At 55.2% G+C, this 57671-nt stretch carries 53 protein-coding genes, 1 tRNA gene and 2 pseudogenes (1 of these 56 running past the window's edge); 27 read left to right on the top strand and 29 right to left on the bottom strand.

What is annotated here, in order from left to right; genetic code table 11:
* Both treB and treR read right to left on the bottom strand, forming a co-directional pair.
* A protein-coding gene (treB, locus tag URZ40_RS06525) for a PTS trehalose transporter subunit IIBC (RefSeq protein ID WP_116343620.1) crosses the window boundary here: on the bottom strand, window positions 1–741 show its 5' portion. 678 nt of this gene lie to the left of the window's left edge; 741 of the gene's 1419 nt are visible here — the first part of the coding sequence; its start codon is at window positions 739–741; its stop codon lies beyond the left edge, outside the window.
* Between the two features lie 130 nt (window positions 742–871).
* Complete coding sequence (treR, locus tag URZ40_RS06520) at window positions 872–1819, bottom strand: trehalose operon repressor TreR (RefSeq protein WP_116343559.1); 948 nt, start codon at window positions 1817–1819, stop codon at window positions 872–874.
* A 391-nt stretch (window positions 1820–2210) separates the two neighbouring features.
* Here treR and mgtA point away from each other — a divergent pair, with 391 nt between their 5' ends.
* Complete coding sequence (mgtA, locus tag URZ40_RS06515; protein ID WP_320720097.1) at window positions 2211–4919, top strand: magnesium-translocating P-type ATPase; 2709 nt, start codon at window positions 2211–2213, stop codon at window positions 4917–4919.
* A 166-nt stretch (window positions 4920–5085) separates the two neighbouring features.
* A complete protein-coding gene (locus URZ40_RS06510) occupies window positions 5086–7470 on the top strand; it encodes a family 20 glycosylhydrolase (RefSeq protein WP_320720095.1) in 2385 nt (794 codons plus the stop codon).
* 89 nt (window positions 7471–7559) lie between these two features.
* Here URZ40_RS06510 and gbpA read toward each other — a convergent pair whose 3' ends face one another.
* The 5 genes from gbpA to URZ40_RS06485 form a co-directional block, all read right to left on the bottom strand.
* The gene (gene gbpA / locus URZ40_RS06505; RefSeq protein WP_316379785.1) at window positions 7560–9011 is read right to left on the bottom strand and encodes an N-acetylglucosamine-binding protein GbpA; all 1452 of its coding nucleotides are present in this window, start codon (window positions 9009–9011) and stop codon (window positions 7560–7562) included.
* 137 nt (window positions 9012–9148) lie between these two features.
* Window positions 9149–9535 (bottom strand): 2-iminobutanoate/2-iminopropanoate deaminase, encoded by a 387-nt coding sequence (ridA, locus tag URZ40_RS06500; protein WP_116343965.1) that lies wholly within the window; start codon window positions 9533–9535, stop codon window positions 9149–9151.
* 74 nt (window positions 9536–9609) lie between these two features.
* Window positions 9610–10071 carry an aspartate carbamoyltransferase regulatory subunit gene (gene pyrI, locus URZ40_RS06495; RefSeq protein WP_023310197.1) on the bottom strand — a complete coding sequence of 154 codons (462 nt, stop codon included), beginning with the start codon at window positions 10069–10071 and terminating at the stop codon, window positions 9610–9612.
* A 12-nt stretch (window positions 10072–10083) separates the two neighbouring features.
* A complete protein-coding gene (pyrB, locus tag URZ40_RS06490; protein ID WP_116343964.1) occupies window positions 10084–11016 on the bottom strand; it encodes an aspartate carbamoyltransferase in 933 nt (310 codons plus the stop codon).
* 34 nt (window positions 11017–11050) lie between these two features.
* Window positions 11051–11155, bottom strand: a complete 105-nt coding sequence (locus URZ40_RS06485) for a pyrBI operon leader peptide (protein ID WP_116343963.1) — start codon at window positions 11153–11155, stop codon at window positions 11051–11053.
* On the opposite strand from URZ40_RS06485, the pseudogene URZ40_RS06480 reads away from it, so the two are divergent.
* Window positions 11135–11252, top strand: a pseudogene (locus URZ40_RS06480) (hypothetical protein). The gene URZ40_RS06485 and the pseudogene URZ40_RS06480 sit on opposite strands and share 21 nt — an antisense overlap.
* 3 nt (window positions 11253–11255) lie before the next feature.
* Here the strand turns inward: URZ40_RS06480 and URZ40_RS06475 are convergent.
* The 5 genes from URZ40_RS06475 to arcA form a co-directional block, all read right to left on the bottom strand.
* Window positions 11256–11735: an arginine repressor gene (locus URZ40_RS06475; protein WP_003863366.1), complete on the bottom strand. Its 480-nt coding sequence runs from the start codon at window positions 11733–11735 to the stop codon at window positions 11256–11258.
* A gap of 80 nt (window positions 11736–11815) precedes the next feature.
* The gene (locus URZ40_RS06470) at window positions 11816–13219 is read right to left on the bottom strand and encodes a YfcC family protein (protein WP_166709957.1); all 1404 of its coding nucleotides are present in this window, start codon (window positions 13217–13219) and stop codon (window positions 11816–11818) included.
* Window positions 13220–13266: 47 nt separating this feature from the next.
* Window positions 13267–14271, bottom strand: a complete 1005-nt coding sequence (argF, locus tag URZ40_RS06465) for an ornithine carbamoyltransferase (protein ID WP_193358606.1) — start codon at window positions 14269–14271, stop codon at window positions 13267–13269.
* 126 nt (window positions 14272–14397) lie between these two features.
* Window positions 14398–15309, bottom strand: coding sequence for a carbamate kinase (gene arcC / locus URZ40_RS06460; RefSeq protein WP_320720091.1), 912 nt, complete (start codon window positions 15307–15309; stop codon window positions 14398–14400).
* Window positions 15310–15319: 10 nt separating this feature from the next.
* A complete protein-coding gene (arcA, locus tag URZ40_RS06455) occupies window positions 15320–16540 on the bottom strand; it encodes an arginine deiminase (protein WP_080328862.1) in 1221 nt (406 codons plus the stop codon).
* A 675-nt stretch (window positions 16541–17215) separates the two neighbouring features.
* Here arcA and URZ40_RS06450 point away from each other — a divergent pair.
* The 5 genes from URZ40_RS06450 (at window position 17216) to URZ40_RS06430 (ending at window position 24033) form a co-directional block, all read left to right on the top strand.
* Window positions 17216–17668: a YhcH/YjgK/YiaL family protein gene (locus tag URZ40_RS06450; RefSeq protein ID WP_316379784.1), complete on the top strand. Its 453-nt coding sequence runs from the start codon at window positions 17216–17218 to the stop codon at window positions 17666–17668.
* A gap of 243 nt (window positions 17669–17911) precedes the next feature.
* Window positions 17912–18820 carry a 2-keto-3-deoxygluconate aldolase gene (gene yagE / locus URZ40_RS06445; RefSeq protein WP_320720089.1) on the top strand — a complete coding sequence of 303 codons (909 nt, stop codon included), beginning with the start codon at window positions 17912–17914 and terminating at the stop codon, window positions 18818–18820.
* Between the two features lie 14 nt (window positions 18821–18834).
* Window positions 18835–20802: a xylonate dehydratase YagF gene (gene yagF / locus URZ40_RS06440; protein ID WP_320720087.1), complete on the top strand. Its 1968-nt coding sequence runs from the start codon at window positions 18835–18837 to the stop codon at window positions 20800–20802.
* Window positions 20803–21028: 226 nt separating this feature from the next.
* Window positions 21029–22411, top strand: a complete 1383-nt coding sequence (locus URZ40_RS06435; RefSeq protein WP_320720085.1) for an MFS transporter — start codon at window positions 21029–21031, stop codon at window positions 22409–22411.
* Window positions 22412–22422: 11 nt separating this feature from the next.
* Complete coding sequence (locus URZ40_RS06430; RefSeq protein WP_320720084.1) at window positions 22423–24033, top strand: glycoside hydrolase family 43 protein; 1611 nt, start codon at window positions 22423–22425, stop codon at window positions 24031–24033.
* Between the two features lie 4 nt (window positions 24034–24037).
* On the opposite strand, the gene xynR is transcribed toward URZ40_RS06430, so the two are convergent.
* The 3 genes from xynR to argL all read right to left on the bottom strand — a co-directional run bounded on the left by xynR (window position 24038) and on the right by argL (window position 26004).
* On the bottom strand, window positions 24038–24796 hold the full coding sequence (xynR, locus tag URZ40_RS06425; protein WP_320720082.1) for a DNA-binding transcriptional repressor XynR: 759 nt from the start codon (window positions 24794–24796) through the stop codon (window positions 24038–24040).
* A 138-nt stretch (window positions 24797–24934) separates the two neighbouring features.
* Window positions 24935–25939, bottom strand: a complete 1005-nt coding sequence (argF, locus tag URZ40_RS06420; RefSeq protein ID WP_010427327.1) for an ornithine carbamoyltransferase — start codon at window positions 25937–25939, stop codon at window positions 24935–24937.
* The gene (gene argL, locus URZ40_RS06415) at window positions 25909–26004 is read right to left on the bottom strand and encodes a putative translational regulatory protein ArgL (RefSeq protein WP_213375672.1); all 96 of its coding nucleotides are present in this window, start codon (window positions 26002–26004) and stop codon (window positions 25909–25911) included. The genes argF (URZ40_RS06420) and argL overlap by 31 nt, the downstream gene beginning before the upstream one ends.
* A gap of 99 nt (window positions 26005–26103) precedes the next feature.
* On the opposite strand from argL, the gene rraB reads away from it, so the two are divergent.
* The 7 genes and pseudogenes from rraB (at window position 26104) to URZ40_RS06380 (ending at window position 32777) form a co-directional block, all read left to right on the top strand.
* Window positions 26104–26529, top strand: a complete 426-nt coding sequence (rraB, locus tag URZ40_RS06410) for a ribonuclease E inhibitor RraB (protein ID WP_006810300.1) — start codon at window positions 26104–26106, stop codon at window positions 26527–26529.
* 46 nt (window positions 26530–26575) lie between these two features.
* Complete coding sequence (miaE, locus tag URZ40_RS06405; protein ID WP_320720081.1) at window positions 26576–27334, top strand: tRNA isopentenyl-2-thiomethyl-A-37 hydroxylase MiaE; 759 nt, start codon at window positions 26576–26578, stop codon at window positions 27332–27334.
* A gap of 30 nt (window positions 27335–27364) precedes the next feature.
* Window positions 27365–28087, top strand: a complete 723-nt coding sequence (locus URZ40_RS06400) for a topoisomerase II (protein ID WP_320720080.1) — start codon at window positions 27365–27367, stop codon at window positions 28085–28087.
* A gap of 106 nt (window positions 28088–28193) precedes the next feature.
* Window positions 28194–28278, top strand: a tRNA-Leu gene (locus tag URZ40_RS06395).
* 222 nt (window positions 28279–28500) lie between these two features.
* Window positions 28501–29745 (top strand): annotated as a pseudogene (locus URZ40_RS06390) (tyrosine-type recombinase/integrase); the annotation flags it as partial.
* A 764-nt stretch (window positions 29746–30509) separates the two neighbouring features.
* The gene (locus tag URZ40_RS06385) at window positions 30510–31610 is read left to right on the top strand and encodes a TIR domain-containing protein (protein WP_182033549.1); all 1101 of its coding nucleotides are present in this window, start codon (window positions 30510–30512) and stop codon (window positions 31608–31610) included.
* A gap of 36 nt (window positions 31611–31646) precedes the next feature.
* On the top strand, window positions 31647–32777 hold the full coding sequence (locus URZ40_RS06380) for a DUF4238 domain-containing protein (RefSeq protein WP_251998468.1): 1131 nt from the start codon (window positions 31647–31649) through the stop codon (window positions 32775–32777).
* Between the two features lie 760 nt (window positions 32778–33537).
* On the opposite strand, the gene fic is transcribed toward URZ40_RS06380, so the two are convergent.
* Complete coding sequence (gene fic, locus URZ40_RS06375; protein ID WP_320720078.1) at window positions 33538–34614, bottom strand: protein adenylyltransferase Fic; 1077 nt, start codon at window positions 34612–34614, stop codon at window positions 33538–33540.
* A gap of 337 nt (window positions 34615–34951) precedes the next feature.
* Here fic and URZ40_RS06370 point away from each other — a divergent pair, with 337 nt between their 5' ends.
* Together URZ40_RS06370 and URZ40_RS06365 are read left to right on the top strand one after the other, a co-directional pair.
* On the top strand, window positions 34952–35218 hold the full coding sequence (locus URZ40_RS06370) for a hypothetical protein (RefSeq protein WP_182033552.1): 267 nt from the start codon (window positions 34952–34954) through the stop codon (window positions 35216–35218).
* Between the two features lie 111 nt (window positions 35219–35329).
* The gene (locus URZ40_RS06365) at window positions 35330–35983 is read left to right on the top strand and encodes an HNH endonuclease (protein ID WP_058668489.1); all 654 of its coding nucleotides are present in this window, start codon (window positions 35330–35332) and stop codon (window positions 35981–35983) included.
* A 55-nt stretch (window positions 35984–36038) separates the two neighbouring features.
* On the opposite strand, the gene mobH is transcribed toward URZ40_RS06365, so the two are convergent.
* On the bottom strand, window positions 36039–37628 hold the full coding sequence (gene mobH / locus URZ40_RS06360) for a MobH family relaxase (protein ID WP_320720076.1): 1590 nt from the start codon (window positions 37626–37628) through the stop codon (window positions 36039–36041).
* 135 nt (window positions 37629–37763) lie between these two features.
* Here mobH and URZ40_RS06355 point away from each other — a divergent pair, with 135 nt between their 5' ends.
* Entirely contained in the window at window positions 37764–38579 is an 816-nt protein-coding gene (locus URZ40_RS06355) for a hypothetical protein (protein WP_320720075.1), read from the top strand.
* Window positions 38512–38847: a hypothetical protein gene (locus tag URZ40_RS06350; protein ID WP_320720074.1), complete on the top strand. Its 336-nt coding sequence runs from the start codon at window positions 38512–38514 to the stop codon at window positions 38845–38847. Before URZ40_RS06355 ends, URZ40_RS06350 begins: the two co-directional genes overlap by 68 nt.
* Window positions 38848–38905: 58 nt before the next feature.
* Here the strand turns inward: URZ40_RS06350 and URZ40_RS06345 are convergent, their stop codons facing one another.
* The 3 genes from URZ40_RS06345 to URZ40_RS06335 all read right to left on the bottom strand — a co-directional run bounded on the left by URZ40_RS06345 (window position 38906) and on the right by URZ40_RS06335 (window position 40603).
* Window positions 38906–39277 (bottom strand): hypothetical protein, encoded by a 372-nt coding sequence (locus tag URZ40_RS06345; RefSeq protein WP_009652327.1) that lies wholly within the window; start codon window positions 39275–39277, stop codon window positions 38906–38908.
* A gap of 65 nt (window positions 39278–39342) precedes the next feature.
* Window positions 39343–40248: an ArdC family protein gene (locus tag URZ40_RS06340; RefSeq protein ID WP_060815958.1), complete on the bottom strand. Its 906-nt coding sequence runs from the start codon at window positions 40246–40248 to the stop codon at window positions 39343–39345.
* Window positions 40249–40312: 64 nt separating this feature from the next.
* Window positions 40313–40603, bottom strand: coding sequence for a hypothetical protein (locus URZ40_RS06335; protein ID WP_001561267.1), 291 nt, complete (start codon window positions 40601–40603; stop codon window positions 40313–40315).
* 325 nt (window positions 40604–40928) lie between these two features.
* Between URZ40_RS06335 and URZ40_RS06330 the strand changes: the two genes are divergently transcribed.
* Complete coding sequence (locus tag URZ40_RS06330) at window positions 40929–41591, top strand: hypothetical protein (protein ID WP_058668493.1); 663 nt, start codon at window positions 40929–40931, stop codon at window positions 41589–41591.
* 88 nt (window positions 41592–41679) lie between these two features.
* On the opposite strand, the gene URZ40_RS06325 is transcribed toward URZ40_RS06330, so the two are convergent.
* From URZ40_RS06325 to URZ40_RS06315, 3 genes are read right to left on the bottom strand one after another with little or no spacing between them, the layout of a single operon-like run.
* A complete protein-coding gene (locus URZ40_RS06325; RefSeq protein WP_320720072.1) occupies window positions 41680–43182 on the bottom strand; it encodes a conjugal transfer protein TraG N-terminal domain-containing protein in 1503 nt (500 codons plus the stop codon).
* Window positions 43179–44540: an integrating conjugative element protein gene (locus URZ40_RS06320; protein WP_320720071.1), complete on the bottom strand. Its 1362-nt coding sequence runs from the start codon at window positions 44538–44540 to the stop codon at window positions 43179–43181. Before URZ40_RS06320 ends, URZ40_RS06325 begins: the two co-directional genes overlap by 4 nt.
* A gap of 11 nt (window positions 44541–44551) precedes the next feature.
* Window positions 44552–45484, bottom strand: a complete 933-nt coding sequence (locus URZ40_RS06315; protein WP_320720070.1) for a TIGR03756 family integrating conjugative element protein — start codon at window positions 45482–45484, stop codon at window positions 44552–44554.
* A 213-nt stretch (window positions 45485–45697) separates the two neighbouring features.
* Between URZ40_RS06315 and URZ40_RS06310 the strand changes: the two genes are divergently transcribed.
* From URZ40_RS06310 to URZ40_RS06285, 6 genes are all read left to right on the top strand, one after another.
* Window positions 45698–46288, top strand: coding sequence for a tyrosine-type DNA invertase (locus URZ40_RS06310; RefSeq protein WP_032718898.1), 591 nt, complete (start codon window positions 45698–45700; stop codon window positions 46286–46288).
* A gap of 368 nt (window positions 46289–46656) precedes the next feature.
* Window positions 46657–47169 carry a fimbrial protein gene (locus tag URZ40_RS06305; protein WP_320720068.1) on the top strand — a complete coding sequence of 171 codons (513 nt, stop codon included), beginning with the start codon at window positions 46657–46659 and terminating at the stop codon, window positions 47167–47169.
* Window positions 47170–47272: 103 nt separating this feature from the next.
* Window positions 47273–47953, top strand: coding sequence for a molecular chaperone (locus URZ40_RS06300; RefSeq protein WP_025713661.1), 681 nt, complete (start codon window positions 47273–47275; stop codon window positions 47951–47953).
* 10 nt (window positions 47954–47963) lie between these two features.
* Window positions 47964–50471 (top strand): fimbria/pilus outer membrane usher protein, encoded by a 2508-nt coding sequence (locus URZ40_RS06295; protein WP_320720064.1) that lies wholly within the window; start codon window positions 47964–47966, stop codon window positions 50469–50471.
* The gene (locus tag URZ40_RS06290; protein WP_320720062.1) at window positions 50468–51421 is read left to right on the top strand and encodes a fimbrial protein; all 954 of its coding nucleotides are present in this window, start codon (window positions 50468–50470) and stop codon (window positions 51419–51421) included. The genes URZ40_RS06295 and URZ40_RS06290 overlap by 4 nt, the downstream gene beginning before the upstream one ends.
* A gap of 58 nt (window positions 51422–51479) precedes the next feature.
* Complete coding sequence (locus tag URZ40_RS06285; RefSeq protein WP_320720060.1) at window positions 51480–52520, top strand: ParB/Srx family N-terminal domain-containing protein; 1041 nt, start codon at window positions 51480–51482, stop codon at window positions 52518–52520.
* Between the two features lie 79 nt (window positions 52521–52599).
* Here URZ40_RS06285 and URZ40_RS06280 read toward each other — a convergent pair whose 3' ends face one another.
* The 5 genes from URZ40_RS06280 to URZ40_RS06260 form a co-directional block, all read right to left on the bottom strand.
* Window positions 52600–53616 (bottom strand): Gfo/Idh/MocA family protein, encoded by a 1017-nt coding sequence (locus URZ40_RS06280; RefSeq protein WP_182033577.1) that lies wholly within the window; start codon window positions 53614–53616, stop codon window positions 52600–52602.
* Between the two features lie 10 nt (window positions 53617–53626).
* Window positions 53627–54607, bottom strand: coding sequence for a PTS glucitol/sorbitol transporter subunit IIB (locus URZ40_RS06275; RefSeq protein ID WP_320720059.1), 981 nt, complete (start codon window positions 54605–54607; stop codon window positions 53627–53629).
* On the bottom strand, window positions 54604–54978 hold the full coding sequence (locus tag URZ40_RS06270) for a PTS glucitol/sorbitol transporter subunit IIA (protein WP_182033581.1): 375 nt from the start codon (window positions 54976–54978) through the stop codon (window positions 54604–54606). The genes URZ40_RS06275 and URZ40_RS06270 overlap by 4 nt, the downstream gene beginning before the upstream one ends.
* A complete protein-coding gene (locus URZ40_RS06265) occupies window positions 54975–55496 on the bottom strand; it encodes a PTS glucitol/sorbitol transporter subunit IIC (protein WP_182033583.1) in 522 nt (173 codons plus the stop codon). The genes URZ40_RS06270 and URZ40_RS06265 overlap by 4 nt, the downstream gene beginning before the upstream one ends.
* Before the next feature lie 112 nt (window positions 55497–55608).
* Window positions 55609–55884: a helix-turn-helix transcriptional regulator gene (locus URZ40_RS06260; protein ID WP_182033585.1), complete on the bottom strand. Its 276-nt coding sequence runs from the start codon at window positions 55882–55884 to the stop codon at window positions 55609–55611.
* Window positions 55885–56055: 171 nt separating this feature from the next.
* On the opposite strand from URZ40_RS06260, the gene URZ40_RS06255 reads away from it, so the two are divergent.
* Window positions 56056–56355, top strand: a complete 300-nt coding sequence (locus URZ40_RS06255) for a helix-turn-helix transcriptional regulator (protein ID WP_042928503.1) — start codon at window positions 56056–56058, stop codon at window positions 56353–56355.
* Window positions 56356–56521: 166 nt separating this feature from the next.
* On the opposite strand, the gene URZ40_RS06250 is transcribed toward URZ40_RS06255, so the two are convergent.
* The coding region (locus URZ40_RS06250) for a phospholipase D-like domain-containing protein (protein ID WP_320720055.1) at window positions 56522–57671 on the bottom strand (1150 nt) is incomplete at its 5' end.

The following is a 57671-nucleotide window of genomic DNA, read 5'->3' as shown; positions in this document are numbered from 1 at the left end:
GCGCGTTTCAATAAAGCCCAGCGCCAGACCGGCCAGCAATGCCGGAATGACCTGCGCCTGATAGCCCACTTTGGCGATGGTAAACAGGCCGAAGTTCCACACCTCAGGCACCTGCTGACCAAGTAAGTAAGCGTTCATTAACTGCGGAGAGACCAGCGTGACGCCCAGCACGATACCGAGAATCGGCGTACCGCCCATCTTGCGCACCGCGGACCAGCAAATCCCGACCGGCAGATAGAAGAAGATCGCCTCGCCAATCAGCCACAGGAAGTCGTAAATGGTTTTCAGCGCCGGATACATCTGCGCCAGGGTTTTGCCGTCGCTCATCGGCACATCGCCGATGACGTTACGGAAGCCTAAGATTAAGCCCCCGCTGATCAGCGCTGGCAGCAGCGGGAAGAAAATTTCCGCGAAGTGGGAAATCAGCTGCTCGTGCCATTTCATATTCTGGCGCGCGGCCTTCTTGGCCTGCTCTTTATCCGCCGCGCTGTGCCCGGTGGTCGCCAGCAGAGCCTGATAGTAATCGCCCACTTCGGTACCAATAACCACCTGGAACTGTCCGGCGTTGGTGAAGCAGCCTTTAACCATGGAAAGCTCTTCAATGGCTTTCGGATTGGCTTTGGCCGGATCGTTCAGCACGAAGCGCAGGCGGGTAATGCAATGGCTGACGGTTGCGATGTTCTCGCGGCCGCCGACCAGGACGATCAGCCGATCGATATCTGCTTGTTTGACTTTACTCATCATGAAACCTCATGACAGATGGTGAGAGGGGTGTAATGACCTGAGCGCAAGCCTACTCCTTCAGCGTGACGGCGAAAATGGGAACGTTCCCGAAATCGGGCGAAGATCACAATAATCCGTTTTAGAGGGGTTACGAAAGGTGAGCGGGAATAACGATCTGACGCGGCTCGCTCCGCCCGTTGATCTGCTCGATCAGCTGCGCGGCGGCCTGTCTGCCGGACTCGGCGTAGCCTGGATCGACGGTGATGATCTCCGGATGCAGGAACTTCATCAGCGGCGTGCTGCCCACGCTCGCCACCTGCAGGCTATCGATGCGCTGCTCCTGCAGATATTTGCTGGCGCCCAGCGCCAGGGTATCGGTGGCGCACACCAGCGCGGTGGTCTGCGGCGTCAGAACGCTGGCGACCTGCTCGTAGCCCTGCTTCATGCCCAGCCCCGGCAGGGAGGCCACGGCCGGGAGATTGTGCTTTTTGCAAAAGGCCAGGTATGCCTCGTGACGGCGCTTGCCGGTGGTGACGTCTGCGTGCGGTACCCCAAGGAAGCTGATGTGGCGATGGCCTTCGTCAAACAGGCGCTGCATCAGGGTGATAATCGCGCCCTCGTCGTCATAACAGACGGAGGCAAAACCGTGGGCATCGCGCGCCAGCAGCACCAGAGAGGGCTGCCAGTGTTTCAGCATCTCTTCGTTGATGCCGGTAAAACCAAACAGCACCACGCCGTCAATGTTGCGTCGCTGGAGCATGCCCAGATGTTCTTCCACCAGCTGCGGCGAGAACTGGCTCTCCATCATGATCGGGTCATAGCCCTGCTCGTAGAAGGCGGGCAGCATGGTCTGCACAGCGAGGTTCTCTGAGAGTGAATCCAGACGCGAAACAATGATCGCGACCACTTTATCGCTCTGCCCGCGCATGGCGCGCGCGGAGCGGGAAGGGGAAAAACCGTGCTGATTCATGACCGCCTCAACGCGTTCGCGGGTGCGTTCGCTGACACCACTTTCGTTGTTCAGCACGCGCGACACGGTGGATTTCCCCACACCGCTTAAACGCGCGATGTCTTTAATCGTAAGGCGGTTCTGCATGCTGTTTTCCCTGTAACAACGACAAAATGGTCAATTGAGCCTAATGCTATAGCGCGATTTCGCTATGGGCAAAGTCTGGTTTACGTACTGTTTATTTGCAGGCGGGTATAATATCGCCCGAATCGCCACAAAGGGTACGCTTAAATCCTTATACTGCGCGGCGACACCCTGTTTTTTTACTTACCGGAGGCTTTATGGATCCCGATCCCACACCTCTCCTGAACGGGAGAACACGTTCTTTCCGGTAAGCCAGCTTTTGCTGTCTCACCGGTAATGTGAGGCAGCAACGTCCCAAACGTTCCTGCTTGAAAAATTGAGTGCCTGACAGGTACGGCTTTGCCACGCCTGAAGGGAATGCTGCGTCCGCCCAGGCGGATGCGGAGGAATGTCTATGTTTAAAAATATCACCCGGCAGCTGCAGGCGCTGCTGAGCCGCCACCTGCCACACCGTCTTGTTCAGCGCGACCCGCTGCCCAATGCTAAAAACATGGCGGGGGCGGCGATCCCCGCGTCCCTGACCGAACGCTGCCTGAACGTGGCGGCGATGGATGAAAACGAAGTCTGGCGCGCCTTTGGCGGTCATCCTGAAGGGCTGAACGCGTCTGAAGTGGAAAAAATCCGCGCCGTGCACGGCGATAACCAGATCCCGGCGCAGAAGCCCTCTCCGTGGTGGGTGCACCTGTGGCTCTGCTACCGCAACCCGTTCAACCTGCTGCTGACCGTGCTCGGCATTATCTCCTACGCGACGGAAGATCTGTTCGCCGCGGGCGTCATCGCCCTGATGGTAGGCATCTCCACGCTGCTGAACTTCATTCAGGAAGCCCGCTCCACCAAAGCGGCGGATGCCCTGAAGGCGATGGTCAGCAACACCGCGACCGTCTCGCGGGTGATTAACGATCTCGGCGAAAACGCCTGGGTGGAGCTGCCTATCGACCAGCTGGTGCCGGGCGATCTGGTGAAGCTGGCGGCGGGGGACATGATCCCGGCGGATTTACGCATCATCCAGGCGCGCGATCTGTTCGTGGCGCAGGCCTCGCTGACCGGGGAATCCCTGCCCGTTGAAAAGGTGGCGCGCAGCCGCGACCCGCAGCAGATGAACCCGCTCGAGTGCGATACCCTGTGCTTTATGGGCACCACGGTTGTGAGCGGCACCGCGCAGGCGATTGTCACCGCCACCGGGGGCAACACCTGGTTTGGACAGCTTGCCGGGCGCGTCAGCGAGCAGGAGAGCGAGCCGAACGCCTTCCAGAAAGGGATTGGCCGCGTCAGCATGCTGCTGATCCGCTTTATGATGGTGATGACGCCGATTGTGCTGCTGATCAACGGCTACACCAAGGGCGACTGGTGGGAGGCGGCGCTGTTTGCGCTCTCCGTGGCCGTTGGCTTAACGCCGGAAATGCTGCCGATGATTGTCACCTCCACGCTGGCGCGCGGGGCGGTGAAACTCTCTAAACAGAAAGTGATCGTCAAGCACCTGGACGCCATTCAGAACTTCGGCGCGATGGACATCCTCTGCACCGATAAAACCGGCACCCTGACGCAGGACAAAATCGTGCTGGAGAACCACACCGATATTGCCGGTAAAACCAGCGAGCGCGTGCTCCACAGCGCGTGGCTGAACAGCCACTACCAGACGGGGCTGAAAAACCTGCTCGACGTGGCGGTGCTGGAAGGCGTGGACGAGGAAGCCGCCCGCACGCTCTCCGGCCGCTGGCAGAAGGTGGACGAAATTCCGTTCGACTTCGAGCGCCGCCGCATGTCGGTGGTGGTGAGCGAGCAGACAGACGTGCACCAGCTGATCTGCAAAGGGGCGCTGCAGGAGATCCTCAACGTATCGACGCAGGTTCGCTATAACGGTGAGATCGTCCCGCTGGACGACACCATGCTGCGCCGCATTAAGCGCGTCACCGATAACCTGAACCGTCAGGGGCTGCGCGTGGTGGCGGTGGCGAGCAAGTTCCTGCCCGCGCGTGAGGGGGACTATCAGCGTATCGACGAATCCGATCTGATCCTTGAGGGTTACATCGCATTCCTCGATCCGCCGAAAGAGACCACCGCGCCGGCGCTGAAGGCGCTGAAGGCAAGCGGTATTACCGTCAAAATCCTCACCGGCGACAGCGAGCTGGTGGCCGCCAAAGTGTGCCACGAGGTCGGCCTTGACGCGGGCGACGTGGTGGTGGGGAGCGACATTGAGCACCTCACCGACGACGAACTGGCGCAGCTTGCCCAGCGCACCACGCTGTTTGCCCGCCTGACCCCGATGCACAAAGAGCGCATCGTCACCCTGCTGCGTCGCGAAGGGCACGTGGTGGGCTTTATGGGCGACGGCATCAACGACGCGCCCGCGCTGCGTGCGGCGGACATTGGCATCTCCGTAGACGGCGCGGTGGATATCGCCCGCGAAGCGGCGGATATCATCCTGCTGGAAAAGAGCCTGATGGTGCTGGAGGAGGGCGTTATCGAAGGGCGTCGCACCTTCGCCAACATGCTCAAGTACATCAAAATGACCGCCAGCTCCAACTTCGGTAACGTCTTCAGCGTGCTGGTGGCGAGCGCGTTTCTGCCGTTCCTGCCGATGCTGCCGCTGCATCTGCTGATCCAGAACCTGATGTACGACGTGTCTCAGGTAGCGATTCCGTTTGATAACGTGGACGACGAGCAGATCCAGAAGCCGCAGCGCTGGAACCCCGCCGATCTGGGGCGCTTTATGCTGTTCTTTGGGCCGATCAGCTCCATCTTTGACATTCTGACCTTCTGCCTGATGTGGTTTGTATTCCACGCCAACACCCCGGAACATCAGACGCTGTTCCAGTCCGGCTGGTTCGTGGTGGGGCTGCTGTCGCAGACGCTGATTGTGCATATGATCCGCACCCGCCGCATTCCGTTCATCCAGAGCCGTGCCGCGTGGCCGCTGATTGTGATGACGGGGATTGTGATGGCGCTCGGCATCGCGCTGCCGTTCTCGCCACTGGCAGGCTACCTGCAGCTGCAGGCGCTGCCGCTGAGCTACTTCCCGTGGCTGGTGGCGATCCTCGCGGGCTATATGGTGCTGACGCAGATGGTGAAAGGAGTCTATGCGCGTCGGTACGGGTGGCAGTAAGTTTTTCACCCTCTCCCCTTTGGGGAGAGGGCCGGGGTGAGGGGACTGGCTTTCCTCCCAAATTCAACAACCTGTGATCTCCATCGGCGCATTCGCTTGACGACAAATTGAGCGCATGTTAACAGAATGTTTTGCCTTTATTTGGCCCGTCAGATAAGGAACATTCATGTTACGGTACAGTCTCTTAACCGCCGGGCTGATGCTCGGCGCCTCTGCCTTTGCTGCTCCGGCAGGCGATCTCCCTTTGATGCCCTGGCCTGCTAAGGTCGAACGCCCGACCACCCAGGGCGCGCTGGTGCTCAGCAACAACGTATCCATTAGCGTCACCGGGGACGATCTCGGTGACGCCGTCAACCGCCTGCGCCAGCGCATTGCCCTGCAAACCGGCTGGACGCTGCAGCCTCAGGCTGAAAAGCCAGACAAATCGACCATCCGCATCGCGATTGCCAAAAAGGTCAAGCCGCAGCCGCTGCCGGACAGCGATGAAAGCTATAGGCTCACGGTGGACGCCAACGGCGTCGATATCTCCGCAAACACCCGCTTCGGCGCGCTGCGCGCCATGGAAACGCTGCTCCAGCTGATGCAGAACGGCGCGGAAAACACCTCGCTGCCGTGGGTCACCATTGAAGATTCGCCGCGCTTCCCGTGGCGCGGACTGCTGCTCGACTCGGCGCGCCACTTTATCCCGCTGCCGGATATCAAGCGCCAGATCGACGGTATGGCCGCGGCGAAGCTCAACGTCCTGCACTGGCATCTGACCGACGATCAGGGCTGGCGCTTCAGCTCGAAGCGCTACCCTAAGCTGACGCAGCTTGCCAGCGACGGGCTGTTCTACACCCCTGAACAGATGCGCGAGGTGGTGCGATACGCCACCGAGCGCGGCATTCGCGTGGTGCCGGAGATCGACATGCCGGGCCACGCCTCGGCGATTGCCGTGGCCTATCCGGAGCTGATGAGTGCGCCGGGGCCATACAGCATGGAGCGCAGCTGGGGCGTGCTGAAGCCGGTGCTGGATCCAACAAAAGACGCAACCTACGCCTTTGCCGACGCGATGGTCAGCGAACTGGCGGCGATCTTCCCCGATCCCTATCTGCACATCGGCGGTGATGAGGTGGACGACAGCCAGTGGAAAGCGAACCCGGCCATTCAGCAATTTATGCGCGATAAGAAGCTTGCCGACAGCCACGCGCTGCAGGCGTATTTCAACCGCAGGCTGGAAACGATCCTTGAGAAGCATCACCGGCAGATGGTCGGCTGGGACGAGATCTACCATCCCGACCTGCCGAAAAGCATTCTGATCCAGTCCTGGCAGGGGCAGGACGCGCTGGGGCAGGTGGCGCAGAACGGCTACAAAGGCATTCTCTCGACGGGCTTCTATCTCGATCAGCCCCAGTCCACCGCCTACCACTACCGCAATGAAATCGTCCCGCAGGGGCTGAACGGCGTGGATGTGATAGCGGACACCGACAGCGTCCAGAGCTGGGCCTTCACCATGCCTCGCCTGAAGGGCAAGCCGGTAGAGGGGAGCTTTACGCTGGTAAAAGGGGATGCCGGCTGGCGCGGATTTATTGATTTTGCCGGGAAATCCCGCCGCGCGGTGCAGGACATTGAATGGCGTGACGACAATCAGGTGACCTTCACCGTCGACACCTGGATGGGCGAGACGCGCCCGGTCGTCAACGTTGATAACGACAAGCTTTCCGGTTACTTCCTGGTGGGGAATACGCGCTACCCGATTAGCGGCTCGCGTCTGGACGAGGTACCGAAAGGCATTCCGCCCGTCGTACCGGACGTGGCGAATCAGGCCAACCTGCTCGGCGGTGAAGCCGCGCTGTGGGCGGAGAACGTGGTCGCACCGGTGCTGGATATCCGCCTGTGGCCGCGCGCCTTTGCAGTGGCGGAGCGGCTATGGTCCGCGCAGGACGTCAACGACGTCGACAACATGTACACCCGCCTGCAGGCGATGGACAGCTGGTCGACGGTGTCAGTCGGGCTGCAGCAGCATACCCAGCAGCAGGTGCAGTTCACGCGCCTGGCGAACAATGCCGATACTCTGCCGCTGCAGATCCTCGCCCAGGCGGTGGAGCCCGCGCAGTATTACACCCGCCAGCACCTGAAGTTCCAGGCGGGAAATTATCATCAGTTCGAACCGCTCAATCGCTTCGCGGATGCGCTGAACGCCGAAAGCGCCACGGTGCGGCAGATGAACAAATGGGCCGACAGGCTGGTGAGCGATGCGGAAGACACGGAAAGCGCCGATGCGCTGCGCCACGTCTTTAACCGCTGGCAGAGCAACACCAGCGACGCGCTGGCGCTAAGCGAAAACAGCTATCAACTGAAGGCGATGAAGCCAGTGATTCAGGAGGTGGATAAGCTGGCCTCCATTGGCCTGAGGCTGACGGATCTGGTGGCGCGCCAGGGCACGCTGGATGATAAAGAGATTGCGTCGATTCAGAGCGAGCTGGATAACGCGGCGAAGGTGCAGGACGAGGTGGTGATTGCGGCGGTGTATCCGCTGGAGACGCTGCTGCGCGCGACGCGGAATCAGTAACCCCTCACCCCAACCCCTCTCCCCATAGGGGCGAGGGGCTCGATCGGTCCCCTCTCCCCGATGGGGAGAGGGTGAGGGGAAAAGACTACTCAGTTCTTCAAAATCCACGCCTCTTTCCAGTGTGCGCCAACGCCTGGCTCATACTGGTTTGCGGTTGGGCTGTACTGCACGCAGTAACCGCTGTATGGGAACGGCTTGCACTCGTAGGTCTTACCGTCTTTAGGCTGCAGTACCACGGTACCCGCTTTGTAAGACGCAATGCTGTCCGGGAAGATAAAATCGTGCTGACCGGTGCCGTCTGCGGCTGAATCGCCTTCCAGCATCAGGTTCAGCACGTCCTGGGCGAACATCGTGCCGTCTTTGTTGGTCGCGTAGTATTTCAGCATGTGGTGACCCGCCGTCACGTCATTCAGGGTCATGGTCACGTCCTGGTTGGCGTTGTTCATGTCCTGCTTCAGGTAGCCTTTTTCCGCACCGCTGTGGTTCATCACGTGTGCTTCAAGGTTCACGTCACCTTTGGTGTTTACGTGGAAGGTGACGGTTGCCTTGCCGTTCTCGATTTTGCTGTACTGCAGGTTAGAAACGGCAATGGTTTCATGCACTTCCGCCTTCTGCTCTTCATACGAGATCGCAACGGACTGCAGGGCGCTGCCGTCTTTGACGAAGACGCTGTTCGCGCCGTGGACCGGGCTGATTTCACCCGCTTCATCCTTCACGCCGACGCGTACGTCGCTGTGCGCCGCGTTGATTTTCTGCGCCAGATCGTATGCCCACTGGTTTGCATCCCCCTGGGCTGCTGAACTAATGGTCATCTCGGTGCGCATGGCGGCAACTTCGCCGTTGGCATCGAAGAATCGCGCGATGACTTTATCGCCTGCATTCAGGTTATTACCGGCAATCTGGCCGCTCAGCGTTTTGTTCCATTCGGACACCACCGCAGGCGTGTCGTCCGGCGTAACGTTGCCGCCGTTGCCGAAATCGACGTCAATGGCCTGATAGAAACTGTTTGCGGTATCCGCAATTTCCCATACGCCGTAAATAACCTGATAGCCCGTGCGTGCGGGCACATTACAGGTCATGGATTTCGTCATCGCCGGTGCCTGACCATTCCCGTTAATGGTACAGAACGGGGTTAATTCAAACTGGTCGCGGGTCAGAGGCTTATTTGGGTCCCAGTTTTGTTTGGTGATGTAATAACGCCAGTTGGTGGTTTTATGCGGCGCGGTATGGTGCCAGACAAATTCATGCGGCCCCGCCGTCATGGGGGTTTTGGTCCAGGCGTTCAGGCTCTGCTTATCAAGCTGGGAGTAGTTGGCAATGCCTGCGCTGGCGAGCTGGCCGTCAGGGGGCATGGCGCCGGTCGGGAATCCGGAAGCTTTTTCTACGCTCTGCGGTTCGTACTGAACGGAGCCGCAGTCAATATTCTGGCCTAGCTTACACATATAAGCGCGGCTGGCAGGAGATTCTATGTATCCGTGTGCAAGTGCTGAAGACGCAGCCGTTAGTGTGGCAACGGCCAACGCAATTTTTGAGAGTTTCATTCTTTGTCCATTAATTAGAATATAACAAGGCAGCGTCAGTCTATTAATGGAGTGGGGGATGCGTCATTTCCTGCAGAGAGTAAAAATGGTCGAAATAAAAAAGGCAGCCGGAGCTGCCTTCTCTTTATTGAAATAAATTAGCGACGTACGGCAATCGCTTCAATTTCAATTTTCACGTCTTTTGGCAGACGGGCCACTTCAACGCAGGAGCGCGCCGGGAAGGAGGCGTTGTGCTCGTTGAAGAAGGCTTCATACGTGGCGTTAACGGTCGCGAAATCGTTCAGATCTTTCACGAAAACGGTGGTTTTCACGATATCGCCCACTTTCAGACCGGCAGCTTCAACGATCGCCTGCACGTTTTCCAGCGACTGACGCGCCTGTGCCGCTACGTCGGCCGGCACTTCACCAGTTTTCGGGTTCACCGGGATCTGCCCAGAGGTGATGATCATGCTGCCCAGATCGACGCCCTGAACGTAAGGGCCGATAGCCGCTGGTGCACTTTCCGTCGCGAGTACTTTGGTCATGATTTCTCCAGAATAACAGCTGATTAAATGTTCCCGGCCATTATAGGGAGGCCGGGATCCTTTACCAACCTCAATTAGTTGGCCAGCACCACATAATGAGAAAACTCTTTTTCGCAGTATTTGCATTTGAGTGCGATGTCATCGGCGCGTTTTTTCACTGCAAAACTGGAGGAAACCGGCTCAGCGTGACTGATGCAGTTGCTGTTCGGACAGACCAGCACGCTTTCGATGCGATCCGGCAGGCTCGGGCGGGATTTGCCGACCACTTCATACTCGTCGATGCGGTTGACCGTGGCGTCCGGCGCGTACAGCGACAGCTGGTTAACCTGCTCGTCGGTCAGGAAGGTGTTCTCAATTTTAATCAGGTCCTTGCGGCCCATTTCACCCGACGGCAGGTTCAGGCCGATGGTGATGCGCTGGTCGGTTTCGGTCAGTTTGAACAGCGTCAGCAGCTTAAAGCCCACCTGTGCAGGGATGTGGTCAATCACGGTGCCACGCTTGATGGCTTCAACCTGGAGTTTGTTATCGTGTGTCATTGTCGTTTCCCCTTACAGTGCCAATTCGCGATTCAGAACCAGTGCCAGTAACGCCTGGCGGGCGAAGATGCCGTTTCCGGCCTGCTGGAAGTACCAGGCGTGCGGCGTTTTGTCCACGTCTGTGGCGATTTCATCGATGCGCGGCAGCGGATGCAGCACCTTCATGTTGTCGCGGGCACCGTCGAGGTCGCTGGCGCGCAGCACGAACTGCGCCTTCACGTTGGCGTATTCGGACGGATCCAGACGCTCTTTCTGCACGCGGGTCATGTAGAGAATATCCACGTGGCCCACCACCTCTTCGATGCTGGCGTGCAGGCTCCACTGAATGCCTTTTTCGTCCAGCATGTCGAGAATGTACTGCGGCATCGCCAGCGCGTCCGGGGCGATGAAGAAGAAGCGGTTGCCGTTAAATTTCGCCAGCGCCTGGGTCAGGGAGTGGACGGTGCGGCCGTACTTCAGGTCGCCGACCATGGCGATGTTCAGGTTCTCGAGCGTGCCCTGCGTCTCCTGAATGGTGAACAGATCCAGCAGAGTCTGCGTCGGATGCTGGTTGGCACCGTCACCGGCGTTCAGCACCGGAATGCCGCCGGAAAATTCCGTCGCCAGACGCGCCGCGCCTTCCTGCGGGTGGCGCATCACAATCGCGTCCACGTAGGTACTGATGACTGAAATGGTGTCCGCCAGGGTCTCGCCTTTTTTACCCAGCGACGTATTGCTGCTGTCCGAGAAGCCCACCACGCTCGCGCCCAGGCGGTGCATGGAGGTTTCAAAGGAGAGGCGGGTACGGGTTGAAGCTTCGAAGAAGCAGCTCGCAATCACCTTGTGCTTAAGCAGCTCCGGTTGCGGATTGGCCTTCAGTTTTGCCGCGGTTTCCAGAACCAGTTCCAGCTCTTCGCGGCTGAGGTCGTTTATGGAAATGATGTGTTTTTGATAAAGCGGATTCATGTTTATCTCCTGACGCCGGGCAAAAAAAAGCCCCTCAAATGAGGGGCTCTGGGAATAGGTTTAGCAACGGGAAGAAAAACGGCAGGCCAGCGTCTGAATTCAGACGCGGTAAGACGTTATGTCGTACACGCTTGACCATGCTTCCTCCCGGCAAATTGTCGGGCATTATACGCAGCTCGCTTTGCGGATCAAGCGATTTAATGCACGCTTTACTCAATGCAAACGGTTCTTTATGAATATTAATGCGTTCTGAGTAAATAATTAATTTGCTTATGCACCAGCGCGGTGCGCTTCACGACCCTGGGTGCGACCCAGACGATACTGCTTCCGGCCACCACGCCTAAAATTTCCGGTAACTGGTGATAATCCAGAATACGCGCCACCGCGCGGCCATATCCGGCAACGGTATGGATAAGGATAAATTCGCTATTGTGCTCCACGCTCACCACCATTTCGGATACGGTGCGCGCGGCATCGGGGGCAGGGCGCAGCTGGGGATTCAGCGAATAAATTTTTAGACCTTTGGCATTTCGAATTTTTATGACACCAAGCAACTTGAGCAGACGTGAAACGGTGGACTGGCTGATGGTCTCAAAACCCCGCTCCTGCAAGTCGCGGCGGATCTCCTCCTGAGAGAGATAGCTCTTTTCCGCGATCAGACGCTGGCAGACCGTTAGCTGTAGTTGCTCTTTGGGAGAGTACTCTTCGTAATCCATCATAGTTCCCATATCAGTTCCCGAAATAACCGGTGGCACTGCACCGATCCGTAGGCCGGATAAGCGCAGCGCCATCCGGCAAATCACAACATGGCACCCAGGCTTAACGCCACCATAATCACCACCGTTAATATCCCCAGCAGCGGCGCGACCCATTTCAGATAGCGCACGTAGGGCACGCGGGCAATAGCCAGCCCGCCCATCACAACGGCAGAGGTGGGAGTGACAAGGTTAACGATGCCGGACGCCGACTGGTAAGCCGTTACCACCAGGTCGCGGTTGACGTTAGCGAAATCGGCAAGCGGCGCCATGATCGGCATCGTCAGAACGGCCAGGCCGGACGAAGATGGCACAAGAAACGACAGCACCACTTCCAGCCAGTACATCACGTTGATGAACGCCACCGTCGACAACCCGGTGACCATCCCCTCGGCGCTGTGCAAAATGGTGTGGGTAATCATGCCCTTATCCATGATGACTACGATACCGCGCGCGATACCGATAATCAGCGCGACGCCCAGCAAATCTCGCGCGCCGTTGATAAAGGTTGAGGTCAGCTCCTCTTCGCTCATCCGCGCAATCAGCCCGACGATAATCGCGCTGGCGAGAAACACCGCCGAGATCTCCGCCATCCACCAGCCCAGCACCGCCACGCCGTAGATCATCACCGCGAAGGCGAGGGCGAAAATCACCAGGATGAGTTTGCGCACCGGGGTAAATTCCAGCGACTGCTCGCCCTTATTGCCGAGGAAATGGGCGAGGTTTTCTTCCTGCTTATCCGCCACGATCGACAGCGACGGATCCTTGCGGACCTTGCGGGCGTAGCGCATCACCCACGCCACGCAGATAACCCAGCCAATCACCAGCAGCGCGATGCGCAACATGATGCCGTTGGTGAAGGGGATCCCGGCGGCGTTGGCGGCGATCACCGTGGCGAACGGGTTAATAGTAGAGCCGAGTGTGCCGATCCCCGCCCCGAGCAGGACGGTGGACGCGGCGACGACCGGATCGAACCGCGCCGCCAGCATCACCGGCACCAGCAGGGTGTAGAACGGCAGCGACTCCTCGGCCATGCCGTAAATTGTGCCACCAGCGGCAAACAGCGCCATCAGGATCGGGATCATCCACTCCTCGCGGCCACGCAACTTAGTGGTGACGCGCTCGATCCCGGCGTCAATCGCCCCGGTTTTGGTGACGATCCCGAGGAAGCCCCCGATGATCAGAATAAACAGCGCCACGTCGATCGCCCCGGCCTGGCCGGATTCCGGATCGTAGAGCCCGGCAATCGGCGCCATCAGCACCGAAACCAGCCCCTGCGGATGCGCCGCCACGTGCGCGTAGGTGCCGGCAACCGGCACGTCCTTGCCGAGCGCCTCGTTCATCGCCATATGGTACTGCCCGGCTGGCACAATCCACGTCAGCACGGCAACCACGGCAATCAGAAAAAAGAGAATGGTGTAAGCGGAGGGAAACTTAAACTTGCCCATGATGTTCTCCTGGAACCCGGCGTACCCCGCGGCACGCCGGGCGGTGATTAGTCGCCGAGTGTCGCCACCATGACCGCTTTAATGGTGTGCATGCGGTTCTCTGCTTCGTCGAAAACGATGGAGTTCGGTGATTCGAAGACCTCTTCCGTCACCTCCAGCCCCTTCAGGCCGTATGCCATCTCGATCTCTCGGCCCACTTTGGTGTGCTCGTTGTGGAACGCCGGGAGGCAGTGCATAAACTTGACGTTCGGGTTGCCGGTGGCCTTCATCACGTCCGCGTTAATCTGATACGGCTTCATCAGGCTGACGCGCTCGGCCCAGGCTTCCTTCGGCTCGCCCATGGAGACCCACACGTCGGTGTAGAGGAAATCGGTCCCCCGCACGCCTTCTTCCACGTCGTCGGTGAGGGTAATGCGCGCGCCTGTTTCTTTCGCGATGGCGCGGCACTGCTCAACCAGCCCGGCTTCCGGCCAGAAGGATTTCGGCGCGACGAGGCGAATATCCATCCCCATCTTGGCCGCGCCGACCATCAGCGAGTTGCCCATGTTGTTGCGCGCGTCGCCAAGATAAGCAAAGCTCAACTCCGGCAGGGTTTTGCCCGGCGAATGCTCCAGCATGGTCATCAGGTCGGCGAGGATTTGCGTTGGGTGGAACTCGTCGGTCAGGCCGTTCCACACCGGCACGCCCGCATATTCGCCCAGCTCTTCGACGATGGCCTGGCCGTAGCCGCGGTATTCAATGCCGTCATACATACGGCCCAGCACGCGGGCGGTGTCCTTCATCGATTCTTTATGGCCAATCTGCGAGCCGCTTGGGCCGAGGTAGGTGACCTGCGCGCCCTGGTCGAACGCGCCCACTTCAAAAGCGCAGCGGGTGCGGGTGGAGGTTTTTTCAAAGATCAGGGCGATGTTTTTCCCGACCAGGGTTTGCTTCTCACGCCCGGCTTTTTTGGCCGCCTTCAGCTCGATGGCGAGGTCGATCAGGTACTGGATCTCCGCCGGGGTGTAGTCCAGCAGTTTCAGGAAGTTGCGGTTTTTCAGGTTGATGGTCATGGGTAAATCCTTTTTAAAATTATAAAAACCTTTCCCCTCACCCCGGCCCTCTCCCCAAAGGGGAGAGGGTGTAATCGTCCCCTCTCCCCTTTGGGGAGAGGGTTAGGGTGAGGGGTGCGTGTGTTCTCAGTTACGAATCAACGTGCCTTTCTCGCCCGCCAGGATCTCTGCGCCGTCGGCCAGCGCGCCGATCCCGGCAATGCCGTTGCAGGCTTCAACAAACTCGCGGCAGGCGGCCACTTTCGGCCCCATCGATCCGGCGTCGAACTGCATATCTCTGAGCAGTTCCGGCGTTACCTGCGCCAGCGGGCGCTGGGTCGGCTTGCCCCAGTCGAGGTACACCGCGTCGGCATCGGTCAGGATCAGCAGGGCGTCGGCCTCGATCTGCCTCGCCAGCAGCGCGGCGGAGAGGTCTTTGTCGATCACCGCTTCAATCCCGCGATAGCCGTTGGCGTTCTCCACCACCGGCACGCCGCCGCCGCCGTTGCAGATCACCAGGTGGTCGCGCTGAATCAGCGCCGTGATGGCGTCGCTCTCGACGATGCGCTTCGGCTGCGGCGACGGCACCACGCGGCGGACGTAGCTCCCGTCGGCCTTGAACACCCAGCCTTTTTCCGCGGCCAGCGTTTTTGCCTGGGCTTCGCTGTACACCGGGCCGATGTACTTGGTCGGGTTGCTGAAGGCCGGGTCGGCGGCGTCCACTTCGACCTGCGTGAGCAGGACGCTCACCTCGCGCTGCGGCAGGTTGTTTTTCAGCGCCTGCTGGAGCATGTAGCCGATCATTCCCTGGCTTTCGGCGCCGAGAACGTCCAGCGGGTAGGGCGTCACTTTGTCGTAGGCGCTGTTCTGCAGCGCCAACAGCCCGACCTGCGGGCCGTTGCCGTGCACCAGCACCACGCGCCACTGCGCCGTCAGTCCGGCGATGGTGCGGGCGGCCTGCTCGATGTTCTGGCGCTGGATATCCGCTTCCAGCGGCTCGCCGCGCTTGAGCAGCGCGTTGCCGCCCAGGGCCACAACCAGAGTGGGTTTTCGTTCCATGATGGCTCCTTTAAATTCCGTCGCGTTCCAGCGGGCAGCTCATGCAGCGTGCGCCGCCGCGGCCGCGTCCGAGCTCGTCGCCAGGGATGGGCAGCACGGTGATGCCCGCTTTGTCGTACTTCTCGTTGGTCCAGACGTTGCGCTCGTAGCCGATTACCACGCCCGGGCGGATGGTCAGGACGTTGTTAGCGTCGTTCCACTGCTCGCGTTCGGCTTCAAAGGCGTCGCCGCCAGTGGTGATCAGGCGCACCTGGCTAATGCCAAGCGCTTTCTCGATGGCGTGCAGCAGGTCGGTTTCCTGGGTGCGCAGCAGGCCGCCGCGTCCGTCCGGGGTGAGCGTCCAGCACTGGGCGTCTTTGCGCACCACTTCCGGATAAACGGAGAAGGTATCCACGTCGATGTGGGTCATCACTGTGTCGAGGTGCATGCAGGAGCGGTGTTTGGGCAGCTCAACGGCGATCACGCGCTCGGCCTGACGGTGTTTGAACAGGCTGTTGGCGAGGAACTCCACGCCCTGCGGCGTCGTGCGTTCGGACATGCCGATCAATACCGCGCCGCGGCCAATTACTAATACGTCGCCGCCCTCTAAGGTGGCGTGGTCGTAATTAATATTCTCGTCGCCGAAATACTTAATAAAATCGCCGTCGGCAAACGCCGGGTGCCAGCGATATATTGCCCGCAGGTTATTGGTTTCACGCTGACGGGCCGGTTTGGCCATGGGGTTAATAGAGACGCCGTTATAAATCCAGCACGAGGTGTCGCGGGTAAATAAATGGTTCGGCAGCGGCTTCATAATAAAATCATTCGCCGTGTGGGTATCGACCACCATATTTTTAATGGCCGCCGGAATTTCACCGTAGGTTAATCCGCCGCTCAGTCTGCGCGCCAGTTCGCGGTGCGGCATATCCGCCAGCCAGCCGCGCACGTCGCCGGCAAAAGTGGGGCCCAGGCGATAGTCGGAGATCTGCGTATCCAGCAGCCAGGCTTTCGCTTCTGTAATATCAAGGGTTTGTGTCAGAAGGTCGGTCAACAGCAGGACTTCCACACCCTGATCGCGCAGCGTGTTTGCGAAGATATCATGCTCCTCACCCGCCCGCTCAACCGAGAGCACGTCATCGAAAAGCAGCTCCTGACAGTTCGATGGCGTTAAACGTTTCAGACTTAAATTTGGGCGGTGCAGCATAACGCTACGCAATTGACCAATTTCAGAACCGACATAATGCTTTTCCATAATTATTCCTTTAACTGTTTTTCAGAATAAAAAGGGCATGCGCCATGCGTTGTGTTTAATTACATGGCGGCTAAGCTCAATTGATTTCGTGATTTATACTAGGCGGTTAAATAATCCATAATGTGACATCGCTCACGCGAAAATGGATATTAAGAGGTTTGTTTTCATTTGCATGATTCGCATCAGATAATGATTAATTTCATATTATTCAGGGATGAATAGCTAAGCAGGATTCGGTGGCATTATTTTAGGTTGTTATTGTTTTGTAGAATTTCACACTTTGCAATAATTGGTTATCTGTTTGATTTTAAAGAATTAAATAAATTTGAAAGAATGGCTATGCAATAATGGCAATTAACTATTTTTTACTTAAGTAAAATCCATAAATAATTATGGATTTATAACGGGAATTAGCAAAGTTGTAAAATGTGATACGGCAATGGGTTTTGTGATTAAGCGCTTTATTTCAGTGGGTTATGTTAGCGTCTTAACGCGCGTGAAATGAGGTTATGCATAACCCCTGCATAAATGCCTGAGCAGGATTAACAGCAAATTAACACCATTCCCGATAAACATGCGCTCGCGCAAATCTCAACGAAAAAGGGCTGGTATGGCAGCGGGGATTCTCGTATAAAATATAAAAATGAAACATTGTTTTATATTGAGGGTTGAAACATGATTATCGGCAACATCCACCATTTGCAGTCCTGGCTGACTGACGATCTGCGCCAGGCCATTGAGCACGTTAAAGCCCACGTCACCGACGCCACGCCGCTCGGGAAACACGACATCAACGGCAACAGCCTGTTTTATCTGGTCTCGGAAGACATGACCCAGCCGTTCGCCGAGCGCCGCGCCGAGTACCACGCGCGCTATCTGGATATCCAGATCGTGATGAAGGGTCAGGAAGGGATGACGTTTAGCACCCTGCCGCACGGCGCGCCTGACACCGACTGGCTGGCGGACAAAGACATCGCGTTCCTGCCAGAAGGCGAGCAGGAGAAAACCGTGGTGCTGAGCGAAGGGGATTTTGTTGTGTTCTGGCCGGGCGAAGTGCATAAGCCGCTGTGCGCGGTGGGGGCGCCTGCTAAGGTCAGGAAAGTTGTGGTTAAGATGTTAATGGAGTAACCCCACACCCCTCACCCTAACCCTCTCCCCCCAAGGGAGAGGGGCCTGCACCGAGCCATCTTTTCCCCCTCGCCCCTTTGGGGAGAGGGCCGGGGTGAGGGGCAATATGTGATCCAGCTTAAATTTCCCGCACTCCCTCTTCCCTTCCCATTTACCTCTCCTTTTTCTGCGTCATAGTATGATCGTTAAATTAATGAACACCGTTCTATAATGTAGAACAAAATGATTCAGCAAGGAGATCTCATGCCGCAGTCCGCGTTGTTCACGGGAATCATTCCCCCTGTCGCCACCATTTTTACCGCCGACGGTCAGCTCGATAAGCCGGGCACCGCCGCGCTGATCGACGATCTGATCAAAGCAGGCGTTGACGGCCTGTTCTTCCTGGGCAGCGGCGGCGAGTTCTCCCAGCTCGGCGCCGAAGAGCGTAAAACCATTGCCCGCTTTGCTATCGATCATGTCGATCGTCGCGTGCCGGTCCTGATCGGCACCGGCGGCACCAACGCCCGGGAAACCATTGAGCTCAGCCAGCACGCGCAGCAGGCGGGCGCGGACGGCATCGTGGTGATTAACCCCTACTACTGGAAGGTGTCGGAAGCGAACCTGATCCGCTATTTCGAGCAGGTGGCGGACAGCGTCACGCTGCCGGTGATGCTCTATAACTTCCCGGCGCTGACCGGGCAGGATCTGACCCCGGCGCTGGTGAAAACCCTCGCCGACTCGCGCAGCAATATTATCGGCATCAAAGACACCATCGACTCCGTCGCCCACCTGCGCAGCATGATCCACACCGTCAAAGCGGCGCATCCGCACTTCACCGTGCTCTGCGGCTACGACGATCACCTCTTTAATACCCTGCTGCTCGGCGGCGACGGGGCGATCTCGGCGAGCGGCAACTTTGCCCCGCAGGTGTCGGTGAATCTTCTGAAAGCGTGGCGCGACGGGGACGTGGCGAAAGCGGCTGAGTATCATCAGACCTTACTGCAAATACCGCAGATGTATCAGCTGGATACGCCGTTTGTGAACGTCATTAAAGAGGCGATTGTGCTCTGCGGCCGCCCGATTTCCACCCACGTTTTGCCGCCCGCCTCGCCGCTGGACGAGCCGCGCAAGGCGCAGCTGAAAACCCTGCTGCAACAGCTCAAGCTCTGCTGAGCCGGACGATAACGATGACCATTGAGAAAATTTTCACCCCACAGGACGACGCGTTTTATGCGGTGATCACCCACGCGGCGGGGCCGCAGGGCGCGCTGCCGCTGACCCCGCAGATGCTGATGGAATCCCCCAGCGGCAACCTGTTCGGCATGACGCAGAACGCCGGGATGGGCTGGGACGCCAACAGGCTGACCGGCAAAGAGGTGCTGATCATCGGCACCCAGGGCGGCATCCGCGCCGGAGACGGGCGCCCGGTCGCGCTGGGCTATCACACCGGCCACTGGGAGATCGGCATGCAGATGCAGGCGGCGGCGAAGGAGATTACCCGCAGCGGCGGGATCCCGTTTGCGGCCTTTGTCAGCGATCCGTGCGACGGGCGCTCGCAGGGTACGCACGGCATGTTCGACTCCCTGCCGTACCGCAACGACGCGGCGATCGTGTTTCGCCGCCTGATCCGCTCCCTGCCCACGCGGCGGGCGGTGATCGGCGTGGCAACCTGCGATAAAGGTCTGCCCGCCACCATGATTGCGCTGGCCTCGATGCACGACCTGCCGACCATTCTGGTGCCGGGCGGGGCGACGCTGCCGCCGACCGTGGGGGAAGACGCGGGCAAGGTACAGACCATCGGCGCGCGCTTCGCCAACCACGAACTCTCATTGCAGGAGGCCGCCGAGCTGGGCTGTCGCGCCTGCGCGTCGCCGGGCGGTGGGTGTCAGTTCCTCGGCACGGCGGGCACCTCGCAGGTGGTCGCGGAGGCGCTGGGCCTGGCTTTGCCGCATTCCGCGCTGGCGCCGTCCGGGCAGGCGGTGTGGCTGGAGATCGCCCGTCAGGCGGCGCGCGCGGTCAGCGAGCTGGATAACCGCGGCATTACCACGCGCGATATCCTCACCGATAAAGCCATCGAAAACGCGATGGTGATCCACGCGGCGTTCGGCGGCTCCACCAATTTACTGCTGCACATTCCGGCCATCGCCCACGCGGCGGGCTGCACGATCCCGGACGTTGAACACTGGACGCGCGTCAACCGCAGGGTGCCGCGCCTGGTCAGCGTGCTACCCAACGGCCCGGACTATCACCCGACCGTGCGCGCCTTCCTCGCGGGCGGCGTGCCGGAAGTCATGCTCCACCTGCGCGATCTCGGCCTGCTGCATCTGGACGCCATGACCGTGACCGGCCAGACGGTGGGTGAGAACCTCGACTGGTGGCAGGCGTCCGAGCGCCGTGAGCGCTTCCGCCAGTGCCTGCGCGAGCAGGACGGCGTGGATCCGGATGACGTGATCCTGCCGCCGGAGAAGGCAAAAGCGAAAGGGCTGACTTCGACGGTCTGCTTCCCGACGGGCAACATCGCGCCGGAAGGCTCGGTGATCAAGGCCACGGCGATTGACCCGTCGGTGGTGGGCGAAGATGGCGTTTACCGTCATACCGGCCGGGCGAGGGTTTTTGTCTCGGAAGCGCAGGCGATTAAGGCCATCAAGCGGGAAGAGATTAAGCAGGGCGATATCATGGTGGTGATCGGCGGCGGACCGTCCGGCACCGGCATGGAAGAGACCTACCAGCTCACCTCCGCGCTGAAGCATATCTCGTGGGGCAAGACGGTATCGTTAATCACCGATGCGCGCTTCTCGGGCGTGTCGACGGGCGCCTGCTTCGGCCACGTGTCGCCGGAGGCGCTGGCGGGCGGGCCGATTGGCAATCTGCGCGATAATGACATCATCGAGATTGCCGTCGACCGCCTGACCCTCACGGGCAGCGTGAACTTCATCGGCACCGCGGACAACCCGTTGACGCCGGAGGAGGGCGCGCGCGAGCTGGCGCGGCGGCAGACGCACCCGAACCTGCACGCCCACGACTTTTTGCCGGACGATACCCGGTTGTGGGCGGCGCTGCAGTCGGTAAGCGGCGGCACCTGGAAAGGCTGTATTTATGACACCGATAAAATCATTGAGGTAATTAACGCCGGTAAAAAAGCGCTCGGCATTTAATTATTTTCAGAGATAAAACCGTCTGCGGAAAATATTCCGCGGACGGCTTTTCCATTTCTGTTATTTAATAATATAAACAATAGGTTGAGATATATCGTCGGCGTCACAAAAGCAAAATAACGTAATTCAGAAATAAGATATGACCATTGCTGGTTAATTGAACAGCTCATTACACTCCATTAACACGATGTTGTAATTCAGCACACTACATAAGGGTGTAATTCTGATGACGCAATTAACCATGAAAGACAAAATTGGCTACGGGCTGGGTGACACCGCCTGCGGCTTCGTCTGGCAGGCCACGATGTTCCTGCTGGCCTATTTTTACACCGACGTCTTCGGCCTGTCGGCGGGGATTATGGGCACGCTGTTTTTAGTCTCCCGCGTGCTCGACGCCGTCACCGACCCGCTGATGGGGCTGCTGGTGGACCGCACCCGCACGCGGCACGGCCAGTTCCGCCCGTTCCTGCTGTGGGGCGCCATCCCGTTCGGCATCGTCTGCGTGCTGACCTTCTACACGCCGGACTTCTCCGCGCAGGGCAAAATCATCTACGCCTGCGTGACCTACATTCTCCTGACCCTGGTCTACACCTTCGTTAACGTGCCGTACTGCGCCATGCCGGGCGTCATCACCGCCGACCCGAAAGAGCGTCACGCCCTGCAGTCCTGGCGCTTCTTCCTGGCGGCGGCGGGCTCGCTCGCCATCAGCGGCATCGCGCTGCCGCTGGTGAGCATCATCGGCAAGGGGGATGAGCAGGTGGGCTATTTCGGTGCCATGTGCGTGCTGGGGCTTGTTGGCGTGGTGCTGCTCTACGTCTGCTTCTTCACCACCAAAGAGCGCTACACCTTTGAGGTTCAGCCGGGTTCGTCGGTGGCGAAAGATCTCAGGCTGCTGCTGGGCAACGGCCAGTGGCGCATCATGTGCGCGTTCAAGATGATGGCGACCTGTTCCAACGTGGTGCGCGGCGGGGCGACGCTCTACTTCGTGAAATACGTGATGGATCACCCGGAGATGGCGACCCAGTTCTTACTCTACGGCAGCCTCGCCACCATGTTCGGCTCGCTCTGCTCCTCCCGCCTGCTGGGCCGCTTCGACCGCGTCACCGCCTTCAAGTGGATCATCGTCGCCTACTCGCTGATCAGTCTGCTGATTTTCGTCACCCCGGCTGAGCACATCGCGCTGATTTTTGCCCTCAACATCCTGTTCCTGTTCGTCTTCAACACCACAACGCCGCTGCAGTGGCTGATGGCCTCTGACGTGGTGGATTACGAGGAGAGCCGCAGCGGTCGCCGCCTCGACGGGCTGGTGTTCTCCACCTACCTGTTCAGCCTGAAGATTGGCCTGGCGATTGGCGGGGCGGTGGTGGGCTGGATCCTGGCGTACGTGAACTATTCCGCCAGCAGCAGCGTGCAGCCGGTTGAGGTGCTGACCACCATCAAAATTCTGTTCTGCGTGGTGCCGGTGGTGCTCTACGCGGGCATGTTCATCATGCTGTCGTTCTACAAGCTCACCGACGCCCGCGTGGAGGCCATCAGCCAGCAGCTGATCAAGCATCGCGCGGCGCAGGGCGAGGCCGTTCCCGACGCCGCGACAGCCGCATCCCATTAACCGGAGGCAATATGGAAATCACTAACCCAATCCTGACCGGCTTCAACCCGGACCCGTCCCTGTGCCGCCAGGGCGAGGACTACTACATCGCCACCTCAACGTTCGAGTGGTTCCCGGGTGTGCGCATCTACCACTCCCGCGACCTGAAAAACTGGTCGCTGGTCAGCACCCCGCTGGACAGCGTGTCGATGCTGGACATGAAGGGCAACCCGGACTCCGGCGGCATCTGGGCGCCGTGCCTGAGCTACGCCGACGGCAAATTCTGGCTGCTCTACACCGACGTGAAGATTGTCGACTCGCCGTGGAAAAACGGCCGCAACTTCCTGGTTACCGCGCCCTCGATTGAGGGACCGTGGAGCGAGCCGATCCCGATGGGCAACGGCGGGTTTGACCCGTCCCTGTTCCACGACGACGATGGCCGCAAATACTATATCTACCGCCCGTGGGGGCCGCGTCACCACAGCAACCCGCACAACACCATCGTGTTGCAGGCGTTTGACCCGCAGACCGGCACGCTCTCGCCCGAGCGCAAAACCCTGTTTACCGGCACGCCGCTCTGCTACACCGAAGGGGCGCACCTGTATCGCCACGCGGGATGGTACTACCTGATGGTCGCCGAGGGCGGCACCAGCTATGAGCACGCCGTCGTGGTGCTGCGTTCCAAAAATATCGACGGGCCGTACGAGCTGCACCCGGACGTAACGATGATGACCAGCTGGCACCTGCCGGAGAACCCGCTGCAGAAGAGCGGCCACGGCTCGCTGCTGCAGACCCACACCGGAGAGTGGTACATGGCCTACCTCACCAGCCGCCCGCTGCGCCTTCCCGGCGTACCGCTGCTGGCCTCCGGCGGACGCGGCTACTGTCCGCTGGGGCGCGAGACCGGCATCGCCCGCATTGAGTGGCGCGACGGCTGGCCGTACGTGGAAGGCGGCAAGCACGCGCAGCTGACCGTGCCCGGCCCGCAGATGGCCGAGCAGCCAGCAGCCGTTCAGGCCACCTGGCGGGACGATTTCGACGGCAACACGCTTGACCCTGAGCTGCAGACCCTGCGCATTCCGTTCGACGACACCCTCGGCTCGCTCACCGCGCGCCCGGGCTACTTACGGCTCTACGGCAACGACTCGCTTAACTCGACCTTTACCCAGTCGACCGTGGCGCGCCGCTGGCAGCACTTCGCCTTCCGTTCAGAAACGCGGATGCAGTTCTCGCCGGTCCACTTCCAGCAGAGCGCGGGGCTGACCTGCTACTACAACAGCAAAAACTGGAGCTACTGCTTTGTGGACTACGAGGAGGGGCAGGGCAGAACGATTAAGGTGATCCAGCTCGACCATAACGTGCCGTCGTGGCCGCTGCACGAGCAGCCCATTCCGGTGCCGGAACATGCGGAGAGCGTCTGGCTGCGGGTAGACGTGGACAGGCAGGTCTACCGCTACAGCTATTCGTTCGACGGGGAGACGTGGCACGCCGTGCCGGTCACGTATGAGGCGTGGAAGCTATCGGACGACTACATCGGCGGGCGGGGCTTCTTCACCGGCGCGTTTGTGGGGCTGCACTGCGAGGACATCAGCGGCGACGGTTGTCACGCAGACTTCGACTACTTCACCTACGAGCCGGCCTGACGGCTCAGGCCGGGTAGCCCAGCGCGCGTGACAGCGCGAGCCCGGCCTGCTGAAGCTGCTCGCGGAAGCGGGCCAGCTCGGCGTCGTCCACGCGGGAGGTCAGCGTCGACAGGCTCAGGGCGGCGATGACGCGGGACTCGTGGTTCCACACCGGCACCGCCACGCAGCGCACGCCCTGCTCGTTCTCTTCGCTGTCCAGGGCGTAGCCCTGCTCGCGAGTCTGCGTCAGGGCGGTCATTAATGCTTCGCGAGAGGCGAGGGTAGCGGGCGTAAAGGTGGTGTACTGATAGCCTTCCAGCAGGGCGTTCAGCTCGGCCTCGCCCAGCCAGGCAATCAACACCTTGCCAATGGCGGTGGCGTGAACCGGCAGACGGCGGCCGATGCGCGAATAGGCGATGGCGGCCAGCTTGCCTTCAATCTTCTCGATATAGACCCCTTCACGCCCGTCCAGGATCCCCAGATGGGTGGTCTGCCCGGTACGTTGGGACAGCTCCGTCAGCCAGCCTTTCGCCTTCTGACGAATATCGATGGAGCCCACGACAAAATGGCCGCGCTCGACCAGCTTCATGCCGAGGCGATACTTGCCGTTCTCCGGGTTCTGATCGATATAGCCGTGAAGCTGCAGGGTTTTCAGCAGCGAGTGGAGGGTACTCTTGCTCAGCCCCATCAGTTTGCTGATGTCGGTGATCTTAAGCTCGGTGGCCTGCTCGTTGAACAGGTCGAGGATCTGCAACGCACGTTCAACAGACTGAATAATCGGCATAATGCTGGCATGTCCACGCTGGAATTAAGGCGAAAACGTACCTTTTTCGGGGTGAAAAATCAATGAAATGGAGCCGATGTTCTCCCTCTCCCTGTGGGAGAGGGCCGGGGTGAGGGCACCAACGCGCAGAGGACCCAATCACTCCCCAAGCGTCGCCACCATCACCGCCTTAATCGTATGCATCCGGTTTTCCGCCTGGTCGAACACGATGCTTGCCGCCGACTCAAACACCTCGTCCGTCACTTCCATCCCGCCGTGCAGATCGAACTCTTTCGCCATCTGCTTGCCGAGCGTGGTCTGGTCGTCATGGAACGCAGGCAGACAGTGCAGGAACTTCACGTCCGGGTTGCCGGTCAGCGCCATCATCTGCGCGTTCACCTGATACCCGCGCAGCAGCGCGATCCGCTCCGCCCACTTCTCTTTGGCTTCGCCCATCGACACCCACACGTCGGTATAGATAAAGTCCGCGCCCTTCACGCCCGCCGCCACGTCTTCGGTCAGGGTGATCTTCCCGCCGTGCTTCTCCGCCAGCGCGCTGCACTCCGCCACCAGGCTCTCTTCCGGCCAGCAGGCTTTCGGGGCCACCAGACGCAGATCCAGCCCGGTCAGCGCCGCCGCTTCCAGCATCGAGTTGCCCATGTTGTTGCGCGCGTCGCCCGCGTAGACCAGCGTCATCTCGTTAAACGCCTTGCCCGGCAGGTGCTCCTGCATGGTCAGCAGGTCCGCCAGCAGCTGGGTCGGGTGGAACTCGTTGGTCAGCCCGTTCCACACCGGCACGCCCGCGTACTGCGCCAGCGTTTCGACCACTTCCTGGCCGTGGCCGCGATACTGAATGCCGTCGTACATCCGCCCGAGCACGCGCGCGGTGTCTTTAATTGACTCTTTATGCCCAATCTGGCTGCCGCTCGGCCCTAAATAGGTGACGCGCGCGCCCTGGTCAAATGCGGCAACTTCGAAAGAGCAACGTGTACGGGTCGAGTCTTTTTCGAAGATGAGCGCGATGTTTTTACCGGTAAGCTTCTGTACTTCCTTGCCATTTTTTTTATCGGCCTTGAGCTGTGCGGCAAGGGTCAGCAGAGAAGTGAACTGTGCAGGGGTAAAGTCGAGCAGTTTCAGAAAGTGTTTTTTGTATAAATCGGACATTTTATCCTCACATGGCGAACGCCACTTATTGAATTAAAATTCACTTTATATGTGTAATTATTCATTTGCAACCCCGTTTCACAAATCTTTCCAACAAAGGTGGAGGCAAACCCGTCCGTGTGTGAAAATAGAAGTATCTGCCGCACTTTAAAGAGGATTGAGCCATGGCAAACCCGGAACACCTGGAAGAGCAACGCGAAGAGACGCGTCTGATTATTGAAGAGCTGCTGGAAGACGGTAGCGATCCGGACGCGCTGTACACCATCGAGCACCATTTCTCTGCGGATGATTTCGACGCGCTGGAAAAAATGGCCGTGGAAGCCTTCAAGCTGGGTTACGAAGTGACCGAGCCGGAAGAGCTGGAAGTGGAAGAGGGCGACACCGTCATCTGCTGCGACATCCTGAGCGAAGGCGCGCTGAAGGCGGAGCTTATCGACGCGCAGGTAGAACAGCTGATGAACCTGGCCGAGAAGTTTGACGTGGAATACGACGGCTGGGGAACCTACTTCGAAGATCCGAACGGTGAAGACGGCGAAGAAGGCGACGACGAAGATTACGTCGACGAAGACGACGACGGCGTGCGTCACTAAGCGTTTCAGGCGGTGGCGCGCGCCCCCGCTTTTTCAAGGCAGAACCATGGATTACCCGCAGATACTCGCCCCCGTACTCAACTTCCTCCAGTGCCCGACCCCGCAAGCATGGATTGATAAAGCCCGCGACCCGGCGAACCTGCCGCTGCTGCTTACCGACCACATGGTGTGCGAGCTCAAGGCCGCCCAGACCGCGCTGCTGCTGGTGCGCAAATACGTCGCCGACGAAAGCGGTGCCGACGCGCTGCTCGACTGGCTCAAACCCTACGAACAGTTCACCTTCCGTGACGGCCCGGAGCCGGACTTCATCGCCCTGCACAAGCAGATTGGCAAAAGCGTGATGCCCAAAACCGACGACCCGTGGGGCCAGGCGCTCATCGACAGCATGGTGTTGCTGATTAAAGAGGAGCTGCACCATTTCTGGCAGGTGCGCGAGGCGATGCTGGCCCGCGACATTCCATACGTCAAAATCACCGCCAGCCGCTACGCCAAAGGGATGCTGAAGGATGTGCGCACCCACGAGCCGCTGACGCTGATCGACAAGCTCATCTGCGGCGCCTACATCGAAGCCCGCTCCTGCGAACGCTTCGCCGCGCTGGCCCCGTTCCTCGACGACGACCTGCAGAAGTTTTATCTCTCGCTGCTGCGCTCGGAAGCGCGCCATTACCAGGACTACCTGACGCTTGCCCGGCAGGTGAGCGACGACGATATCTCACCGCGCATACAGCTTTTTGGCGAAATTGAAGCCACACTTATCTCGACACCGGACCACGAGTTTCGCTTCCACAGCGGCGTGCCGGTGTAAACCGGCATAACGCAAGGATAAGGATGCGAGATGAAAAAAACGTGGATCAGTACGGTCATTGTTGTTGTCGCGGTCGCCGCCGTGGCGTTCTGGGTGTTCTTCGACAGGCAGCGCGCTCCTGAACAGCAGATGGATAACGCCCTTAACGCGATGCCCGCCTGGCAGGTGATTAAGGAGCAGGAGCCTGTGCTGCATCAGCGCATTCTCGACCAGATGGCCGCCCTGCAAAAAGCGGGCGAGCCGGAGCAGCAGATTATCGACACCATTCAGCCGCAGATCCTGCATCTGCAGATGTCGCGCCTGCAAAACGCCCCGGACGCCAACGTGGTGAACTACATGACCATCAACATGGAGCAAACCGCCGCCATCCAGAAGGTGAGCGACGACGCCTGCTTCCGCTTCCTCTACCCGATGGTGAAGGGCGGCGTGAACCCGATGCGCATGCTGGATAAAGACCTGATGGCGCGGCGCATGCAGGCCGACGCCGACATGATGCGCGCGGCCTACGGCAAAAACCGCCACACGGTGACCCCGGCCGAACGCGAGGCGGCCGTCGAGGATGTGCGACCGATTATGAAGCAACTTGCCGATAAGTACGGTGAGGACATCCAGCTGCTGCAGATGCCTGAGAAGGCGGCGGGCAAAGAGAAGCTCTCCTGCGATATGGTGCAGGAGATGTGGGCGAAGGTGCTGGCGCTGCCGGAGCAGAAGGCGGCGGGGGTGATTCGCCTGGCGGTGTCTGAGCTGGAGTAAGGAAGGGCGCTGGTTTTTTGGACACTTAGCGTAGGTTTAGCGCGTCGTCGCTTGCATGGCGGCGCGCGACAGGTATAATCCACAACGTTTCCGCATCCCCTTCAGTGCCGAAGTGGCGAAATCGGTAGACGCAGTTGATTCAAAATCAACCGTAGAAATACGTGCCGGTTCGAGTCCGGCCTTCGGCACCAAGTGATGCAATAATTAGCTACCTAAGGGTGGCTTTTTTTGTGTCCATTTACGTCCAAATTCGTCCATATCTGTCTGTAATTAAAAGATAATTTATTTTTCAGCAATAACTATTTTTGTTTTATGGTCTTTCCGTGTTGGTCATTTTTCATCCATTGACATCCACGCGATTTGGGGGCCAAATTGGGGGCTTAGACGTAGTTCGATAATAGTGAGGCCCCCAAATGGCACTAACAGATCGCGCTATAGTCCACGCCAAGCCTTGTGGCAAGCCGTATAAGCTCAGTGACTCGCATGGACTTTACCTGCAGGTTAACCCTAACGGTTCAAAACGCTGGTACATTAAGTACCGCTTTGTAAAAAAAGAGAAAAAACTCGCTTTAGGACCTTATCCGCTTTTGACGCTTGCACAGGCAAGACGCATGCGTGAAGAGGCCCAATTACTGCTGATTTCTGGCATCGATCCGAGTGCACACCGAAAGGCTGAACGCCTTGCTATGACGCCGGAACATACGTTTGAGTCTGTGGCACGCGAATGGGTCTCCAGCAATGTGAACTGGTCGGTAGAACATAAGAAGCGGGTGCTGCGTTATTTCGAGCTTTACGTCTTTCCCACGACCGGTAGCTGCGACATTACCAAAATGAAGGTCAAAGACCTGCTGGTGCCCATCAAAGAGGTGGAGAAGGCGGGCAAACTGGATGTTGCTTCCCGGCTTCAGCAGCGCACTGCCTGCGTGATGCGCTACGCCGTCCAGAACGGCATTATCGATCATAACCCTGCATCAGATTTAACCGGCGCGGTTTCCACGCCCAAAGTGCGTCACCACCCTGCACTCGATCTTAATCTTATCCCTGATTTCCTGGATAGAATCGACGATTACAAAGGCCGTCAACTGACTCAACTGGCGGTAAAGCTGGCGCTGCTGCTGTTTATCCGCTCCAGCGAACTGCGCTTTGCCCGCTGGGATGAAATTGACCTGCATAACGCCATGTGGACCATCCCCGCTGAGCGTGAGCCGATCCCCGGCGTTAAGTACTCTGCGCGCGGTGCGAAGATGCGATCTCCACATTTGGTGCCTCTATCACATCAGGCCATCGAACTGCTGCACGAGGTGCGGCAGCACTGCCGACCGGGAACTGAACTGGTGTTCCCCGGCGATCATAACTACCGCAAGCCAATGAGTGAAAACACCATTAACAAAGCACTGCGTGTGATGGGCTACGACACCCAGAAAGATGTCTGCGGCCACGGTTTTCGCACTATGGCCTGTAGCGCGCTGGTGGAGTCGGGCCTGTGGTCAAGCGATGCGGTAGAGCGCCAGATGAGCCATCAGGAGCGCAAGCGCGTGCGTGCGGCGTATATCCATAAGGCGCAGCATCTCGAAGAACGTCGGGAGATGATGCAGTGGTGGGCGGATTATCTGGATGCAAATCGGTTCAGGCATGTGGTGCCGTATGGCTTCAAAAAATCGCCTGGAGGTGCACTTGACCATATGAGCTTCCAGGAGCGCAATGACCGACAACTGGAGGAGCTGAAAGCCCGGATACTGGCCGACTCGGAATGGCTGACGGCATCTGAGCTATCGGCAAAAGCGGGTTTCCGTTCTGCCGATCCTGAGGCAGGCCCGAAAGGCTGGAAAGCCGCCGGGAAGATATTCTCGCTGAAGGTCGACGGGGAGGATTTATATCCTGATTATGTTCTGGATGAGAAAATGCGGCCTCTCAAGGTTGTAAGGTTGATACTCTCGCTGTTCAAGGAACGCAAACCGCCTTGGGGACTGGCTATCTGGTTTGGTTCGGCAAACCGCAGGTTGAGAGGTGGGAAGCCGAAAGATTTGCTGATTTCGAAGTCAGAGTTGGTTCTGATGGCGGCGCAGGATGAGGTGGAGTCGGAGGATGCTGATATTTAGTCATTATTGGAGTAGGGCTGTTTATAACTGTGGGCAACAGGGGCCCGGCATCTGTATATACTAAAAATGCTGTGGCTTAGTTTAGTCCTCTCCATGGGTAGTTAAATTTGGCCGTCCGCTAAATGCGAAAAGCTGAAGTTAATACATATTTACATACGATGAGACATGGCTACTATAGCTGTGGCTATTCCTGCTAAAATCGGACGCAACAGACTAATGTGGCTGTGCAGTTACGTAAGCTTAGCGTTCAGAAAAAATTGAGAACATAAAGTTACTCATTTATGTTAGTGTCCAAGTGAATTTGACTATTTCCGAGGTAATACATGGCCTTAGCACATTTCATGCGTGATACTTTATCCCTTGTCAAGCGGGATGGAAGCAGAACTGATGGGCTCAAAGGGAACGTTCAAAAGGATAAGATTTTCATTCATCGAAACGATATTGTTATTGGGGAAGGTGATGTTCTTATTCGTAGCATGCCACATGGTGGAGTTGAAGAGTATATCGTTGTCGAGCCTAATTTCAGGCAGGGCTTAGGGAGTATTCCCGCAGGTTATCAGGCTGAGGTTAGACGAAAGACAGAAGCAACTCCAGAGCATGTTATGTCGTCTACGTCAGCAGCGATTCCGGAGTCGGTTATTTCACTAATCCAGTCGTTCATTTCATTATGTATTACCGTTGTAAATGAAGATGCTTCGCACCCTGAGAAGCATGTTACTGCCTATCATACATTGCGCCAGAAAATCCTTGAACTGGACAATGTCATGACTATCCCCACCTGGATACGCTTCTCCCAAACCCCAGCAGCTGTGAAGAATAGCGTGGGTTTATACGTTCAGGGGGGCAGCGGTGGATGGGAGAGAAGGCGTCAATATTTACAGAGTGAAATGATAAACATGCTTTCGAGCTATAATAATTTATCGTTCTCCGGACATTCTGTTAGTCAAAATACAATCAAAACTACTGAGCAGATTAGCGGGCTAACTACAATGGGAAGTGATTCAGTACTTAATATGAAAAAGAAAGTTTTCATTGTTCATGGGCATGATGAGCACCTAAAAAATGAAGTTTTTATCTTCCTCAGTAAAGAAGGATTCGAACCTGTCATTCTTCATCATGAGATAAATGAAGGATTGACTATTATAGAAAAACTGGAAAAGCATATCGATAAGGTTTCATATGCCGTTGTGCTTTATACTGCCTGTGATAAGGGCAAAGCAAAAAATGATGTGGAATTGAGTGACCGTGCACGACAAAATGTTGTTTTCGAACACGGGTGGCTTATTTCCAAACTCTCACGTAAAAATGTCGCGGCGATCGTCGAGGAAGGTGTTGAATTTCCCGGCGACCTGTCAGGTCTTGTCAGAATACCGAAGTCTGAATGGAAGTATCAGCTCTCAAAGGAGTTAAGCGTTATCAAATAATCTCCGGTTTCTGAAACGATACCCAGAAGGTAAAACATGGCATACACCAAAAACCAGCATGTTCTTTCGCAGTGGGTTCTGCGAAACTTTCGTAGTGATGACACTGCGCTGAGTCCGAAGGATAAGCAACGTGTCTGGTGTCACGTAGTGGTGCCCAGTGCTGACGGTGAAAATGATATCAAGGATATCCCGCTACCCATATCCAGCGTAGCCATCTGTAAGGACTGTTTTCGTCTGAAGGATGGTGATACAGGTGACTTTTTTGATATTGAGCATGAACTCAGTGAGTATGAACAGGATATGTCCGTTCTTGTTCGTGAGCTTGTTCAGCATCATCAATTTTCTCGTTTGGCAAATTGCAATATACATGACTTTCCAGTGGAAAAACTTTCTAGCTTTGCTATTTTACAGATGATACTTAACCTTAATAATCCGCAAAGTCGATTTCCTGACAAGGATGAGTTAAAAGCAATCTTAATAAATCCTTTGATTAATAATATTGATGAGCATATATCAGAAGTGCTTTCACTTCCGAATACTCAACCAGCTTTTGCCTCTGAGCCTATTTACCAAAAACTGATGCGCATCGCTGGGTCTTCATCCGAGGTGGAGGAAAAAGCACATGCAATGTTTGTTCTTTATTCATTGCTTGCTCTGCAAAAAAAACCGACGCCTGTGGCAACAGCTGCTTATCTAAGGGACGAGATATTTTCTGGTATTTACAGTATTGATGTTTTTCATACCGGCCATGAATTAAATAGTACCAAACCAAGACCGGTTTTTACTGTTTCCCCCAATGTGTTTTGCCCTTTAGTTGATGAAGCTGTCATTTACTTACCCCTTTCTCATAACTTTGCTCTGCGATTTAATCAGCGGCCGGGGAAAGGTTTCTATTCGGATCCAATAATCAGAATTTTCAGTCCAGCCCCTCAGAACCTTTGTGATGAAAAATATTCTCGCGTAAAAATATATAAGTGCTCCTATGATTATATTGACCAAGTTATGTCAACCATAGATATGTACAATGTGGGATTTTCAAATATTATATATTCAAGCTGGCAGCTCAGTGATGTTGAAAACTATCTGAGGCTACAGGATGAAGATCCTGATACCTATTATCTTCCCGAACAGCCGATTCGCTGGACATCGGTTGCAGATAAAAGCTAATAGCATTTTCTACTGAACCAGTGCCCCGCTGCAGGCAACTTCATAATATGGGAAGCTAGAAGACGATCTGTTCATGGATACGATTGGTTTATTTGAGGGGAAGCTCTTTACTGACGGTTTCTACAGCTTTGTTATTGGAGGACGCTACGACGATTTAGCCTTCAACCATAAAGATGTTAGATCGCATCGGTACGAAGACTAGTGAGACGTTTTCGGCAGCACGCTCATATGTTCATAAAAACTGCTTTTATCGATACATAGCCAAAACATGTCGAAAGGGTTTCTGGTGGCAAATCGTAATTATCTGTAATGTGCCATGAACGATGCCTTTTACGTTGATACAAAAGTACATGAGTACGACAGTGGAACTGCGCAAATTCAAAAAATTTATCCCCCATAGAGGATAGATTTGAAATATCCCCTGAAGCGGATATGCTCAGAATATCTGTCATGGGGGATAAAATGAACGTAACTTCACCCAAAATGCTGGCCCAGGCAGTGAGGAATGCTCGCAAGCAACGTAAGCTGTATTAGCTCAGATCAAATTGTGACTAAAACAACTCGCGCATTTTTGATTGTAGCCATGATAATCCTGAAGTTGCCTTTCTCTCTGGATTTGTTCATAAAATTATTTTGTTCATGAATCATGAACAGTATTTTTGTGAACGATGACAGGATAGAAAGCCAATAGCCACATTAAAGTGCGCTACAATCATCAATAGTTCCGGCAAATATCTGAACTAACACTAACCAATAAGATTTACTGATTCAATTCCTGTACCAACCTGGTGTTGATATACAGTTTTTCGCGACCAACGCTCATTTCTTCCAGCACGCCTATCTCGACTAACTGTTTGAGATACGCTGATGCCGTCTGGCGTTTAGCGATACCTCGTTCAACAAGGTTATCGATCCGGCAATACGGTTGTGCATAGAGCACCTGGATGAGTTCATAGGTATAAATTTTTGGCAGCTTCTCACGTACATACTCGGTCGTTTCTGCCATCAATGCCCGAACGACCGCAATCTTATCAGTCGTCCATCGAGATGTGTTTTCTACGGCCTCCAGCATAAATAATATCCACGATTCCCAGTCTCCTTCCTCTGTTACCCTACGCAAGAGAGTGTAGTAATCACTACGTCTCTCCAGGATAAAGCGTGACAGGTACAGGATAGGCAGTGAAAGCAATTCATTTTGAATCAGGTAAAGAATATTCAGGATACGGCCTGTTCGCCCATTCCCATCCGGAAAAGGGTGGATGCACTCAAACTGATAGTGCGCAATAGCCATTTTCACCAATGGGTCTAAATCATCATCGCCATGTATGAACTGCTCCCAGTTCGCCAATAAGTTACGGATGGTATCTTCACCCACCGGGGGCGTATACACCACGCTGTTATTCTGATCGCGCAGTACCGTGCCCGGTGTTTTCCTTATATCGGTCTGAACTGCGCGTAATTTGGTGCAGATAGCGATTGCGGTGTTTGTGCAAAGTGGATAGGTCTCAAGATGGGTATAACCATCATAAAGCGCCGTACGATAACGCAATGCTTCTTTGGTTGCTGGATCTGCTCCGTCTGCACGATCAGCATACTGAAAGAGCTGATCGCTGGTCGTTACGATGTTCTCAATGCGTGAGGAATCTTTCGCTTCCAGCATCGGGAGAATGTTAATCAACAATCCCTGATCGGGGATCAACTCACCCGCCGTTTTCAGCTCTGCAATTGCCACGCGCGCATTTATACACGCTTTTAGTACATTACGTGTTTCTATCTGCTGCAGATCAGGCGGCAGTTTTGGCAGATCGTTGTAAGGGGCTTCGGGATTCCAGTTCATATGTTTATAAAAACCGATTTTATCGACATATAGACATCATATGTCGATTCTATAAGCATGTCACGGCATCATGTTTAAAAAATCGTGTTTTATCGACATATCGCCGCAACGTGTCGATGGCATAAACATGTTTTGGCTATATGTTTAAAAAAATGCGTTTTATCGACATATCCTCAGGCGCTTGGTGCAGACTGTCGGGATTTGTCTGAGAAGAGACTTCACTACCAGAGACGTATCGACCTTTAAATGGGGCTCTCGGCAAAACTTGCAAATGTGAAAAACGTCCCTATTTCATGGCTGATTAACCGCGAAATTATAGCTATGGAGGAAACTACCGATGTTACCCCGGACACACCGCCAGCTCGTGAGCGTTGAAGTGATGTGGCCTGCTCAGACGCTACCGCTTCCTCTGCAACAGGTAGTCGAAGCATTGAATCAGGGCGAAACGCCCGATCAGATTATTATCCGCATGAACCAACGGGGTCTGCTGGCGTGGCGTGAGGATGCATCCGCGCAGGATATACACGATATCTTTCAGGTACGGCTGGACAATCAGCATGAGGCGCGATTTCTCTGCCGCTACGTTACGTTGCCGCTGCACTAATGCCCCTATGCCGGTAACGTGAAATTGAATAGTGCTGTTTATTACCGGATAAATTAATATGCTATAAAATAAAGAGTTAGCATATGTCGTTTCAGGGATGATGAGTTGTAAATGAAGAAGAAACTGCCAGACCAGCTTTCCAGGGAATGCATTATTGCGGCTATGCGCGCCTATGATGAAGGTGTACACCACCAGTTCAGCGAGTCCAGGCTGTATGATGTGGTCTTTGAAGGGCGCAGTTATCCACCGAAAGCTATAGTCGGTATTGCTGCTTCAAATATGACAGGCGTTGAGTTTTCCCCTGAAGATTTTAGTGGTGGTATCAAGTCGAAATGCGTCAAGTTGCTTACCGATCAAGGGTTTCAGATCGTTGAGAAAAATTTGGGTAACGAGCAGCCTGCCATCAGTATTTTTCCTGATGAACTGCCGCCGCAGAGCGTATTTAATGAAGGTGCAGCTACGCAGGTAACGGTTAACCGCTATGAACGCGACCGTAAGGCCCGCCAGGCCGCATTAGCCTGGCATGGTTGTCTGTGCAGAGTATGTGGTATTGATATGATGAAGGTGTATGGTGAGATAGCAAAAGGTTTTATCCATATACATCACCTGATTCCGCTATCAGACATCAAAGAGAATTACTCTCTGGATCCCAAAAAAGATCTTATTCCCGTCTGCCCTAATTGCCACGCCATGTTGCATCGGCGTAATCCGCCTTTTTCGCCTGAAGAATTGAAATCAATTATTGAATATCATGCGGCTCTTTAGGTATTAAAGCCCATTCGCTGTAGCTCGGTGGAAGAGAGTATTTTGATATAAATTGCTATTCGCGCAGCAACTTCAGCCACGGATTATTCACCGGCACTTTCTCCCCCAACACCTGCTTCGGATCTTCCATCAGAAAACCTTTCAACTGACTACTTTTCTTTTGTGGAACCCGAACCTCGCAGGACCAGATAAAACTGTCATCATTACAGCGCAGGGCAAGCCCTGACTCCTGAAACATTCGCTGTGCCAGTTTCCAGCCGTCGCCGCTATCGCCTGTAGTTTCTGCTGCGTATGTCTTAAAGATCCCCGGCGAAATCAAGAAAAGATGGTTTTCCACCACATGTACCTTGCCGTTCCGGGTATTCACCGTGCCTGAAGGGTTGGTGTGGTTCTTCAGCCACTGCAGGAAATTGTTATTGTCACCAAGCCTCGGGTCGTCTGCTATCTCCGGCAGCGGTTGAGCGGGAGCGCTAAGTTCAGGAACGGGTTCAGCTTCGCTTACCGGCGTCACATCACCGGCAAAACAGGCGGGACGTTGTTCGCCTGGTTCCCATATTGCAGACGGCGTCAGGCGCAGCAGCGTCAGCGGTTCAACGGGCGACCAGCCCTTATCCGATCGGATAATGCAGCGCCAGATCGCTTTATCCTCATTGGCAACGATAAGCTGATGTGCCAGCAGTTCGTCAAACAGGCGGTTGTTATTTTCCGGTACGCTGGCTACGCCATGCTGGAGCAGCCAGGCGCGAACCCGGTCGGCGGTGGTTTTGCTGATAAGCCACAGCGCATCCTCCGTCAACCAGCCATCTGATCCGCATTCGGGATTATTGAGCCGGTACTCGTTCTGTACCAGTGAGCGTAAGGCGGTAAGAAGTTGCTGGGGGAAGGAAGAGGGCTTTTGCGCCAGCGCGGTTTTGATATCGCCGCCGAGGTATCGGGCGACAGAGGCTTTATCGGCCTGCTGTACCAGTTCCACCATCGAGCCAGCCCTTTCGTAGTGTCCGGTGAGCTGATAAATCAGGGACGCAAAAGCCGCCGGGTATCCGGCCAGCCAGTCCAGTAATGGCGAGGGTATCAACTGATTAATCAGCATTGCGCCAGCTGCCGGATGCAGATGATAGTCGCGACCGTGGCTCTCGTACTGCCAGCGATAAGGCTGTGTCAGTTTACCCTGCCACGGATGCCAGCGGGTGCCATCACGTTGATGAATCTCCATATCCACGGCGATTTTTCCCGTATCGTGCAGCAATGCCGCGCAGACCACTGCGACTGTCCATGCGCTGGCCTGTCGGGCCTGTTCTTCCGCACCCGCTTCTGGTGGCAACAGGTAACCCTGGCGCAGTCGGATGGCGTTGCAGGCAACCTCCAGCGAATGATCCAGTAGCCCACCGGGAGTGGAATGGTGATGACTTTGTGAGGCGGGCAGCAGTTGTACCAACGTGGCGAAGCGATGAATCGCCGTGAGGATCCAGCTATCAAACAGGGTATCCGGCAGCGGGGTCAGTTGCCATAACTGCTGCAAACAGGACTGGCGTAACGGTGTTGCCAACAATCGCTCTGCGGATAGTGGCGCAAACCAGCCCTCCGGCAGCGTAGCATCTGGCGCAGGTAGCTGGTTCTGGGGTGATCTTCGTAACCACTTCAGCATAATTCCCCTTTCCGGGCAGGCCCCTTTGCCCTTGTAGCCCTTCCTTTATCTTCACCATTTTTTTTCGAAGAAAAACTAGAATCTTTATAACTAAAAATAGAAAATAATGATGATAACAATTTTTATGGAGGATGTATGAAGCTAGATACTTATGAAAGAGGCTTTTATATGTCTCTATGTTCTAAAGATGAAATTGAACGTATATTTGATGTCAAAAATGAAAACGATTACCTTTTAAAATTACGAGCTAATGCAACAATTGAACACATACGGATTCATAGGGTTTTTCTTGCAAGGATGAGAGCAGGTAAAGATGATTGGTCTTTCGAAAGCAGTTTTAAGTATGATGTTTTCGAAAAATATCTGAATAATCTTTCTGATAAAGATAAAGAGTATGTTGATAGTATAGCTTCAGGTTTGGTTTTCTGTAACGATCCCAATGGGAGAATAATAAATACGCCATACGGTAATATTATCACTTTATCGGAATCTTTAAAATATTTTTTGTATTTTATGAATTTGGCCTTTGTTAATTTTAATGCTGATGTTGAAATTCCAGACAACGTAAGGTTCTGCGCACTTAAAATTGCGTTAAGAATAATGCTCAAATCAGAGTCTCTAGATTTTGACATAGACCCCAGAGGTGAAGTTCCAGAAGAAATTGAACAGGAATTATCTCGTTACATTGATGATCAAATGTTATTTCTTATAGCTCATGAGTATTCACATTATTTTTTAGGGCATATGGATAATGCTAATTTAATTGATGATGTGATGCATCATGCAATTGAAGATATTGATGGGAAAACTCCTAAGTATTTTACACATGGACAGCAACAAGAATTGGATGCAGATGTTGATGCGATAAATCGTCAGGATTTAAGTGAGCCTGCTGTTCATCGTATTGTTACTGCTGCTATTTTTTTTCTTCGCCTACATAGATATTCTTAAAAGCGTCAGGGAGCAAATTTCACCATCATTTTCTATCATCAAGACTCATCCTGATCCAACTGATAGATTAGAAAATTTAGTCAAATACTTTAAAGATAAATGCGAAATTGATAAAGAAAATATTAATATTCTTCTTCATAGCGTTGAGCTTATCAAAGACTCTTTACAGGAAGATATCGCAACTAACTTTGACAGCTGGGAACAATATGGTTCGATATATTTGGGTGAACGGCGAGGAAAGCCATTGGTAGATCGAGTTGATTACTAAATAAAAATGGTTGTCAATATTATTAAATATAAGGCCCGTTACAGGGCCTTATATTTACTTACCACCAGGCATAAAACATCAGCCTGTCTCGCTCAAAATCAAACGTCTCTAGGGTTTCCTTCACCCAGTGGGTGACGGCGCGAACGTCTTTCCAGTAGTGTTCTCCATAATCGGTATATCCATAGAAAAAGCCGTCAATCGTGGGATAAACCGCACCGCAGTTATCCGGCGTCAGGCTCTGCAGGTCGCTCAGAAGCGCCTGCAAATGTGCTTTTGTGACTTCTAACAGTACCTGGTTGCGCACCAGCCCAACGTGTTTATCCACCCATTTAAGTAGCGGGTTCACCTTGCGGAAATAACCCACTCTGGCGTACTGGCTTTCATCGGGCGCGTTTTTTGCCCGTTCGAAAAAGAAGAGATCGAGTCCCATACATTGCTCCTCAGAAAAAGGGGAGCAACTCCCCGACGGGGAAGACTCCCCGTGCGGGTGGGCTGTCAGGCGCTAAGCTGACAGGGTTGTGGTACAGCGTTGAGCAGCCATTCACTGGCGTGGCGCGCCATACCGCTGGCGCGGATCACTGCCCGCTTGTCCTGGCGCAGGATATCCAGCCAGTAGCCGATATAGCTGGCGTGCTGGAGCCTGCCCTGCATGCCGCAATGGGCGCAAAGGAAGGCGCTACCCATCTCCGCCACTAACTCTTCAGCGGCGTAGAGTGCTTCGGTGCGTTCTGCTCCGGCAATACCGGGGCGGTTGAGGCGTGAAGCGTGACCGGTGGCGTGCGTCAGTTCATGCAGTAGCGTGGCGTAGTACGCCTCGCTGCTTTCAAACTGCTGCGGGTGCGGCATCATCACCAGGTCGGTCGCGGGTTTGTAATACGCTTTCGACTGGCGGCGATGGCGCAGCGTCACGCCGCTATTCTTCGCAATGGTTTCGGCCATCTCCACAGGCTCTGCGGGTCGGGTAAACGGCTCGGACAGCGACTGCGGCAGGCCGTCACACTGCGACAGGTTAAACAGCCGAAATTCACGAATAATCCCGAAATGCCGCACCTTTGGCTCACCGTCTTTATCCAGCAACGGCTGGCCGAGTGCATCGGTCTCTTCCTGTGTGCGCGGCAGATACAACACCGCCAGAGAGGATTTCTCCCCCCGGCGCACCTGCCCGCCGAGCGCGCTGACCTGATGGAACGTCAGCCAGCGGTCGCTGGCGAAACTCTGCTTGTCGGCGCTGTTCCACAGCAGCGGTATATTGATGCCGTGATACGGACGACCGGATAACGCATTGATCGGGAACGGCGGCTCGCCATCACGCCACGGGCGGATCCACGGCACATTGCCGTTTTCCAGCTCAGCAATAATCTGGTCGGTGACTTTCTGGTAGATATCGTTGCTTCTGTCCATTGTGCGATCCTCATGGAAGAAGCCGGAACCACCTCCGTCCGGAAGCGACTCCGGCGGGGAGAGGTTATGCCTGTTCAGCCATCGAGACCTGCACATAGTGGCCGTGATAGTTGAGCGACAGCGGTAATGCGACAGGGACTTTCATATCGCCCTGCGGCGGCTGGCAGTAGATCGTAAAGGTGACTTTCTTGCGGGACGTCCCGGCGGTGCGCAGGGTCAGCAGTACGACGAGCAACAGATTGCCCAGCCGTTCTTCCACCTGCTGCGGGTCGGCGGGAAATTCCACAGCGGATTGCCAGACATCAGGGGCGATAACCACCGGCATTAACGATGGTTTTTTATCGAAAAGCGACATGGTGTTTCTCCTGTAAATGAGCAGGGGACACCCTTCGCAGGGCATTTCCCTGCGGGATGGAATGGTACGGGTATCCTGCGCATTTGCGCCGTTCGCACCTTCCGGATACATGGCGAACTTACTGCATGGCTGGCGGTAGTGTTTTCTGCGCGGATGATAAAAGGGAGGGGAAAATCTTTACTTGGGCTGAAGAGTTTACGGTGCACCAAGTAGATGTAACTTTCTGAATTAATGGCTAAAAATCTAGTGATATTGAATATTGCAAATGTTTACTGAATTTTATTTTTGATGAGACTAATATTGTGCTCGATTATAGGGGAGCATCATGAGTGAAAGTGTAAGTTACTTTGACAAAGTCATATCTTTAATAAATGCAGTGGTACCAGTCCTAGCTATTTATTTTGCTCAGAGGCTTTGGCATGCCAAAAATATTGAGCGAGCGCATCAGGCGGCAAATGATTTTCTTGACGAAATGACATCATTACCAATGAGAGTAATGTTACTAGAAACAGAGATGGTCAGAGGGTTAGTTAGAGCTGAATCAGTTATTAGTTATAAAAATAAAAATGAATTTGTGTGTGAGTTGCTGCGTCTTATGGATAATTCGAATAAGATCAAACTTTCGTTTTTTAATTCCTATGAAAGAGTTGTTCGAAGGGGGATTAACATCAAACCTTCCCAAAAACATATGAAACTCGAAAAATCTGTTATTGAGTTTACTGAACATGTTTCAAAAATTCTCCAGAATGCAGCAGAGGCTATTAGTAGATCGACAACAACAGAAGAATATAGAGAGCCATTCAGAACGTTAGCTGGTGCTAGAATTGTTATAACCAAAAATAAAAATACACTCAATGAAGCCTGTGCTGCTACAAAGGATATTTCGTTTGATGACTATTTTTCCTTTCCTTCAGCATATGGTTGGTTCAGGCATAAATGGGATAGTTTGATTCGACCTTTTTTATTTAAACCGTTTAAAAATATGTAAGGATAGATTGAAGCCATTTTCTAATACTTTTTGCCAGTTATTGTTATTAGATGATTATTCAGATTTAAAACCTTCTCAAGAATATTATCTACGGTAAACGCGTTTTACTGACGATCATTTTCCCGACCTGTTCGCCAGCGCTGCGGATATCACCGACAGCGCTGCCCATCACCCCAGCGACTGCTGTGCCGATCCTGACGCCTGCCCACGTCAGCGCGCCCAGCCAGAATGCGGGTAACACTAGGAACATCACGCCCATAATAATATTCACAATCAGATCGTCGGAGGTGTTTTGCAGGCCCCAGAGGTTGAAGTACGAGTGGGTGTCGCTGTCGTACATCATCTGCATCAGCCAGTTATCCAGCCAGCGTGCCAGTTCCCACCAGAAGGTGAGGAAGAACAGGGCGAACTGCACAAAGCTTAGCGTGATGACCGTTTTAAGATCCCATGCCGAGAACAGCAGGATCACCGGAATACAAATCACCAGCGCCATTTCGAGGAAAGCCTGCACCATCGGCAGTGCCTGTCGGACGTTATCAAAAGCCGGAAACAGGGCGTAGCTCGAAAGCCCCGCGCCAATGATCCCGCCCACACGACTCAGCAACTGCGTCTGGCTGAGATTATTCCCCGCACTCCCACCAAACCCGTTGTACACCAGCCCGCCCTGCGATACCTGCATATTGCGCGGGCTCACCAGCGAGCGCAGTACCGCTTTTTCATATTCCTCTTTCGACTGCCCCAGTTTTTGCAGTTGCTGCCAGAGCGTGGTATCGACCTGCTTCAGTAGGCGGTTTTTCAGCCCCGCATCGCCATCGGACCACCACTCCTTACACGCTGGATAGCCTCCGCCACCTGTATCACTCAGGCCATCATCGCGGCTGGCGTCATAAGGCCAGGCGACACGGGGTGAGCGGGAATGATCGTGGTCGTAATAGCCCGGCGTGGAGAGGTAAAAAGACGATCCCACCCAGTCCACCTCCCGGCTCTGTTCCTCGCTGATATCACTGCCCAGCCGCTTGAGTCGTGCGCGCGACGGGCCATAACAGTCGTTAACGAAATCCTGTAACTCCTGCGCCATCGCCGGATCGGCAATCCGGGTGTGCTGCACTTCAAAGCGCAACTGGCGCAGGTCCGGCTTGCAGGGCAATACCGCGACGGCGGCGCTGGTGATGCCCTTGCCCAGTGCGTGGGTGAAGTACCACCACACTGGCACCGAGGCGCTCTGGCCGCTGAGTTCATTGATCAGTGGCGCATATCCGGAATCGCCGGGCTGTACCACCGACCAGCCGCACTGTTTTGTGCGCTGGCTGTCGTAGGTGAGTGCATTGATATCGACATTGAGGAACGGCACACCCGTAAAGAGGATCACCAGCAGGGCGCTGTAGAGTGAGTGCTCCACCCAGACGACCAGCAGGCGGGCGACGTTGCCTTCGTCCGTCCCCTGGCCGCGCGCTTTCAGCCACAGGGCAATCAGTTTTGCCAGCAGGGGCAGGGCGAACAGCCCGGTGGCGGTCAGCGTGTGCCACACGCCGTTGTTCACCAGCCAGCTGAGCAGGGTGAGCACATACTCGAAATAGCTGTTGGCGGTCATCGCGGGCTGTCCGGCTGCGGGTTATTCAATTGATGTAAGCGGCGGTCGCTATCGTCCGGCACCTCCACCGCCTGTCCCTGAAGCTGATCGCGCTGCTGTTTGCGTTGTAGGATCTGGCTGGCGGTATTGCGCGTCAGCGCCTGGCGGAAATCGAGTTCCAGCTTAAGCTGGCTCAGCTCTTTATCCAGTTGGGCGGTGGTTTTGCCTAAGCTGTCCTGCGCTTCTTTGACGTTGGCGATATTCGGCTCGCGCATGCCCGCGAGCAGCGTGCGCCGGGCTAGCAGCGCCTGTTCGGTGATGCGGGCCAACGCCAGTTCTCCCGCCAGTCGTTCAGTGAGGACGGCAACGTCCGGGTCGTCGCCTAGCGCCTCGACCACGCCGCGGGTAAGCTGCATGGATCCGCCGGAGGCTTTCGCCAGATTGTCGAAACCGGGTTTCTGGCTGCCATTAACCAGATCGGTCAGAAGGGGCAGGATCTTCGCCTTTTCTTCATCGATCAGCGGATGCAGGCCGATCCCAGCCTGAGCGCCGGAACGCGCATCCGGATCGTCGGTGGCCTGCGCCACGCTGATGGTCTGCTCGCCGACAACACGGGTCATCCATCCGGCGGCTTCTTCAGGGGATGTCCAGGTGTTACAAAGTTCCCCGTCGCATTCGGAGACGGTAAGAGACGTGGTGCTGGTGGCGGGCTGCTGGTTGAGAATATTCCAGCCTGCGGCGGTGGCGTCATGGACTACCTTAATCGGCGGCTGGCCTTTGCCGCCGCGCTTTTCGCCACCCACCCAGCGTTTACCCTTTTCGGCGGCCTCTTTTGCCGCTTTCTGGTCGGTGCGAATGGCGTCATTATCGCTGGCGGCGAGGGACTGGTAATTCTCCGCTTTGGCTCCGGAGAACCAGGCGGAATCTGTCGCTAAATCGGTCATCTTCTCCGCCATTTTCTGGCAGTTCAGCAGCGATTTATCAAAATCCAGCCGTCCCTGTAATACGCCGTTGGTCAACAAATCATAAAGCTGCGGATTGGCGCGCTGGATAATCATCGCGGGCAGGCTGGCAACCGCCCCGGTGGCGCTCTGGATAACGTTGCCCATCAGTTGCTGGAAGCCATTGGTGATGCCATTTAGCTGGTTGCGCACCGTGGTGTCGATATCGAAATTGCCGCACATCATATCGGCGTTCCAGCCAATCCCCACGCTGAGCGGCGAGGGGCTGCGGCGCACGGGTGGCGGCATTACCGCCTCGCCGCCGCCAATCTGGTAGTAAAGCAGGTCGTCAACCGCGCCTCGCGTGCGGAAACTGTAGGCGTCTGCCGCCACGCAAACCCAGGAGAAAAACAATAAGACCAGGCAAAGGGCTCTCATCACCGCCTCCGTTAACCCGTACTGCCGAGGAAGGTTTGCCCCCGGCGCGGACAGCATTTGTAAGGCCGCCACAGCGTCCAGGTGTACGCACCATCCTGCGCCAGCTTGTCGGCGTAGGTGTCGGTGGCGCTGCCATCCGGGAACACCGAACAGGCGGCGGATTTTTTCGGCGAGAGCATTTGCCAGCGATGGTTATCGCTGTCGCCTTCGATAACCGGGGAGGGCGGCCAGTATCCGGCGCGGGATGAAGCCGTCAGCGGCGTGTAGATATGCGGTTGTCCGGTACGTGTCACCAGGTCGGCCACACGCTGGGCGATAACGGCAGCGGCTTTATAGTCGTGCGTCTGGCTGATGGCTCCGGCGTGCGGGTAGACATTGCCCCATATATCGCCGTTCTGACCGACTTCCCGCATGCCTGGCGTCAGCGCCTCCGGGTATGTCATTTCCGGCACACCGCTGCGCCACGCCAGCGTATCGAGTTGACTTAAAAAGTACGGTTGAAAAGGCTGCGATGAAGGCGAGCAGATATAGCCAAACTGGGTGAAAAACGTCGCCAGTTCATCCCCTGCCGGGAAGCCAATGGCATCGGCATTTTTAAAGCGGATCTTGCTGTGTTGGCTGGCCGAGCGCGGATTGGTGTCGCCGCCGCCTTCGGCAATGCCGGGCAACGGTGGGCTGAGTAACGTCATCTCCGCCCACGGATTTTGCCCGGTGTTGCTGTAAGCCGACACCACCAGATCCGGGCGGAAATGACTGACCTTCACCGACGTGCGTACCGAGCAACCGAGCGGCGTGCAATAGAGCCAGTAGCACAGGCCGACCACCCGATAGTTCACGCAGTCCGGCGATAGGGCGGAAGCGGCGATTTCCGGCGTGGTAATGGCTCTGAGCGGGAAAGCGGCGCACAGCATCAGGGGCAACAGAAGAGAAAAGCGGTCTGGCATAACGCCTCCAGCAACAGAGTTTTCTTCTGCCGGGTGTAGCGCAATGCCCATAAGATCACTGCTGAAAACTGGAGCCCGCCCGTGAAAATTGTTGAGTCTGGCATCAACCTTTGTTGGGCTTTCTGGTGCTATTCTGTGGTTCAGGCCGGGCTACGAAAGTGGTTCCGGCCTGTTTTTTTCTTCATTTTTTATTGTGTTTAAGGAGCAAGACTTATGCCAGTAAAACGAAAACATCTGACCCGCCATGAAGTGGGACAGATACTGCTTGCAGCGGACAGAGGGATCCATTTTGAGCGGGATTACTGCCTGATTCAGATGTGTTTTTTACACGGTCTGCGGGTCAGTGAACTGTGTGGGATGCGCCTGTCGGATATCGATTTGGTCGGGCGTTCGGTCTATGTCCGACGGCTTAAAAACAGTCTCTCAACGCAGCATCCGCTGTTTGATGCCGAATTGCCCGCGTTGATGCGCTGGCTGAAGGTGCGCCGCCGCTGGCGGGAGGCAGACAGCGACTGGCTTTTTCTGTCGCAGAAAGGAGGCCCGCTGTCGCGTCACCAGGTCAGGTTATTGCTCAGACGTTACGGCGAACTGGGCGGTGTCAGTATTTCCGCATATCCCCATATGCTGAGGCACGGATGCGGCTACGCGCTGGCGGACCTGGGGCGTGATACGCGTCTGATACAGGATTATCTGGGGCACCGGAACATCCGGCATACGGTGATTTATACGGCGACAAATACGCAGAGATTTATGAATGTCTGGGGGAATATGAGAGAAAACCACACAATTAGTGCCAGAATGTAAAGTAGTATCAGAAAAATTTAGCAAAGTGTCAAAATTTTTCTGAGACCCCTTTTGATAACGGATTATCTCTCTGTTTTTAAATAATTATTCTGATCTAATGCAGCTTAACACACCTTTGGTACCCTGCTGGCAACGTGCGTGAGTCGTCCACGTTGCCAGTTTTCATTTGCTCACCGCCTTACTGTTTTATGCCATTCCGCAAGCTCAGCCCCTCTGCCGATGGCATTTTATTTCTCATTCTCTTCTTCCACATCATTTTCTCCTGAACTCACCACTCTGGCACTAACGGGAAAGTCTAATGCAGATTTTTTCACCGCCAGAGTGATGCGGGGCCGAGTCCCGAATGTTCTTTCATCAAGGAGAAACACATGAAAAAAACGATGTTAAGCGCGTGTTTTATGCTGGCGGCGGCTAATGCCATGGCTGCCGACGGTACCATCCATTTCATCGGTAGCATTACTGACCAGACCTGCAAGATCGACACTGGCTCCCAGAATCTACCGGTGAACCTCGGCAATGTTGCCCAGACCGCCCTTAACGGGGCGAAGGGGATGAGAGCGGCGCCAACGCAATTTACCATCAACGTGAGCGAGTGCCCGGAAACGGTCACTGGTGCAAATGTGAAATTTGACGGGACATCCGATAACAACGACCAGAGTCTGCTGGCGCTGGACAGTGGCACGGGCATCGCCACCGGGGTCGGGATCCAGATCGCAGATAAAAACGGCACGGCCATCCCGCTGCACTCCGCTTCATCCGACTACACCCTCGCAGAAGGCGCAAACGCGCTCGACTTTGTCGCCCGCTATGTCTCCACAGGCCCGGCGGTCACCACCGGTACAGCAAACGGTACCTCTGAGTTCACCATCATTTACAAATAACGCTGTGCCGTCGCGGGGCGCATTCTCCTCCTCCTACCCATGCGCCGCCGCATAACAGGGAGCGTTTCGCAGGGATGCGTATTTTTCGTCCGGAGATAACAAGATGAACAGGTATGCAGACATTTTGCTGGCGCTATTGCTGGCCGTATTTACCGTGCAGGCACAGGCCGGGATTGTCATTGGCGGGACACGGATCATTTATAACGGCGACAAAAAAGAGACCTCCGCTTCTATACGCAACCCCGACAGATCCGGCGTCTGGCTGGTGCAGAGCTGGGTGGACAGTGGCGTGAAAGGCAGCAAAACACCGTTTATCGTCACGCCGCCGTTGTTTCGCATTAATCCAGGCGAAGAGAACATCCTGCGCATTGTGCGCACTGGAGGGAGCCTGCCTGAAGACCGGGAATCGGTGTTCTGGCTGAACGTGAAGTCCATTCCCGCCACCGACGACAGCGTGCCGCATAACAACGTTCTGCAGGTGGTGGTGAAATCCCGCCTGAAACTCTTTTACCGCCCGGCGGGGCTGGAAGGACAGCCGGAGACGGCTTACCACCACCTGTCGGTCTCCCGTAGCGGCAATCGTCTTACGGTCAGCAATCCCACGTCTTACTACGTCACTTTGTTCACCTTAAAGGTGGACGGGCAGGAGATCAAAGAGGCCGATATGGTGCCGCCGAAAGGCAGCGTCAGCTTCACGCTGCCATCGGCCACGGCGTCCATGGTGAGCTGGCAGTCGATCAGTGATTACGGCGGCGTCAGTCAGACCGAAAGCCGTAAGCTCTGAAGGAGGGAATATGAATAACCCGAATTCCCGACTGATGATCTTCCTGCTGGCGCTGTTGCTGATTATGGTGCTGCTATTGGGTTATCTGCGTCATGCGGAAGCCCGCGAGACCTTCAATACCCACGCGCTGGAGCTGGACAGTCCGGGCCAGCCAGTTGTGGACTTATCTGCCTTTGCCGAAGCCGATGGCCAGCTACCGGGTACTTACCGGGTGACGGTGTATGTGAACGGCGAGCAGCAGGGCGAAGCGCAGGACATTGCCTTTGTTGCCGGGCCGGATAAAAAACTCAGCGCGCAGTTAACCCCTGCGATGCTGAAAGACTGGGGCGTGAATACCGCCGCGTTTCCTGCGCTTGCCGCACTGCCTGCGGACAAACCGCTGGAGGATATTGGCCGCTATATCCCGATGGCTTCCAGCGAACTGCGTTTCAGTAAACTGCAACTGAATCTCAGTATCCCGCAGGCGGCGATGAGCGCCACCGCGCGCGGCTGGGTGGATCCGTCCGAATGGGACGAGGGCGTACCTGCCGCACTGCTGAACTATAACCTCAGCGGCAGCAATACCTGGCGCGACGGAGAAAATGGCTCCGATGATAACTACTACGCTAACCTGCAAAGCGGGCTGAACCTCGGCGCGTGGCGGCTGCGCTACTATTCCACCTGGAATTACGACGAGGATAACGGCAGCCACTGGGATTCAGTGAACACGTATCTTCAGCGGGATATCCAGCGCCTGCAGGGGCAACTGACGCTCGGCGACAGCTATACCCCGTCGGACATCTTCGACAGTGTGCAGTTTCGCGGCGCGCAACTGGCGTCGGATGACAATATGCTGCCGGACAGCCTGCGCGGGTTTGCCCCGATCATCCGCGGTATTGCACAGTCGAACGCCCAGGTCACCATTAAGCAGAACGGCTACACCATCTATCAGAGCTACGTCGCACCGGGGGCCTTCGCCATCAGCGATCTCTACCCGACATCGGGCAGCGGCGATCTGGAGGTCACGATAAAAGAGGCCGACGGCAGCGAGCGAACCTTCATCCAGCCGTTCTCGGCGGTACCGATTATGCAGCGTGAAGGCCGTCTGAAATATGCCCTCACCGCCGGGAAATACCGCAGCGGCAACAGCGACAGCGATGAGCCGGAGTTCGGCCAGATAACAGCGATTTACGGCCTGCCACATGCCATCACGATTTATGGCGGCACGTTGTACTCGGAGGACTATCAGTCCGGGGCGGCAGGACTGGGGGTTGGTCTCGGCGAGCTGGGTTCGGTTTCCGCTGACATAACCGCCGCCCACACCACGCTGAATAACGATGAAACTCACGACGGTCAGTCGTACCGGGTGCAGTACTCAAAAGATTTTCAGGCCACCGATACCAGCTTCACGCTTGCGGCGTACCGCTATTCCACGGAGGGTTTCTACACCTTCCAGGAGGCGAACGATTTACGCTCAGACAGCGACGACGGCTGGCGGCTGACGTACAACAAGCGGCAGAAACTCCAGCTCGATCTCACCCAGAGTATCGGCAGCTACGGTTCGTTCTTTGTTTCCGGCTACCAGCAGGATTACTGGCATGAGGACGGTTACGAGCGCACCCTCAGTACCGGCTGGAACGGCAATATCAACGGTATCAGCTACAGCGTTTCCTACAGCTACAGTGATTATCCGGACAGCACCCAACCTGCCGACCAGCAGCTGGCGTTCAGCATCCAGGTTCCTCTCAGCCGCTTTATGCCGAACGCGTGGGCCAGCTACAGCGTCAACACTGCGAAGCACGGTGACACCAGTCAGCAGGTGGGCCTCAATGGGACGGCGCTTGCCGATAACAACCTTAGCTACAGCCTGCAGCAGAGCTACACCAACCACGGTACCGGCGGCTCCGGCAATATCAACGCCGACTACAAAAGCGGGCAGGGGGAAATCACCGGCGGCTACAACTATGACGACGATATGCAGCAGGTGAACTATGGCCTGAAAGGGGGGATTGTCGTCCATCCGCATGGCATCACGCTTTCCCAGCCGCTCGGTGACTCACTTGCCATCGTGAAAGCGCCCGGCGCGGACGACGCGAAGGTGCAGAACAACACCGGGGTCTATACCGACTGGCGCGGCTATGCGGTCGTGCCGTACGTCAACGCTTACCGGAAAAACCGCATCGCACTGGACACCAGCACGCTCGGTAATGGAGTCGATATCGACACCGCCGTGCAGACGGTGACGCCAACGCAGGGAGCAGTGGTGATGGCGGACTTCAACACCCGCGTCGGACGGCGCGTACTGATGACGCTGCTTTACCGTGGGTTGCCGGTGCCGTTCGGCGCTCAGGCGAAAATGAAGGAAGGCGGCAGCGGCATCGTTGGCGATGACGGACAGGTATACCTGACGGGCGTCCCGGATGAAGGTGATATCACGGTGAACTGGAACGGAAAACAGCAGTGCGTGGTGCATTATCGGCTACCGGAGAGTGCCGCAAACGCGCCGGTAACGGAAACTGAACAGGAGTGCCGGGAATGAAAGGATTATTAAAATCAGGCTGCCTATTGCTGGCATTATGGCTGGTTGCTTTTGGCGCACAGGCCTCATGCCAGTTTGCTAATGGCGTGACATCGGAGATCTCTGGTTATCTCAGCTTTGGCAATGTGGCAGTGCAGCGGGATTCTGCGGTGGGTAGTGTTATCGCCACGGCCACCACGGGGGCGTATAACGGCGGCAATAACATTGCGGGGTGCAGTGAAGCATGGACCTACCGCTGGGAGCTGAGTAAATGGGGAACGCTGAGCACGCTGGGGGGGAATATCTATAACACTAATGTTCCAGGGGTTGGTATCCGGCTGACGAACAGCTCTTCCGGTAAAGTGCTTCCCTATGACCAGAGCGCGGGCGCGAATGTTTATATTTACATCGGTGCTGATGGTATTAAAGCTGAATTAATCAAAACGGGCGATATTACGGGCGGAACCCTGGATACCGGTATGCTGGCGCGGGCCTCGGTGGCAAACCAGTTTTATTTTGCCAATGTCACCCTGAATGGCACAAATACCATTACCTCTGAATCCTGCTCCGTTACCACTAACCCGGTTAATGTCCCGCTGGGGGATCATGACAAAAGTGAGTTCAGCGGTCCGGGTACCGGAACGGCCTGGCAGACATTCAATATCAATCTGAGTTGTGTTCAGGGCGCGCGGATTAATGTGCGTATTGACGCCACGGCAGATAGCGACGCAGGCGTACCCGGCGTCATTAAACTTGACAGCGATCCCGTTAATGCCAGCGGTGTCGGCGTTCAGGTCTGGTATCGCTATGAAGACAGCCCGGTACAGTTCGGTCAGGAGCGGTATTACTACACCTCGCCATCAGGGGGTAACGAATATGTTCAGCTTCAGGCGCGCTATTATCAAACTACGCAGAGCATCACGGCCGGGAAGGCGAACGCCACGGCAACGTTTACGTTGACGTATAAATAGCTACCTGAACAATTTTAAAGGTTTTAGACTAACCCTCTGTTTATCAGGGAAGATGATAATGACCCAATATTGGTGGAAAGATCTTTTTGATCGCAATAATAACTGGCAGGGTCTGGAGCTGACACTCAAGAGCAGCCAGAGGACCGATGTGGCAATGGAAATGCTAAGTGGTCGGTATGGGCGAATGGCGCTACAGGTCTCCGGTAAGACATTATTCTGGGCATCAATGTTGAAAGATCATTCCGGTGTCTGGTTGGTGTTTAATGCCGATCATTCTGCTTGCCAGACATTATTACCGGCTGTCACATCTGAAGATATTGAGGGGATTAAAAGCAAAGGCAAACGGGCCTGGACAGGTGAATGGTGTCGCTATTTTTCCCGGCAATTAATGAATGCGCCAGTGCCTCTTCTGTCTCCTCGCCGATGGCTGATAAGGCCGATGGAGGCCAAATATTCATTACCGAAATTATCCGGACAGCGTGTTCCTGTAAATAGCTGGCGTTTTGATGCCCCAGAAAGCAGCGGGAATATCGGCTGTAGCTGGACGCTCTACGGCGAAGATTTTCCTGATTTGGTCAATCCTAACAAAGTCAGATTCGTGGACTGGTGGTGGGGAGGTAGCCTGCTACTTGGGCGTTATCCGATACAACCTGATGCCGGAAGGTTGAAATGGTGGCGTAAAAAATGCCGGGAGGGTGCGCTGCCTCCAGTACTTGTCTGGTATATAGCAGGGCTGGGATCATTTGTTATTCTTGATGGTCATTATCGTTTACAGGCAGCGATTGCTGACGAGATCCCTCCTTCATTTCTGGTGCTCAGCGAATTGCAGGAACGGGATTTTGCTACCGATCAAGACCATCGGGCCCGTATTGTCCGGGCTTTAGAACAGCAGCTCAAAAATCCTAAGTGCAAAATCGATGGTGTAAATCAGACGCTGATTAATCTTTATGATACACGCTATCTTTATGCCTCAACCCATAGCCGCGCGACGCTTGGCGAAGGAACGCGTTGGGCACTGGAGGTAGAAAGCTATCTGCAGCGGCATCAGCTGGAAGACTATCGGGACAGGATACTTCATGGTGCTAACGATGAATGTTGAATTAAGGATAACAAATGGCGGCATTCTTTAGGGAATACAGAGTAAACGGGCTTGCGGATACCAGCATCCCTGCTGGCGACTATTTTAATGACACTGGTTTTTGACTCTCGAGACTCTGGTGTACCGCCTCACAAATACGGCTTACCGCCAGTCCGCTCATTGCAGTGACCGGGTACGGTGACTTGTTCCTGACTGCCCGCACAAAATCATTGATGGGGTCGATACCAAAACCGCTGGCGACACCGTTGCGGTAGTTGATGAAATAGCTGTTGGGCGTGAGCGTCATGCCCGGCGTGGTGATTTCCAGCCCGCGATGCTGTGAAGTGCTGCGGATATACGTTGCCTCGCAGAGAATATCGATACGCCCGTCGTTGTCCTTCGGAAAGCCTTCCGGCAGCACCCACGAGTTTTCCACCACCCACGAACTGCCGTCGGCCATCGTCAGCAGGCTCTGCACGCTGTCAAAAGTATCGAGGCCGCATTCGGTCATCAGCCGTTTCTGCCCGACGGCATACACCGACACCACCTCCTGTCCGGAAAGGTGCCGCACCAGGTCAAAACAGTGTGAGCCGAGAAACCACACCGGGGAGCTTGCGCCCGCCCAGTTCAGCCACTCCGTCGGCACGCTGATAACATCGTCCATACTGATATGACCGCGCAGGATGCGCCCGGCTTCCGGCTTTTCCAGTTCAGCCTTAATGCGCATCACCGCAGGGTCCCAGCGTTTGTGGAAATCGACGCCGACCAGCAGGTCCCGCTGCCGCGCCATCTCCACGATAAGCTCACACTCGCGTACTGAGGTGGCGAGCGGTTTTTCCGCCAGCACATGTTTGCCGTGGCGCAGGGCGGTGAGGATGGATTCGGTGTGGTACGGGTCAGGTGTCGCCACCGAAACCACGTCGATGGCTTCCTCCTGTAACAGGACATCCAGCCGGGTATAGCCCATCACGCCGTAGGCCATGGCGAGGTCGTCGCAGCGTTCTGTGTCGGTGTCGCAGATGGCGACCAGTACCGTGTCCGGGTTGTGGCGGTACGCGTTCATGTGGTGTTTGCCGTAGATACCCGCGCCGACCACGGCGGCTCTGATTTTGTTCATGATGATGTCCTCAGAATAAGCCCAGGGAAAACAGCCAGCCGACTATTACCGCAAGCGGCCCGGTTAACTGGCGTGAGAGCAGAAAGGCAGGGACGCCCTTCGCGATGGTCTCGGGTTTTGCCTCCTGCATGGAAAGACCTACCGGCACGAAGTCGCAGCCGACCTGCACGTTGATGGCGAACAGCGCGGGCAGGGCGAAGGCCGGGGATATCGCGCCCGTGCCAATCTGGGTGCCAATCATTACGCCGATGACCTGTGAGATGGCTGCCCCCGGCCCGAGCACCGGGGAGAGAAACGGAATGCCGCAGATGAGCGACAGCAGCACCAGTCCCCACAGTGAGTTCGCCAGCGGCGTCAGGGAGTGGGCAATCAGGCTGCCGAGTGCGGTTTCCTGCACCAGCGCAATCAGCAGCGAGACAAAGGCCATAAACGGGATGACGTTGCGCAGCGACACATCCACCGCCTCACGGCTGGCAGCGAACAGCAGGGCGATAACGTGACCGACGGCGGTGCCGGTCTGCTCGACCATGCGCACCAGTTTTTCCGCGCCACGTGGAGGCGGTGGCGTGCTGATAACCCGTGGTGCAGCGACAGGCACGGATTCCGGTTCACTGTCCGGGGCTTCGGCGGTATCCACCAGAACCAGTTGCTCCGGGGTGACGCCGGAAACGTAGTTCTCTTCGGTAATAAATTGCGCCAGCGGCCCGGCGCGCCAGGTGGGGAGCACGTTGATGGTCGGGATGCCCTTCTGCGGGTACAGGCCGCAGCGCAGGGACCCGGCGCAGTTAATCACCACGCACAGGATGTCGTTATCAGGCGGGATATCGGCGAAGCCGTTCACCACTTCCGATTCGGTGAGTGCGCCAATTTCTATCGCAACAGGATGGATTTCCCGCCCGGTCAGCGACAGCACCTTTTTACCACTGCCCACGGGCAGCCACAGCCCTTTACCGTAGCCGCCGGGACCGGGCGGAATCAGTACCGTGTTCATGGCCGTCCCTCCTCAATCACCAGATTGCCGTGCAGGTCACGCAGGTTCGGCACCGGGCCGGAGAGATGAACCGCACCGACGTGGCAGGGATTCAGGTCACCGTTAAACACCAGTGTCAGATGTCCGAGTTCAAACAGCGCCTGCTGAGCCCCCTTGCCAACGGCAGTCACCAGATAGTCGTGCCCCGCCAGCATCAGGCTGTCGCCGGGCAGTATCATCAGGCTCTCTTCCCGGAACGACGGCTCCAGCGACAGGGAGTAATCGAGGCAGTCCTTCGGCCCGTTGCTGTCGAAGGTGATGAGCATTTTGTCGGTCAGGCCGTCGGCGACGAACAACCCAATGGCGACGATACGCGCGCAGTAAATCATCATGGCGCATTCCCCCGCCTGCTGAGCCGCAGGAACAGGTACTCGGTGATAATCCCGCGGATTAAACCAATCAGCATGGCGGCAGCGATATAGCGCAGCGCCAGCGATGTGACGGGCAGGCCGAGCGCCTTAACCCCGGCGGCCACGCCGAGCCAGACGAACAGCTCCGACGGCACCACATGGGGAAACAGGCTGGTGAGGGGATGGGCAGTGGTGCCGAGCGCATCTTCATAGCCGGGTTTACTCTTCTCAGGTAAGAGCTTACCGAGCGTCAGCGCGCCCGGGCTGCTCATAAAGAACCAGCCGAGTACCGGCAGCACGCCGTAGGTGAGAATGCGCGAGCGGCCGAGCAGGACGGCAACTTTCTCCATCCGCACGGTGCCGACCAGTTTCATCAGGAAGTTGATGGCCAGCAGCAGACAGATAAGCATCGGGATTAGCCCGGTCATCATGTCGAGGAAGATTTTGCCTGCGGCCTGGAACAGGTGGATAAAGCCTTCAGCCAGGGAGACCAGAAACATGGCGGCCTCCTGTTATCAGCGTGATGGTGTTGGGTTGTGGTTCGGTGTGCATAAACAACTCTCCTGTCAGGTGTCGTTGGTTAATGCGTCCTGCCACTCACAGCGCGGGTCGTTATGTCCCGGAGTTGTCGGTTGTTGTCATGGGGTAAAGCGGTTTTCGGGGTTCACGTTTGTTACTGGAATTGAGGTAACGACCGGGCCAGATTTCTGATGGATGCATGTCGAGCGCGATGGCAATCAGCCACTCGCCTTTCGGCCACGGGCGCGTCAGGGTATTCGACAGCGTTGACGAGGCCAGTCCCGCTTCCCGCGATAGTTTCGCCAGACTGGTACCGCGCTTGTGTAAGGCGGCGACGATGTCGGCTGGGTGCCAGTCTTTTTTAGCCATTTCGTTTACCTCAACTAATTGTTATTTATATAAAAAATTTGATAACCTTAGGTTTGGTGTAATGTGTTTTTAAAAGGTGATCTAAAACATCAATACTAAGGATAACTTAGTAATATTTGTCAAAGCAACACTGAGAATTCCCCTGTTTACTGGAAATGGAAGGGGGATCTCATGTTGACGCATCGTCTAAAAGAAGCGCGGATTAGGGCGGGTTTATCGCAGGAACGTTTAGGTATACTTGCAGGAATTGACGAAGCTACTGCCAGTCCAAGGATGAATCAGTATGAGCGGGGGACGCATGCGCCTGATTTCTCCTTGGCTTGCAAGTTTGCTGAGGTATTGAACGTACCAGCTTGCTATTTCTATACGGTTGAAGATGATTTGGCTGAATTGATGTTAATCTTGTGGTCAACATCAGAACAAAAGCGTACAGATGTGATTGCTTATGCTAAAAACAACATTACAAAGTAACGAGCTAACATTACTCTCAGTCTATTCAGATAAACGTTATATGATGATTTTATTTGGTAAGGTGTGTTTTTTAGATGTGAAGACGTAATATTTAGTATATTAATAAATATTGAAGAGACTGCCCTCATTTTATAATGTTACAAGGGCAGGCATGTTTGTTAGGCAATTATAACTGTCGTACATCAAAGCCAAAATATCGAAGCACCTTGGTTGTTCGGCCGTTAATAACGGGTAGATTTTCTTTATTTATCCATCCAATCAGCTCTTGAACATTTGATTGTCCAAAGGCATTAAGTTTAAATTCATCGTTATAGATACAATCAGACATTCTTTTGATAATGTCTCCTTTTCCATATAATAAATAAGTGATGGTCTTTTTTATTTGACTGATGTCATTGCTTGTTGAGAATTCTTCTATTAATGTGTCCAGTCCTCCTTTGTAAAATCTTAAGCGATCATGAAAAGAGTGAAGAACACATAATGCATCAACTATTTCTCCGGCATTGCTTTGCTCAATTGAGTCTGGTGATTTAAATACATTGTAAATGAGAGGGTAATTTATAGGGACAATTCTTTCTTCAAAATGCTCCCATGGTGTTGATAACCATTCATTTACTAGTGTACGCAGATGAGATTTTTGCATATCAGTCCACCCGAGTGGCTGGGCTAACCAAGTTTCTTGAGTTGCATAGTAATCACGTACAAAACTGAAAAATGAATCAATTTCAAGGCGTAACGGAATCTGTTCTTCAGGAACTTTTCTTTGAAAAGATGAGTATATCTCTTCTATACATTCAAAAGCATAGACTGATGTTTGATATGATTTTCGATAAGACTCCAAAAATATAGAGCTCTGTGAGGTGTGTTTTTTCCCTCTATTTATATTTGAGTAATTTATATCTCCTATTTTATCCAAAACTTCGTTGTCAAGATTTATTATTTGAGATGATAGTTTTGAATATTTATTGTAAATATTTTTGTAATCTTTTATTGCTTCTTTGCTTAGTACATTAGCAGACTCCCAATAGTTAGAGAATAGACTGGTTAATTCTTCGAATCTGTGGTCCTCTGAATTCAAACTAACCATTACTTCTTGATTTGTCAGGAGAGCGGCATTAGTTAAATTGGCAGAGCCAACTAATAATAATCTATCTCCAAAAATATAAAGTTTGGGATGGAATGAATTGTTGGTAAAGAACCTTGCTTCAACATTTTTATGTGAAAGTAATTTTTCTAAAGCAAATGGCGATGTAGGAAAACCCAATCTTACAATGATTCTAATATGGCATCCTTTTTCTAGCAGACTGTCAATTACA

The sequence above is a fragment of the Enterobacter sp. 296B2 genome, assembly GCF_034106185.1.
Classification (GTDB): Bacteria; Pseudomonadota; Gammaproteobacteria; order Enterobacterales; family Enterobacteriaceae; genus Enterobacter; species Enterobacter cloacae_N.
Note: the sequence above shows the minus strand (reverse complement) of the source record. Positions and strands in the feature narration are given on the sequence as shown.

Bases quoted from the DNA above. Each gene is read 5' to 3' on its own strand.
- miaE (WP_320720081.1), top strand. From the start codon at position 26,576: ATGGATTACCCGCAGATACTCGCCCCCGTACTCAACTTCCTCCAGTGC.
- URZ40_RS06315 (WP_320720070.1), bottom strand. From the start codon at position 45,484: ATGCCAGACCGCTTTTCTCTTCTGTTGCCCCTGATGCTGTGCGCCGCT.
- ridA (WP_116343965.1), bottom strand. From the start codon at position 9,535: ATGACCAAAGTACTCGCGACGGAAAGTGCACCAGCGGCTATCGGCCCT.
- URZ40_RS06330 (WP_058668493.1), top strand. From the start codon at position 40,929: ATGAGTGAAAGTGTAAGTTACTTTGACAAAGTCATATCTTTAATAAAT.
- URZ40_RS06485 (WP_116343963.1), bottom strand. From the start codon at position 11,155: ATGGTCAAGCGTGTACGACATAACGTCTTACCGCGTCTGAATTCAGAC.
- URZ40_RS06255 (WP_042928503.1), top strand. From the start codon at position 56,056: ATGTTGACGCATCGTCTAAAAGAAGCGCGGATTAGGGCGGGTTTATCG.
- URZ40_RS06475 (WP_003863366.1), bottom strand. From the start codon at position 11,735: ATGATGGATTACGAAGAGTACTCTCCCAAAGAGCAACTACAGCTAACG.
- URZ40_RS06435 (WP_320720085.1), top strand. From the start codon at position 21,029: ATGACGCAATTAACCATGAAAGACAAAATTGGCTACGGGCTGGGTGAC.
- rraB (WP_006810300.1), top strand. From the start codon at position 26,104: ATGGCAAACCCGGAACACCTGGAAGAGCAACGCGAAGAGACGCGTCTG.
- URZ40_RS06320 (WP_320720071.1), bottom strand. From the start codon at position 44,540: ATGAGAGCCCTTTGCCTGGTCTTATTGTTTTTCTCCTGGGTTTGCGTG.
- URZ40_RS06365 (WP_058668489.1), top strand. From the start codon at position 35,330: ATGAAGAAGAAACTGCCAGACCAGCTTTCCAGGGAATGCATTATTGCG.
- URZ40_RS06270 (WP_182033581.1), bottom strand. From the start codon at position 54,978: ATGATGATTTACTGCGCGCGTATCGTCGCCATTGGGTTGTTCGTCGCC.
- URZ40_RS06295 (WP_320720064.1), top strand. From the start codon at position 47,964: ATGAATAACCCGAATTCCCGACTGATGATCTTCCTGCTGGCGCTGTTG.
- pyrI (WP_023310197.1), bottom strand. From the start codon at position 10,071: ATGACACACGATAACAAACTCCAGGTTGAAGCCATCAAGCGTGGCACC.
- URZ40_RS06470 (WP_166709957.1), bottom strand. From the start codon at position 13,219: ATGGGCAAGTTTAAGTTTCCCTCCGCTTACACCATTCTCTTTTTTCTG.
- URZ40_RS06510 (WP_320720095.1), top strand. From the start codon at position 5,086: ATGTTACGGTACAGTCTCTTAACCGCCGGGCTGATGCTCGGCGCCTCT.
- URZ40_RS06430 (WP_320720084.1), top strand. From the start codon at position 22,423: ATGGAAATCACTAACCCAATCCTGACCGGCTTCAACCCGGACCCGTCC.
- URZ40_RS06345 (WP_009652327.1), bottom strand. From the start codon at position 39,277: ATGGGACTCGATCTCTTCTTTTTCGAACGGGCAAAAAACGCGCCCGAT.
- URZ40_RS06305 (WP_320720068.1), top strand. From the start codon at position 46,657: ATGAAAAAAACGATGTTAAGCGCGTGTTTTATGCTGGCGGCGGCTAAT.
- URZ40_RS06275 (WP_320720059.1), bottom strand. From the start codon at position 54,607: ATGAACACGGTACTGATTCCGCCCGGTCCCGGCGGCTACGGTAAAGGG.
- pyrB (WP_116343964.1), bottom strand. From the start codon at position 11,016: ATGAATCCGCTTTATCAAAAACACATCATTTCCATAAACGACCTCAGC.
- URZ40_RS06300 (WP_025713661.1), top strand. From the start codon at position 47,273: ATGAACAGGTATGCAGACATTTTGCTGGCGCTATTGCTGGCCGTATTT.
- arcC (WP_320720091.1), bottom strand. From the start codon at position 15,309: ATGGAACGAAAACCCACTCTGGTTGTGGCCCTGGGCGGCAACGCGCTG.
- URZ40_RS06450 (WP_316379784.1), top strand. From the start codon at position 17,216: ATGATTATCGGCAACATCCACCATTTGCAGTCCTGGCTGACTGACGAT.
- URZ40_RS06340 (WP_060815958.1), bottom strand. From the start codon at position 40,248: ATGGACAGAAGCAACGATATCTACCAGAAAGTCACCGACCAGATTATT.
- argF (WP_010427327.1), bottom strand. From the start codon at position 25,939: ATGTCCGATTTATACAAAAAACACTTTCTGAAACTGCTCGACTTTACC.
- URZ40_RS06290 (WP_320720062.1), top strand. From the start codon at position 50,468: ATGAAAGGATTATTAAAATCAGGCTGCCTATTGCTGGCATTATGGCTG.
- URZ40_RS06400 (WP_320720080.1), top strand. From the start codon at position 27,365: ATGAAAAAAACGTGGATCAGTACGGTCATTGTTGTTGTCGCGGTCGCC.
- URZ40_RS06380 (WP_251998468.1), top strand. From the start codon at position 31,647: ATGGCATACACCAAAAACCAGCATGTTCTTTCGCAGTGGGTTCTGCGA.
- URZ40_RS06335 (WP_001561267.1), bottom strand. From the start codon at position 40,603: ATGTCGCTTTTCGATAAAAAACCATCGTTAATGCCGGTGGTTATCGCC.
- URZ40_RS06325 (WP_320720072.1), bottom strand. From the start codon at position 43,182: ATGACCGCCAACAGCTATTTCGAGTATGTGCTCACCCTGCTCAGCTGG.
- URZ40_RS06265 (WP_182033583.1), bottom strand. From the start codon at position 55,496: ATGTTTCTGGTCTCCCTGGCTGAAGGCTTTATCCACCTGTTCCAGGCC.
- yagF (WP_320720087.1), top strand. From the start codon at position 18,835: ATGACCATTGAGAAAATTTTCACCCCACAGGACGACGCGTTTTATGCG.
- argF (WP_193358606.1), bottom strand. From the start codon at position 14,271: ATGACCATCAACCTGAAAAACCGCAACTTCCTGAAACTGCTGGACTAC.
- URZ40_RS06285 (WP_320720060.1), top strand. From the start codon at position 51,480: ATGACCCAATATTGGTGGAAAGATCTTTTTGATCGCAATAATAACTGG.
- URZ40_RS06310 (WP_032718898.1), top strand. From the start codon at position 45,698: ATGCCAGTAAAACGAAAACATCTGACCCGCCATGAAGTGGGACAGATA.
- URZ40_RS06370 (WP_182033552.1), top strand. From the start codon at position 34,952: ATGTTACCCCGGACACACCGCCAGCTCGTGAGCGTTGAAGTGATGTGG.
- treR (WP_116343559.1), bottom strand. From the start codon at position 1,819: ATGCAGAACCGCCTTACGATTAAAGACATCGCGCGTTTAAGCGGTGTG.
- URZ40_RS06355 (WP_320720075.1), top strand. From the start codon at position 37,764: ATGAAGCTAGATACTTATGAAAGAGGCTTTTATATGTCTCTATGTTCT.
- fic (WP_320720078.1), bottom strand. From the start codon at position 34,614: ATGAACTGGAATCCCGAAGCCCCTTACAACGATCTGCCAAAACTGCCG.
- mobH (WP_320720076.1), bottom strand. From the start codon at position 37,628: ATGCTGAAGTGGTTACGAAGATCACCCCAGAACCAGCTACCTGCGCCA.
- URZ40_RS06280 (WP_182033577.1), bottom strand. From the start codon at position 53,616: ATGAACAAAATCAGAGCCGCCGTGGTCGGCGCGGGTATCTACGGCAAA.
- arcA (WP_080328862.1), bottom strand. From the start codon at position 16,540: ATGGAAAAGCATTATGTCGGTTCTGAAATTGGTCAATTGCGTAGCGTT.
- xynR (WP_320720082.1), bottom strand. From the start codon at position 24,796: ATGCCGATTATTCAGTCTGTTGAACGTGCGTTGCAGATCCTCGACCTG.
- gbpA (WP_316379785.1), bottom strand. From the start codon at position 9,011: ATGAAACTCTCAAAAATTGCGTTGGCCGTTGCCACACTAACGGCTGCG.
- mgtA (WP_320720097.1), top strand. From the start codon at position 2,211: ATGTTTAAAAATATCACCCGGCAGCTGCAGGCGCTGCTGAGCCGCCAC.
- URZ40_RS06260 (WP_182033585.1), bottom strand. From the start codon at position 55,884: ATGGCTAAAAAAGACTGGCACCCAGCCGACATCGTCGCCGCCTTACAC.
- yagE (WP_320720089.1), top strand. From the start codon at position 17,912: ATGCCGCAGTCCGCGTTGTTCACGGGAATCATTCCCCCTGTCGCCACC.
- URZ40_RS06385 (WP_182033549.1), top strand. From the start codon at position 30,510: ATGGCCTTAGCACATTTCATGCGTGATACTTTATCCCTTGTCAAGCGG.
- argL (WP_213375672.1), bottom strand. From the start codon at position 26,004: ATGAATAATTACACATATAAAGTGAATTTTAATTCAATAAGTGGCGTT.